Origin of the sequence: Candidatus Nanosynbacter featherlites, from assembly GCF_037013405.1 — a bacterium.
Taxonomy (GTDB): domain Bacteria; phylum Patescibacteriota; class Saccharimonadia; order Saccharimonadales; family Saccharimonadaceae; genus Nanosynbacter; species Nanosynbacter featherlites_B.
In genome coordinates this window covers 171911-229581 of sequence record NZ_CP146064.1, presented here as the reverse complement: position 1 = coordinate 229581, position 57671 = coordinate 171911, and the positions used below count along the sequence as shown (strand labels likewise).

64 protein-coding genes and 1 pseudogene (2 of these 65 running past the window's edge) are annotated in these 57671 nt (G+C 47.7%); 5 read left to right on the top strand and 60 right to left on the bottom strand.

Annotated elements, in window-relative coordinates:
• The 28 genes and pseudogenes from V4210_RS01220 to V4210_RS01085 form a co-directional block, all read right to left on the bottom strand.
• Positions 1–110 carry the 5' portion of a peptidoglycan D,D-transpeptidase FtsI family protein gene (locus V4210_RS01220; RefSeq protein ID WP_338521034.1) on the bottom strand. The gene continues 1636 nt to the left of window position 1, outside the view, so only the first 110 of its 1746 coding nucleotides appear in the window; its start codon is at positions 108–110; its stop codon lies beyond the left edge, outside the window.
• 28 nt (positions 111–138) lie between these two features.
• On the bottom strand, positions 139–483 hold the full coding sequence (locus V4210_RS01215) for a hypothetical protein (protein ID WP_338521033.1): 345 nt from the start codon (positions 481–483) through the stop codon (positions 139–141).
• 237 nt (positions 484–720) lie between these two features.
• Positions 721–1638, bottom strand: coding sequence for a 16S rRNA (cytosine(1402)-N(4))-methyltransferase RsmH (gene rsmH / locus V4210_RS01210; protein WP_338521032.1), 918 nt, complete (start codon positions 1636–1638; stop codon positions 721–723).
• Between the two features lie 275 nt (positions 1639–1913).
• Positions 1914–2288, bottom strand: coding sequence for a division/cell wall cluster transcriptional repressor MraZ (locus tag V4210_RS01205; protein ID WP_338521031.1), 375 nt, complete (start codon positions 2286–2288; stop codon positions 1914–1916).
• Between the two features lie 218 nt (positions 2289–2506).
• Complete coding sequence (locus tag V4210_RS01200; protein ID WP_338521030.1) at positions 2507–3769, bottom strand: glycoside hydrolase family 1 protein; 1263 nt, start codon at positions 3767–3769, stop codon at positions 2507–2509.
• Positions 3770–3795: 26 nt separating this feature from the next.
• Positions 3796–5316 carry an ATP-dependent DNA helicase gene (locus V4210_RS01195; protein WP_338521029.1) on the bottom strand — a complete coding sequence of 507 codons (1521 nt, stop codon included), beginning with the start codon at positions 5314–5316 and terminating at the stop codon, positions 3796–3798.
• Positions 5317–5318: 2 nt separating this feature from the next.
• Positions 5319–6296 (bottom strand): Kiwa anti-phage protein KwaB-like domain-containing protein, encoded by a 978-nt coding sequence (locus V4210_RS01190; protein WP_338521028.1) that lies wholly within the window; start codon positions 6294–6296, stop codon positions 5319–5321.
• A 36-nt stretch (positions 6297–6332) separates the two neighbouring features.
• Positions 6333–6569, bottom strand: coding sequence for a hypothetical protein (locus tag V4210_RS01185; protein WP_338521027.1), 237 nt, complete (start codon positions 6567–6569; stop codon positions 6333–6335).
• Entirely contained in the window at positions 6566–6841 is a 276-nt protein-coding gene (locus V4210_RS01180) for a hypothetical protein (RefSeq protein WP_338521026.1), read from the bottom strand. The genes V4210_RS01185 and V4210_RS01180 overlap by 4 nt, the downstream gene beginning before the upstream one ends.
• Positions 6842–6864: 23 nt before the next feature.
• Positions 6865–7290: a ribonuclease H family protein gene (locus V4210_RS01175; RefSeq protein ID WP_338521025.1), complete on the bottom strand. Its 426-nt coding sequence runs from the start codon at positions 7288–7290 to the stop codon at positions 6865–6867.
• A gap of 8 nt (positions 7291–7298) precedes the next feature.
• Positions 7299–9002 carry a hypothetical protein gene (locus V4210_RS01170; protein ID WP_338521024.1) on the bottom strand — a complete coding sequence of 568 codons (1704 nt, stop codon included), beginning with the start codon at positions 9000–9002 and terminating at the stop codon, positions 7299–7301.
• Positions 9003–9077: 75 nt separating this feature from the next.
• Positions 9078–10076, bottom strand: coding sequence for a gluconeogenesis factor YvcK family protein (locus tag V4210_RS01165; protein ID WP_338521023.1), 999 nt, complete (start codon positions 10074–10076; stop codon positions 9078–9080).
• Between the two features lie 25 nt (positions 10077–10101).
• Positions 10102–10770 (bottom strand): SDR family NAD(P)-dependent oxidoreductase, encoded by a 669-nt coding sequence (locus tag V4210_RS01160; RefSeq protein WP_338521022.1) that lies wholly within the window; start codon positions 10768–10770, stop codon positions 10102–10104.
• 55 nt (positions 10771–10825) lie between these two features.
• A complete protein-coding gene (locus V4210_RS01155) occupies positions 10826–11827 on the bottom strand; it encodes a CPBP family intramembrane glutamic endopeptidase (RefSeq protein ID WP_338521021.1) in 1002 nt (333 codons plus the stop codon).
• Between the two features lie 218 nt (positions 11828–12045).
• Positions 12046–12606, bottom strand: a pseudogene (locus tag V4210_RS01150) (type ISP restriction/modification enzyme).
• Between the two features lie 145 nt (positions 12607–12751).
• Positions 12752–13315, bottom strand: coding sequence for a hypothetical protein (locus tag V4210_RS01145; protein ID WP_338521020.1), 564 nt, complete (start codon positions 13313–13315; stop codon positions 12752–12754).
• Between the two features lie 28 nt (positions 13316–13343).
• A complete protein-coding gene (locus V4210_RS01140) occupies positions 13344–14072 on the bottom strand; it encodes a glutamine amidotransferase (RefSeq protein ID WP_338521019.1) in 729 nt (242 codons plus the stop codon).
• Between the two features lie 12 nt (positions 14073–14084).
• Positions 14085–14567, bottom strand: a complete 483-nt coding sequence (locus V4210_RS01135) for an NUDIX hydrolase (RefSeq protein ID WP_338521018.1) — start codon at positions 14565–14567, stop codon at positions 14085–14087.
• A 129-nt stretch (positions 14568–14696) separates the two neighbouring features.
• Positions 14697–15314, bottom strand: coding sequence for an SAP domain-containing protein (locus tag V4210_RS01130; RefSeq protein WP_338521017.1), 618 nt, complete (start codon positions 15312–15314; stop codon positions 14697–14699).
• A 44-nt stretch (positions 15315–15358) separates the two neighbouring features.
• A complete protein-coding gene (locus tag V4210_RS01125; protein ID WP_338521016.1) occupies positions 15359–16702 on the bottom strand; it encodes a glycine--tRNA ligase in 1344 nt (447 codons plus the stop codon).
• 75 nt (positions 16703–16777) lie between these two features.
• Positions 16778–17455 carry a DNA repair protein RecO gene (gene recO / locus V4210_RS01120; protein WP_338521015.1) on the bottom strand — a complete coding sequence of 226 codons (678 nt, stop codon included), beginning with the start codon at positions 17453–17455 and terminating at the stop codon, positions 16778–16780.
• Positions 17452–17811 (bottom strand): response regulator, encoded by a 360-nt coding sequence (locus V4210_RS01115; protein ID WP_338521014.1) that lies wholly within the window; start codon positions 17809–17811, stop codon positions 17452–17454. The genes recO and V4210_RS01115 overlap by 4 nt, the downstream gene beginning before the upstream one ends.
• On the bottom strand, positions 17808–18524 hold the full coding sequence (locus V4210_RS01110; RefSeq protein WP_338521013.1) for a sensor histidine kinase: 717 nt from the start codon (positions 18522–18524) through the stop codon (positions 17808–17810). Before V4210_RS01110 ends, V4210_RS01115 begins: the two co-directional genes overlap by 4 nt.
• Before the next feature lie 28 nt (positions 18525–18552).
• Positions 18553–19209: a hypothetical protein gene (locus tag V4210_RS01105; RefSeq protein WP_338521012.1), complete on the bottom strand. Its 657-nt coding sequence runs from the start codon at positions 19207–19209 to the stop codon at positions 18553–18555.
• A 15-nt stretch (positions 19210–19224) separates the two neighbouring features.
• On the bottom strand, positions 19225–19761 hold the full coding sequence (locus tag V4210_RS01100) for a class I SAM-dependent methyltransferase (RefSeq protein ID WP_338521011.1): 537 nt from the start codon (positions 19759–19761) through the stop codon (positions 19225–19227).
• A gap of 6 nt (positions 19762–19767) precedes the next feature.
• Positions 19768–19953: a hypothetical protein gene (locus V4210_RS01095; protein ID WP_338521010.1), complete on the bottom strand. Its 186-nt coding sequence runs from the start codon at positions 19951–19953 to the stop codon at positions 19768–19770.
• The gene (gene xseA, locus V4210_RS01090) at positions 19931–21028 is read right to left on the bottom strand and encodes an exodeoxyribonuclease VII large subunit (RefSeq protein ID WP_338521009.1); all 1098 of its coding nucleotides are present in this window, start codon (positions 21026–21028) and stop codon (positions 19931–19933) included. Before xseA ends, V4210_RS01095 begins: the two co-directional genes overlap by 23 nt.
• On the bottom strand, positions 21018–22094 hold the full coding sequence (locus V4210_RS01085; protein WP_338521008.1) for a lysylphosphatidylglycerol synthase transmembrane domain-containing protein: 1077 nt from the start codon (positions 22092–22094) through the stop codon (positions 21018–21020). Before V4210_RS01085 ends, xseA begins: the two co-directional genes overlap by 11 nt.
• A gap of 38 nt (positions 22095–22132) precedes the next feature.
• On the opposite strand from V4210_RS01085, the gene V4210_RS01080 reads away from it, so the two are divergent.
• Complete coding sequence (locus V4210_RS01080; protein WP_338521007.1) at positions 22133–23299, top strand: TRM11 family SAM-dependent methyltransferase; 1167 nt, start codon at positions 22133–22135, stop codon at positions 23297–23299.
• Positions 23300–23371: 72 nt separating this feature from the next.
• Positions 23372–23644 carry a 50S ribosomal protein L27 gene (locus V4210_RS01075; RefSeq protein WP_338521006.1) on the top strand — a complete coding sequence of 91 codons (273 nt, stop codon included), beginning with the start codon at positions 23372–23374 and terminating at the stop codon, positions 23642–23644.
• Between the two features lie 81 nt (positions 23645–23725).
• Here V4210_RS01075 and V4210_RS01070 read toward each other — a convergent pair whose 3' ends face one another.
• The 17 genes from V4210_RS01070 to V4210_RS00990 form a co-directional block, all read right to left on the bottom strand.
• The gene (locus tag V4210_RS01070) at positions 23726–24109 is read right to left on the bottom strand and encodes a response regulator (RefSeq protein WP_338521005.1); all 384 of its coding nucleotides are present in this window, start codon (positions 24107–24109) and stop codon (positions 23726–23728) included.
• A gap of 42 nt (positions 24110–24151) precedes the next feature.
• The gene (locus tag V4210_RS01065) at positions 24152–25330 is read right to left on the bottom strand and encodes a S41 family peptidase (RefSeq protein WP_338521004.1); all 1179 of its coding nucleotides are present in this window, start codon (positions 25328–25330) and stop codon (positions 24152–24154) included.
• Positions 25331–25361: 31 nt separating this feature from the next.
• Complete coding sequence (locus V4210_RS01060) at positions 25362–26495, bottom strand: CHAP domain-containing protein (RefSeq protein ID WP_338521003.1); 1134 nt, start codon at positions 26493–26495, stop codon at positions 25362–25364.
• A gap of 56 nt (positions 26496–26551) precedes the next feature.
• Positions 26552–27535, bottom strand: coding sequence for a cell division protein FtsX (locus V4210_RS01055; protein WP_338521002.1), 984 nt, complete (start codon positions 27533–27535; stop codon positions 26552–26554).
• Positions 27535–28218: a cell division ATP-binding protein FtsE gene (gene ftsE, locus V4210_RS01050; RefSeq protein WP_138078642.1), complete on the bottom strand. Its 684-nt coding sequence runs from the start codon at positions 28216–28218 to the stop codon at positions 27535–27537. The genes V4210_RS01055 and ftsE overlap by 1 nt, the downstream gene beginning before the upstream one ends.
• Before the next feature lie 58 nt (positions 28219–28276).
• Positions 28277–28492 (bottom strand): hypothetical protein, encoded by a 216-nt coding sequence (locus V4210_RS01045; protein ID WP_338521001.1) that lies wholly within the window; start codon positions 28490–28492, stop codon positions 28277–28279.
• A gap of 55 nt (positions 28493–28547) precedes the next feature.
• Positions 28548–29636 (bottom strand): peptide chain release factor 2, encoded by a 1089-nt coding sequence (prfB, locus tag V4210_RS01040; RefSeq protein WP_338521000.1) that lies wholly within the window; start codon positions 29634–29636, stop codon positions 28548–28550.
• A 29-nt stretch (positions 29637–29665) separates the two neighbouring features.
• A complete protein-coding gene (gene murD / locus V4210_RS01035; protein ID WP_338520999.1) occupies positions 29666–30925 on the bottom strand; it encodes a UDP-N-acetylmuramoyl-L-alanine--D-glutamate ligase in 1260 nt (419 codons plus the stop codon).
• 1 nt (position 30926) lies between these two features.
• Positions 30927–32204, bottom strand: coding sequence for a M16 family metallopeptidase (locus tag V4210_RS01030; protein ID WP_338520998.1), 1278 nt, complete (start codon positions 32202–32204; stop codon positions 30927–30929).
• Between the two features lie 3 nt (positions 32205–32207).
• The gene (gene secA / locus V4210_RS01025; RefSeq protein ID WP_338520997.1) at positions 32208–34838 is read right to left on the bottom strand and encodes a preprotein translocase subunit SecA; all 2631 of its coding nucleotides are present in this window, start codon (positions 34836–34838) and stop codon (positions 32208–32210) included.
• 125 nt (positions 34839–34963) lie between these two features.
• Complete coding sequence (hpf, locus tag V4210_RS01020; RefSeq protein WP_338520996.1) at positions 34964–35335, bottom strand: ribosome hibernation-promoting factor, HPF/YfiA family; 372 nt, start codon at positions 35333–35335, stop codon at positions 34964–34966.
• A gap of 40 nt (positions 35336–35375) precedes the next feature.
• Positions 35376–36617: a serine--tRNA ligase gene (gene serS / locus V4210_RS01015; protein WP_338520995.1), complete on the bottom strand. Its 1242-nt coding sequence runs from the start codon at positions 36615–36617 to the stop codon at positions 35376–35378.
• Between the two features lie 25 nt (positions 36618–36642).
• Complete coding sequence (locus tag V4210_RS01010; RefSeq protein WP_411912124.1) at positions 36643–37479, bottom strand: undecaprenyl-diphosphate phosphatase; 837 nt, start codon at positions 37477–37479, stop codon at positions 36643–36645.
• A 35-nt stretch (positions 37480–37514) separates the two neighbouring features.
• A complete protein-coding gene (locus V4210_RS01005) occupies positions 37515–38828 on the bottom strand; it encodes a PspC domain-containing protein (RefSeq protein WP_338520993.1) in 1314 nt (437 codons plus the stop codon).
• Positions 38825–39172, bottom strand: coding sequence for a PadR family transcriptional regulator (locus tag V4210_RS01000; RefSeq protein WP_338520992.1), 348 nt, complete (start codon positions 39170–39172; stop codon positions 38825–38827). The genes V4210_RS01005 and V4210_RS01000 overlap by 4 nt, the downstream gene beginning before the upstream one ends.
• A complete protein-coding gene (locus V4210_RS00995) occupies positions 39162–39860 on the bottom strand; it encodes an ABC transporter ATP-binding protein (RefSeq protein ID WP_338520991.1) in 699 nt (232 codons plus the stop codon). Before V4210_RS00995 ends, V4210_RS01000 begins: the two co-directional genes overlap by 11 nt.
• A 10-nt stretch (positions 39861–39870) precedes the next feature.
• Positions 39871–41160: an ABC transporter permease gene (locus V4210_RS00990; protein WP_338520990.1), complete on the bottom strand. Its 1290-nt coding sequence runs from the start codon at positions 41158–41160 to the stop codon at positions 39871–39873.
• Between the two features lie 140 nt (positions 41161–41300).
• Between V4210_RS00990 and V4210_RS00985 the strand changes: the two genes are divergently transcribed.
• Positions 41301–41576: a hypothetical protein gene (locus V4210_RS00985; protein WP_338520989.1), complete on the top strand. Its 276-nt coding sequence runs from the start codon at positions 41301–41303 to the stop codon at positions 41574–41576.
• Between the two features lie 176 nt (positions 41577–41752).
• Here V4210_RS00985 and V4210_RS00980 read toward each other — a convergent pair whose 3' ends face one another.
• The 10 genes from V4210_RS00980 to frr form a co-directional block, all read right to left on the bottom strand.
• Entirely contained in the window at positions 41753–42709 is a 957-nt protein-coding gene (locus V4210_RS00980) for a CNNM domain-containing protein (protein WP_338520988.1), read from the bottom strand.
• Positions 42710–42712: 3 nt separating this feature from the next.
• Entirely contained in the window at positions 42713–44467 is a 1755-nt protein-coding gene (locus tag V4210_RS00975; RefSeq protein WP_338520987.1) for a DUF2207 domain-containing protein, read from the bottom strand.
• 34 nt (positions 44468–44501) lie between these two features.
• Complete coding sequence (locus V4210_RS00970; protein ID WP_338520986.1) at positions 44502–46004, bottom strand: lysine--tRNA ligase; 1503 nt, start codon at positions 46002–46004, stop codon at positions 44502–44504.
• Between the two features lie 11 nt (positions 46005–46015).
• On the bottom strand, positions 46016–46471 hold the full coding sequence (gene greA / locus V4210_RS00965; protein WP_338520985.1) for a transcription elongation factor GreA: 456 nt from the start codon (positions 46469–46471) through the stop codon (positions 46016–46018).
• A gap of 116 nt (positions 46472–46587) precedes the next feature.
• Positions 46588–47823 (bottom strand): aminoacyl--tRNA ligase-related protein, encoded by a 1236-nt coding sequence (locus V4210_RS00960; RefSeq protein WP_338520984.1) that lies wholly within the window; start codon positions 47821–47823, stop codon positions 46588–46590.
• A 19-nt stretch (positions 47824–47842) separates the two neighbouring features.
• Positions 47843–48661 (bottom strand): CPBP family intramembrane glutamic endopeptidase, encoded by an 819-nt coding sequence (locus V4210_RS00955; RefSeq protein ID WP_338520983.1) that lies wholly within the window; start codon positions 48659–48661, stop codon positions 47843–47845.
• Positions 48636–49799, bottom strand: coding sequence for a M50 family metallopeptidase (locus V4210_RS00950; protein ID WP_338520982.1), 1164 nt, complete (start codon positions 49797–49799; stop codon positions 48636–48638). Before V4210_RS00950 ends, V4210_RS00955 begins: the two co-directional genes overlap by 26 nt.
• Before the next feature lie 3 nt (positions 49800–49802).
• Positions 49803–50456, bottom strand: a complete 654-nt coding sequence (uppS, locus tag V4210_RS00945; RefSeq protein WP_411912122.1) for a polyprenyl diphosphate synthase — start codon at positions 50454–50456, stop codon at positions 49803–49805.
• A gap of 38 nt (positions 50457–50494) precedes the next feature.
• Positions 50495–51556 carry a polyprenyl synthetase family protein gene (locus V4210_RS00940; RefSeq protein WP_338520980.1) on the bottom strand — a complete coding sequence of 354 codons (1062 nt, stop codon included), beginning with the start codon at positions 51554–51556 and terminating at the stop codon, positions 50495–50497.
• 43 nt (positions 51557–51599) lie between these two features.
• On the bottom strand, positions 51600–52154 hold the full coding sequence (frr, locus tag V4210_RS00935) for a ribosome recycling factor (RefSeq protein WP_338520979.1): 555 nt from the start codon (positions 52152–52154) through the stop codon (positions 51600–51602).
• A 79-nt stretch (positions 52155–52233) separates the two neighbouring features.
• Here frr and recF point away from each other — a divergent pair, with 79 nt between their 5' ends.
• On the top strand, positions 52234–53289 hold the full coding sequence (gene recF / locus V4210_RS00930) for a DNA replication/repair protein RecF (RefSeq protein ID WP_338520978.1): 1056 nt from the start codon (positions 52234–52236) through the stop codon (positions 53287–53289).
• 41 nt (positions 53290–53330) lie between these two features.
• Here the strand turns inward: recF and V4210_RS00925 are convergent, their stop codons facing one another.
• The 4 genes from V4210_RS00925 to rpsB form a co-directional block, all read right to left on the bottom strand.
• Positions 53331–53672, bottom strand: coding sequence for a DUF5663 domain-containing protein (locus V4210_RS00925; protein ID WP_338520977.1), 342 nt, complete (start codon positions 53670–53672; stop codon positions 53331–53333).
• Positions 53673–53723: 51 nt separating this feature from the next.
• Positions 53724–55055 (bottom strand): hypothetical protein, encoded by a 1332-nt coding sequence (locus V4210_RS00920; RefSeq protein WP_338520976.1) that lies wholly within the window; start codon positions 55053–55055, stop codon positions 53724–53726.
• Between the two features lie 145 nt (positions 55056–55200).
• Positions 55201–55797: a translation elongation factor Ts gene (gene tsf, locus V4210_RS00915; protein ID WP_338520975.1), complete on the bottom strand. Its 597-nt coding sequence runs from the start codon at positions 55795–55797 to the stop codon at positions 55201–55203.
• A gap of 1 nt (position 55798) precedes the next feature.
• The gene (gene rpsB / locus V4210_RS00910) at positions 55799–56527 is read right to left on the bottom strand and encodes a 30S ribosomal protein S2 (protein WP_338520974.1); all 729 of its coding nucleotides are present in this window, start codon (positions 56525–56527) and stop codon (positions 55799–55801) included.
• Between the two features lie 150 nt (positions 56528–56677).
• On the opposite strand from rpsB, the gene V4210_RS00905 reads away from it, so the two are divergent.
• Entirely contained in the window at positions 56678–57034 is a 357-nt protein-coding gene (locus V4210_RS00905; protein WP_338520973.1) for a type B 50S ribosomal protein L31, read from the top strand.
• A gap of 70 nt (positions 57035–57104) precedes the next feature.
• Here V4210_RS00905 and V4210_RS00900 read toward each other — a convergent pair whose 3' ends face one another.
• Positions 57105–57671 carry the 3' portion of a hypothetical protein gene (locus V4210_RS00900; protein ID WP_338520972.1) on the bottom strand. Its footprint extends 132 nt past the window's final position, so 567 of the gene's 699 nt are visible here — the last part of the coding sequence; its start codon lies beyond the right edge, outside the window; the stop codon is at positions 57105–57107.

Below are 57671 nucleotides of genomic sequence, written 5' to 3'. Positions count from 1 at the left end.
CCGTGCTGCAGCACCTGTAAGTGAAATAATCTCAACACAAAAACTGCCATTATCCCCAGCAGAATAATGGCGAGTAGACTCGTTCGTGATTGCGCAAGTCGCCCCTTCATAGTGCTTCTTAAATTATACCACTTTTATCTAATTAGCGTAATCAGTTTGTGACGGCTTGCTCATGGCTGATGCCACGTTGCTATTTTTCACTTTATCAAGAGCGGTCAATCGAGCATTTTGTACTTCAAGTTCAGACTTTTTAGCATGGAGTTCACTAATCTGTTTGTCCAAGCCCTGAGACTCTCTACTGTACGCGGACGTTTTAGTCGCCTGCGTCAAGTAAATCAAGCCAAGCACAGCAACCATCAGCGCGACCAGTACTGTATGAGCCACTGGGCCGAGTTTGACATTAGACCGAAAACGAGTTGCATTTTGATTGCGGCGCATCTGTTGCTGCCGTCGAGGTGTGAAAGTGGTGGATCGTGCGTACATTCTGTTTTCTATGTTATGTTGGTATATAATTTCTCTAAAATCGTGACATTCCAAGATAACCTGGCCCGTCTCAAAACCTAAGGACGGACCAGATCATCGACTGATACACTGTCCGGATAGTGCGTCAGCTATTCTACGAACGACTGATTAGCCGCGGCGAACAGCAACGCTCTCGGAGCGGTCTGCGTCTTGGAACTGAACTTTGATGTGTACTGGCATAATTGCCTCCTTTTTGTGTTATGTTTTTACGGCCCAGCGAAGCTTGGCACTTCGACTGCGCGGATTGTGAACATCTGCAGTCCCTAGAATTACTTTTTTATCAGGAATCATCAGCTCGGCCTCATACCCCGCTTCTGATTGTTCCTTGAAAAAATGTTTAACCAATCGATCTTCCAGGCTGTGAAAGCTAATGATACCGACACGACCGCCTGGATTGAGCAGCTGAGGCAATAATGGCAATACATCTCTCACCTGCTGAAGTTCTTGGTTAACTTCAATTCTGAGGGCTTGAAAAGTGCGAGTCGCTGGATGTCTTTTTAGGCCACCGCGACCAACGGTTCGCTCAATCAGCTCAGCTAGCTCAGACGTTCGCGTCATCGGACGATGCGCTACAATTGCCTTCGCAATATGCATAGCGCGCGAACGAGTCTCCTCGCCGTACAGGGTTATCAGCCGAACCAACTCATCCACTGAAGCATGATTGATGATATCAGCCGCCGTCATCTCCGTTGTGTCGTCCATTCTCATATCCAATGGACCGTCAAAACGAAATGAAAAACCCCTCTCTGCTCTGTCAAGCTGCGGTGACGACACCCCCAAATCAGCCAAAATCACGTCAAATTTTCGCCCAAGCTTGACCAAATCACGTGCCGCTGACGCAAAATCTTGATGCATCAATTCGACACCTTGTTCTGTCAAATCGCCTAATGTTTGAATCGCGTTACTATCACGATCAACCAATACAGCGTTCAAATAGTTATTTGTCCTCTTGAGAATCTCCCGCGCATGACCGCCATACCCAGCAGTCAAATCAAGGTACGCTTCACCCCGACGAGGGGCGAGCGCACGCACGGTCTCCTCTAAGAGTACAGGAACATGAACCGGAGCGTCGTTCGACAAACCCGGCTGTGGTGGATGTTCTTTAATACTCATCATTACTCCATTATAACGGAATAATGCTCGAGATCACCTATCTGGATATTTAATTTGAGCTTTTGTGTTTGTTTTGTGTTTGTTTTTTATGTCTTTAAGAGAGGAAAAGCGTGTTTTCCAAAAGAGACTTATGTGTGAGGTGGAGTTTTTTTGGGAGGTGTTTTAAGGAAGGTGCATTGCCGTTTTTATTGTGGAGCAAATAGCCACGATTGCTCTTCTCAAATACCCAGGTAGTTGATCTCGAGAGGTTTCCTAATTGTTAATGTGCGTACAATTCATCAATCCGCGTCGACTGCATCGGCTGCCATCACTCGGAAATATGCTCCGGCGCGAACCGCCACAATTTCCCGATCAATGCCAGCATAGTCCAGCAAATGCTGCTCTACCGTCACCCGACCTTGTTTTTGGTCAAGCGTGGATGCTGTTTTACCCCGTCGGAATTTAACGTTCAGGTCGGCAATTCGCTCATCCAGGATACTGCCCTGCAAAGCGCTCTCGACTTCTTTATCCCAGACACGCCGTGGATATAGGTGGAGATATTTGCCAAACCCTCTGGTCAGAACCACACCAGACGCAAATTCCTCTCTGAGTTCAGCTGGCATCGTCAAACGACGCTTGTCGTCCAGCTTTCGCTCAAAGTAATCTACTTGCACTGAGGCTCCTTCCCTGACGGAATTAGATTGATTTTTTAATGTTAGTGGTTGTTTGTTATTGTTCAACGGCTCGTTGCCGTTACCACTGACTTCATAATACTACCCACAACTACCCACTTGCAAGTCTTTTTTAGTACTTTTTACCCATTTTATCCCCAAACGAAAACTTTTCCACAAAATTGTGGAAAAGTCTAGTGTACTGTGTGGCTAGCTAAACACTATGATCGCAATCGCTTCACAACCATACCATACCATTTACCACTTGCCCGCAGCGTGCGCTCCATGGTTTTTCTATCAACCTTTGCCAGGCCAAACTTAGGCCAATAACCCTTATCCCACTCAAAGTTATCTAGTAGACTCCAGTGCAGATAGCCGATAATCTTGACGTCTTCTTTGAGTGCCCTGTCCATAGCTCGAATCGTTTCCATCAGCCACCATTTACGGTGTTGATCTGTCGCATCAGCCAACCCATTCTCTGTGATAAAAATTGGCAATTGGTGCTTTTTGTACGTCTCGACTAGCAACTCATACAATTTGTCTGGCTGCATATCCCAGCCTAAGTCGCTCTCTGGATTCTTCTCAGAATTATGCACTCGATACCCAAAAAACCGTTGCGCAAAGTAATAATTGATCGCCAAAAAATTACTGTGTTTGCGCACTCGCCGCACAATCCACTGATTGACTAGATAGTCAGTTACTCGAGCGCTCAACCGCGATACCCACGCATCATCTCCAGCATAAATGTACGATAGATTATGCGCCATCGACACCTTGTGGCGGCGATTTTTGCACGCCAGCTGATAAACCTTCTTGTGCGCCCGTATCAGATTTAGTAACACCTTAAAACCAAGCAGCTTTTTGGTTTGATTTGGCGGCCATGCCCCCTGAAAATAACTTTCCCCGACATACACCAGCGGCTCATTGATACTAATAATCCACTCCAAATCACGGCCCAATTCATCCAGAATTTTTTCCACAAATCGCACAAAATAAGCTACATTACTTCGCCTCTCAAAGCCACCTTTCTCGGCAAACCAAACTGGCAAGGTAAAATGAAACAGCGTTACTACAGGGGTGATTTCCAATTCTTTCAACCGTTTCAAATAGGTGCGATAATGATCAATCACCGACGCATCCCAAGCACCCTCTTCTGGCTCCACACGAGCCCATTCGATCCCAAACCGAAATGAATTAAGCCCCATTTGCTCCAACAACTGAAAGTCTTCTTCATACCGCGAATAATGCTCAACTCCAGTGCCTGAAACATAATTGTCAGGATTGGTAGCCTCTTTTTCCACATGTGACCACATGGCAGTCCGCCCAAAACTGTATGGCGCCTGCGTGGCCAACGTTTTAGCATTTTCTAGTTCCCAGGCGGTCCACTGATTGTTCAAGCCTCCTTCCGTCTGGTGCGCCGAAATAGCCGCACCCCATAAAAATCGTTTTGGAAAGCTTGGATTCGATCGTTTTGCATCCGTCATATCTATCATTATACCGTATACTCTGCTTACGCTACGATATCTTCCCCAAAATGCTTCTGTAGTCGCATGCGAATTGAGCCTTCATGGCGACCAAGTTTTTGACTAAGTTGCTGGATGGTTGCGCCCTGCAAGAACTCCTGTTTGAGAATGTCGTCGTCGGCTTTTTCCCACGGCATGTAGGCTTTGGGATAGGTTTCGCGCATTTTGGCAATTTTTTGCTGCCAGCTGCCGGACTGAGATTTCTTACCGGATTTTTTCGGAACTGACTGTTTTCGCTTCATTTCCTCTAACATTGGACGATAATGCTTGGCCACCTCACTACTTGCCCGCTGCAGCACCTCGTCAATTGCCAGTGCATCAGGCGAGACCGCCAATGCTTTGCGGTTAATTCCATATAGATACAGATTATCAAGATCTCGCACCCGACTGAGGGCCACATAACCCATACCTTCAACAAACGCTTTTCTTAGGTCAATTTTTGCCGCGTCCAGCGTCATACCCTGGCTTTTATGCACGGTAATAGCCCACGCCAGCCGCAGCGGCACCTGAGAAATACTAGCGCGCTTGCGCTCACCGTCACGCAGCTCCCACACATCCGGCACCATGGTCACTTGCTGACCACTACAAAACTCCACAATCGGATAATCGGTCAGCGGCTCAAAATCCACCACCGTGCCGATACTACCATTGGCGTACAATTTCTGCGGCGAATTTTTCACCGCCATCACCAACGCACCCAGTTTCAACACGAGTTCGCTCGGCGCCAGTACCGACCGCTGCAAGTTCTCGACATATACTTTTGAACCGGTCGTCGTCTGCTGGTACGTTCGTTCCCCACCCGCCAGTTCCGCCAGCTTCTGGCTGTTAATGGCGTCGACATCAACATTGACGGTGTGTAGTTCGGTGATATCACCATCAGGCAATTCGACCTCCGTCCGCGCTAGCAAGGTCTCGGCATGATGCCGTCTGATATCGTCATTCCTCAGTGCCGTCAAAATCTCGAGGAGCTGCTCGTCATTTTGCCGATATTGCCGCTCCAAATATAGCACTGCTGGCTGCAATTCCTGCCACGCTTCCGAATATACCACAAAACCACCGCCCTGCTCACCCGGACGATTGATCGGCGGTAATTGGAAAAAGTCACCACTCATCACTAGCTGAATACCGCCAAATGGCTGGTCATTCTCCCGGACACCACGCAACACCCGATCGACCATGTCCAGCCGAAAATCATGCAGCATGGAAATCTCGTCAATCACCAGCACATCAGTCTTAGTAATTACCTCACGTCGCGTTTTTGACAGCCGATCAAAAAAGTTGTTCGCCAAGTGATCACTGACACCAATACCACTCCAACTGTGAATGGTATTGCCGCCCAAATGCGTCGCCGCCAAGCCCGTCGTCGCTGTTACCGACACCTTTTTACCCTGGTCACGCGCCTGTGCAATAAAAGTATTCAGCAGGTGCGTTTTGCCCGTACCAGCCGCACCCGTCAGCAGCGCCGACCGACCGCTCATCAAAATCGCCAGCGCCAACTCTTGGTCCATACTTAACCTCGCGGCGGTTCACCCTCAGGCTCACCCAGCAGTTTTTTCGACTTAATTTCGTAGCGTTTGCCAGTAATTTTGCTCTCAATGTAGTCCTCATTGATCAAGTTCACAAACATATCCAGATCATTGCCGTCCATGATGATAATCGCGCCGTTATCATCACTCATTAGCTCCAGCTGCATCTCATCAGCATAGTCCAGCACCTGCTCTTGCTTGACCTCGCCGATCTCCAATTTCTGTAGTTTATTGATGGTCTTTTTGCGCTCCTTGACCAGCGTGTTCAGATCCAAGCCCTCTGGGAAACTCAATTTATATTCCTTTTCGATCTCCGCCACTTTCTTATCGGCAATCACCTGCTTCTTGTACTCATAGCCAAACATCCGCTCAAACTTGCCTGGATTAAAGGCGAAAATATCCTGCCCGATGATCAGCACCTGGTTATCATCTGGCACTTTAAAACCAACCTCCGCCTTAAACGCACCAAACATGCCATCAGAAAACTCCCACGCCAGTGCACTTTTGAGTGTCTGCCCCTGCTGGATCAGCTTGGCTGTGTAAAAGATTTTTTCTGGATCATTTGGATCGGTAAATCGCGCCACAATTCCCTTCATTCGCTTAAACTCATGCTCAGTTTCCGAAAACTCCACGATGTCGCCGCGCTCATGTTCAATCAAATGAATCAAGGTTTCCGCTCGGCCAACCTTGGCGAGGTCTGTCCGCAGTAGTACGTTGTCTTCCGCTTCGCTCAGCTCATAATCCCGCACGCTAAGGCCGGTACCCGCCCCCAAATTAACTTGATTGATATAATCAAACAAAAATAGCGGCCGGAGCTGCTGCTCGACATCGCCCTTTAGAGGCATAACATACGGCGTGTAATTTTTATTAAACAAAAACAGCTCTATCTGTAAATCATTCTTCTTCGCGTCAGTTTGATTCGCCCACAAAAAAATATCAGTCGTTTCCCTCACTTCTTCCATTGCCCTAGTATAGCAATTTTTGCCAGTCGCCGCCAGCTAGGAGGTTATATATCGACCAAATTGTTTATCTGCTTCAGTCAACATTGTCTCATCAACCACGATCTTACTGAGATCTTCCTGTTTCAATACCTCATGTGGTGGTTTGACTACAAATAGACCGATTGCCAAGGCAGCCATTTTTAAACACTGAGTCGTCTGTTCATGTGTCAGTTTGGCCTCTGGGTTAATATCTTTTTTGCTGACCTCAGCCCTTCCCTCAAGTCTGTCTCTCATGTTGGGATAATACCACGTAACGCTAGCCCATCTTTACTATACATCTCAGGTGGCAGCGCCATACGTTGGTCTCTGCCCGGACCAATCCGAGCTGCCAATATGTCATGGGTGCTATCATCACTAACACCCGCCTTAACACATAGCGCGTCTTTACCCAATTCAACCTGCGTAACAACACCAATGCGCGAGTACAACCGATCAGCCGGATCTGGATAACAGTAAAATGGATGTAAATCCAGCTGCACGTGCTTTGGCAAATGCAATTCACTCATGTTTATATTATATCATGAATATGTTATCTAGTCAATCGTTCGCCTTCACGCGCCCGGTTGGCCCAAGTGTCCGCCAGCTCATTTCCTTCGTCGCCTTCATGGCCGCGCACCCAGCGGAGCTCCGCTTGAGAATTTGAATATAGCTCATACAGTTCTTGGACAATATCCAGATTTTTGATCTCGCCACCCTTCTTTGTCCAGCCGCGCTTTTCCCAGCCTGGCGCCCACTTGGTCACCACGTTGATCCAAAATTCACTATCAGTATAAATCACACACGGCGCACCGTCCGCGTCCTGAAGCGCCGCAATCAGCGCCTTGCCCTCCATGCGAATATTGGTTGTCTCGCCGTCCTCGGAACCCAAGATCCACGGCTGGAGATCACGAATCACTGCAAAGCCACCCGGACCGGGATTTGGCGAAGCAGAACCGTCAGTGTAGTAAATTGTCATATGATTAATTATATACCATTCAGCGCTCGTCTAGCCATCTCGCGAACACGCTTTAACAAAGATTTGCGTCTGTCTAATGCCTTCTCCTTAAAGTGAACCACTCGTTCACGGCTCTGGTTCGTCAGATGATCTTCCTTAGAACCATCTTCAGGGCTCGTAAAGTAATCCTGCTTACGCTGCCAAATATCGATTATCGCATCAGCCGTCTCGTCAGTCATACTCACCAAATCACCATATACCTTACGCAGTTTAAAGAAGAAGTGCGCCGCCTTTTTACCAGTTCGTGCCACCAAACGGGCATCTGGCGTCGAGAATTGCATCTCAAATGGTGCAAATGGTACTCGCTTGTCACCCGTCTCAGAAAAACCAGTAATTTTTGCATCGGTAAAGTCCCTACCGCTATCTTTAAAACTAAACAGTTCCATGTCAGCATCAGGAATCCTCTCAAGAACTGCTCTACGAATATTTTCCTGAAACTCTGGAGATCCCTTGATAACAAAGCATTCATTGTCTCGTCCAGGTGACGGATATGGCGTAATATTCTCATCATTCAAAGCATTAACCACTGCCTCAACATATGCATCGGCCATCTGCGTATCATCCTCAGCGATCACCACCATGCCGTACAGGTCAATCGGATGGAGCTCTCCTTCATCCTTCAGTGGCTGAGAATGTGGCTCATAATATCCTATGCGCCTTAGTAACTTTTTCAGATACGAGCCTCGCCCCTTACCGCGAGCTCGCGCTTCTACCTTACTACCGCTTTGCAGGGTCACAGTACCAACTTCAAACAGCGTATTGTGAGGTGACGTTGTCTCCACGGCTGGCCGCAAATCTGGCTTACCAAGCAACCTAGAAAAAATTTGATTAATATTATTCATGGCAAAATTAAATCGCTCAGGATCAACCGAGTCCTTAGGGCCAAAATGTAGCGATTCAACCCTATCGACTTCATCAATTAATGGATCAATGTCGTTGCTCAAATCGCTACCATCCATACCATCACCAATATTTCGCCCAGTAATGATATCTACTTCGTCATTCAACTCAGACTCTAGATTATCAAGCCCAACAATACTACATACCGGGATCAAAAAGTTTTTTGCAAACACTGCCTGTTTGTAAACTGCTGCGTCGTGATACGGCGTAGTCTTTAATTTAGCGAGTGTTACCGCCCCGACGATCATCGCCGTCTCCAGCCCAACACCCTGAGCACCCTCACCTTTTGTCGAAAAGGCTTTGATCAAATCATCAATACGTGGCGCCGGGATTGGCGGATTCTCAGACCATGGACTTTGTGTATTGTCCTCTCCTAAGTCACCAGGGATTTGCTGACCATCCTCCAGCCGCAATGCTTTACCTTGCAGTGTCGTCTCGTCAACTCCTTCAATATATGATTCAAACAAACCTTGTAAGACTTCGTAATCCTCAAGGATACCAATCACTACGTCTCGCTGGGTCTCACTGACTATCGTTTCATTATTATCAAGTGCCGAGGTGATGTAATCAATCCGTTCGTTCCCCTCAATGTCCGTCGGCATCTCTATGATCAGTCTTGCCGCCGAACGACGCGCTGGCGTCATATGATGACCACCGAACGTCTCCACTAGTTCCTTAGATAAGGCTTCAGAATGATAAAATATCTCACCTCTCCGAGAGAAGTTGCCAGAATTATCAATCATCTTTGCTGAATTTTGTGTATTGTCCGTCATGGTTAACAGATTACACTATATCACAAAATATAATATTTTGCAAGTATAGCGCCTCCAGTCACGGCTTTAATTCATCTAGGCAAAATAAATTCGCATCAACTCACGCGCCACTCTGTCAGCATCGTGCCGAATCAAACTACGCTGTGCCGCCAACGGGTCGCTAGCAGCGTTAGTATTTTCCCAGACTTCATCAGCGATCAATCGCTTACCTGAGGCGTAAAAATGCTTCTTTTTTAGCTCTTCTTTGTTCCATTCGACCAGTAGTTCGCCATCTTTAGCATACCGATCAATCAATTCCTGCGACGGACGATGGTTGTTATACAATACGTGGTCCAATTTAACACCTGCAAACCGTTCAATTTCACTGGCATAATCCGCAACCGTGAACTCATCAGTCTGACCAGGCTTGTTCACTAAATTACAAACATACACCTTTTTGGCCTTGGTTTCAGCGAGGGCACGCGTTACACCACTAACCAACAGGGCTGGCGCCAGGCTACCGTACAACAACCCTGGCGCAATCACCACCAAATCCGCACTCAATATCGCCTGCCGTGCCTGCGGATTGATGCGAGCAGTCGGCTCCAAGTCCAACCATGGACGCTCGCCAACAGGAATGATCAATGATTCAGCCTCATGCTGACCCCTGACAACCGTGCCGTCAGCCAGTCGCGTAACAAGCGTTATATTATCAAACGTGATGGGCTCTACTCGTCCTCGGATATTGAGCACTTCTCCGGCTACTTTGACAGCTTCGGTAAAATTACCGGTCATTTTTTCTAGGGCTGCCATGAATAGATTGCCAAACGCGTGTCCTTTCATACTACCTTCATCAAAACGGTAGTTAAACAGGTCTCTCACCTTTGGTGAGGTACTCAGCGCCACCAAGCACTGCCGGACATCACCAGCCGGCAAAACCCCCAATTCATCCCTCAGCTGCCCTGTTGATCCACCATCATCCACCATGTTAACCAGGGCTGTAATGTTGTGTGTATAATTTTTTAATCCACTCAGTAATGTGAAGCTACCCGTACCGCCGCCGATAACGACAATGTTTATACCCATTAGTTCCATAGCTTGACTATATCACGAAAAAAACTTACGTCAACGTACCCTTTGGTAGCGCCCATTCAAGGAATGGTTGCTGCTGGTGATTAACCGCGTTAATGATGTGCGCGGCCACTTTGGCTGGGTCATTGAAGAACAAATAATCAACTGGTAGCTCTCGGCCATTCCAAAACGGCGTTTTCATGGCGCCAGGCAAAAACAGCGCGACTTTCACTGGCAATTTCTGTTCATCCGCCTGCATTCCCAAACTGCGCGCCAGTCCTGCTTGGGCGTGTTTGGTCGCCACATATACCGCTTCGTCCCCGCGAGCTTTGACGCTACTGGTTGAACCGATGATGGTTAACACTGACTTCTGATGTTGACGGGCCATCTTGCGCCACGCCCACTGTACCAACGGCAACGCACCAGCGAAGTTCACCTCAGCCATGGAGCGCGCGTCAGGCTGATCCTCGAAATTACCACGCCAGCCATAGCCCGCTGCCCACACAAATTGTTCAATTGCGTCGCCACCCAAAATCTGCTCAATCCGCGCTGGCGCTGCTTCAACCTGCTCGGGATAGTACACATCCAACGGGAATCCCTCGCCGTGCTCCTGGGTATTATGCGTCTTTCCCAGTACCAGTACACGCTTGCCATTTTCCCTGAGCTGCTGCGCCATTTCCAGGCCAAGCCCACTCGTCCCACCAAGAATAATATGCATATGGTTATTATAGCATATCGTGCTGCCTGTCTGTAGATTTCTAGCGTATGGCTAGTTAAGATATTTTGGCTTTGACGTCTTTGGCACATTGATCTGTGGCAGGTATAAAAGTAGTGCTTATGTAGCAGCCGAGAAATACTACCAACCATACCACGAGCGAGACAACACCCACTACCGAGCTGGCGAGTAGTGAGCTCCCACCAACGACCAAAAGCGACATAACATTCGAGAAGCCATTAAATGTCCCATGCAGTACTGCAGCGAGCCATACACTTCGGGTCCGCTCAACGACGAAACCAAGCATAAGCGACATAACTACACAAAATCCCACAAACAGCACTACTCCCGGAAGTGCATTCGCTGCGCCATAGTTATACCCGAGGGCAATCAGCGGAATATGCCACAGTCCCCATAGCACGCCAATCGTCGCATATTTCTTGCAAAATGGCCGTCCAGCAAATGCCTGCGCAAGGTAACCACGCCACAGTATCTCCTCTGTCATCGCAAAGATCGCATTTACCGTTAGCCCGGCCATCAATGCACCGACGATACCAAGCGGCAACATGACAAGCGGCGTCGGCGGTAAGTTTATCGCGCTGGCATCAACTGACGTGCCGATAAGCTTCTCGAGGTTGTGCACCAAGTGTCCATTAGTCGTTGCCATGTGCCCAAAAGTATCTGGCCACAGCCAGCCAAGAATCACAACGGAGCCAATCATCAATACTGCCCAGGCCAAAAACAGTCCAGCGACCAATGCATACTTCTTCACGGTGATGTGCCTCAATGACAACAACGCACGAAATGGTATTGGTATGCCAAGCATCAATCGACTCAGTAAGAGCGTATACAGTGGCACTGGCATATACAAAGCCGCGATGTACACCAAGCGCAATGCTAGCGCTACTGGCGGCGCGCTACCACTCGTCACAGCTATAACCGCCCAATAGCCTGCTCCGGCTAGCGCCGTCAAGACAAAGAGGGTGATTAGTACTTTGGTACGATGCTCTTTTTTAATAAGAGGGAGCGAATTTTGTGCTTTTTCTGTAGGGTTACTCATCCGTATACACCTAGCCTTTTGTAATTTTGTTGATATGGGGAGATTATACCACATTGGGGCTTCTCTCGTAAGTTACCTAGCATTATTTTCTCCCTTGCGCCAATTTTACCCCGCTCGCTGCTTCAAGCTACGCAGCCGTTACTACCTCCTCTTTCTCTGGTATAGTAGATGATTATTTTGAGCCAAATGCAGTTTATCTGACAAGTATCCTGCCATATTTACCCTATTTCTTTCATTATTCTATACGTTTCTATTAGGATTTTGATAATACGCTGGTAGTGGTCAATATCATTAGCAGTCAATGTACGACCTCTTCTATCTTTGAGCCACTTTTGCGCTGGCTGATAGCCACCAATGTAAAAATCCCACGCCAAATCTGGAATATTACCAAAATACTGATCCTTATTAATACGTACTCGATTGCTATCACGCACTACTTTTTCCACTATGTTATCACCAATCTCAGGATAAGTAGTATCATAATCACCAATTTGTGACGCTTTCATCAAGTGTAATTAACGCAGCTGACCACCCAACTCTGCTTTGCGCCAAAACTCCGCCCATGACTCTGGTCGTGGTACACGCGGAAAATCAGTTTTTAAGAATTCTTTATATTTCTCGCGATAGCTTGGGCTGTGTAGCGATGCATAAATATAGTCAAAAATATCCTCAGGATAAACTTTGCGCGACTCTTCAGTTGGCTGCTCAACTTCAGAGAATAACTGCTGCAATTTTTCGATATCAAAATTCGCCCGCCGACCATCTTCGCTTTCGAGAATAAAGAGTGGAAATTGACTAGATATCTCCGAGGTTTTATTAGATACATAGCTTGACTATATCCCCACCAAGAATAATATGTATATGGTTATTATAGCACACAAGGCTCCAGCTGTACGCTTAACGATATGTAAACTAAAACACCTACTATTCCTGGCGTCGCTTGACACGAGCACAACACACTAACCAGCCTAGTACTAGCCCTAACACAATTGATAACGACAAATACACCAAGACAAATTTTGCTTTAGTTAGTAGCGAAGTGCTTGTTACTAATAACAGATTTACGGATGTTGAAGGCTGGATAAGCATGAAAGCAAAACACATATTTTCTAACCAGTCACATATAGCACCTAGAACAGGAAGCAATACCAGCCATCGAGTATGGTTCCACCAATTGGGCACAGTACACCGCAGGAAAAACGCCAAAGTATAGACATAAAATACCGCATATATCGCCGCATAAATGGTGTCAATGGGTAGAAAAGCGTACAGATAGACGTTTCTACCAGCGTCGCCTAGCGCCAAAAGGTTATCGTGAACATAAATACCATCATTACCAAAATTAAGATCAAATATCCCCGCACCACTGGCAACCGACGACACATAACTAGCCGCGAACCGCATCGCCATCATACCAAGGAGAAAAAGCACAAGCAATACCCCAATATGACGAAACCTTGTGGCTTGAACACTACGAATTATACGCATGATTTTATTATATCTCAGATTTACTTTTTTAATGATATCGCTCCACAAACCGCCGCAGTACCAACTCTGGCCAAGTGATAACTTCCTGCTGGGCGTTAGCTATCAATAAGTCGGCTTCTTCGGGGGCAAAATAGCCAGCGTGTTTATAGATATTGATGCGCAACGCCAGGCCATCAGCATCAAGTTCAGGGTGAAATTGTGTGGCGTAAACATTATTGCCAGCGCGCAGCATTTGCACACAAGTGTTTGAACGAGCCAGTACCGTGCAACCGCTTGGTGGGTTAATTATACCCTCTTTGTGCCCGACAAAGCCGCGGAAAACTGCTGGAAAATCTCTAAATAAGTCATCTTGCTCGCCGTCAGGCGTTGCAGAAATATCTACCGCGCCAACCGCCTCAGGATAGTCAAAGCTCATCTGTCCACCCATGGCCGTCACCACCGCGCCAACACCTAAACAAGCTCCCAAAAATGGCGCGTCTACCTCAATGATTCGACGCATCAACGGCAAAATATAGCTTTCAAATCGCTTCTGCTCGGGCGATTTTTGTGCTTCGTCATACGCGAAATTAGCCGGACCGCCGCCCATGATGATCCCAGCATAATCATCCAAATTCACCGCTGGCTTGTCACCGCGTTCTAGCCTCAGCCGCACCAATTGATCAGCCTCTAGCCCACCAAATTTCAAAAATGCTTGATATTCATCATCTGATGCTTCAGTCTCAGGGCGCGATTGCAGTAGTAAAAACGGTCTCATCATGGAGTAATTATATCATTTCATACAGCCACTGATTTCCTGCCATTTCATATGCGCCCCATGCGCTCGAGCTGGCGCGTCAACCTCACTCTTCTGAAGCAGTAATTCCTCTGGGTTAATAAACATCACCTCATCGCCCTCTTCACCTGGCTCAAAGTCAAAATTCTCCGGCCAGACACGACAATAAAAACAGATTTGATTAGCGTCAATCCGCTCAATGTACATCTCATCCGACGCGTCAAAAAGTTGATAACGCAGATCACCCTTGTAGCCAACTTCTTCGTGTAGCTCACGTTTCAGTGACGATTCAATCGTCTCACCGAAGTCCATGCCACCACCCGGCAAATCCCAATACGTCCGATCAATTTCTTTGACGACCAAAATTTGCCCAACGTCGTTGTAAATTAGCGCTTTGAGAGAGATGCGATACAGACAATCCAGATGATCTGTGCCATCTAAATTCTGCGTAATGATATGTCCTTTGATAGTGTTTGACATGAAAGTCATTATACTACACCTGAGCGCTAGATAGCTGACACCATTTCACCTACCGTATATTTCTGTCTTTCCAATATTCATGATTAACTGCTCATTGGGTGTTAACACGTTGGGAATTACCTAAATTACCTAATTGTGATACTCTTTTATTTTACCGGCATATTCAGTCAAAAGATTCTTTGAATAAATTTTTTCATTTCTTGAATTTCTAACTTCTTTCCAAAGAATAGAAGCTACTTTTAATTTGTTCGAATAGTTGCGACTATTTTCGTCTGCACTAAAATCCTTTAAAAATTGATTCCATTGACAAGCCGAATTATCATACTTGGCATAATCTGACTCTCCATAATAAACTTTTAGCATATCTTGAATGGTAAAACTCAAATCATTTTCTCTCTTTACTTTTCTCCAAGCAGTAGCCATATCAGCAGTAAATTTAAAAGGTGTAATACCTGTTACGGCGGAGAAATATTCTCTAAATTTTACGTTAAAGGAAAACCCACATTCAAGTAATGGAGTATCTAAGGTAATAGTTTCTACTCGTTTCTTTTCATTTTTTATTGATGACTTTTTAATCAAATTACCCTTAAAGTACTGCTCAATAATGTGATTGAGTTCCTGTTTTGTGCCTTTATATTCTAATCCTAATGACTTGCATATCTGCGAAAGTTCTTCACGATACCAATAGTATTTATTAAACTCGTCAAACGATGTAATTTTATCAAACTCAGGTCTACTTTTTGTCAATATTGTAGCTCCTTAAACCCAATTTACTTTTTCATCTCTAGTATCTATAGCTCCTCAACCTTCACCCGCCGCTGCTCCGTCGTATCCCGCTCACGCACCGTTACCGTGCCGTCCTCCAGCGTCTGGAAGTCGATGACTACGCAGTACGGCGTGCCGATTTCGTCTTGGCGGCGGTAGCGCTTGCCGATGTTACCGTTGTCGTCCCACATCACACGTCCGGGGTTGGCTTTGGCGAGGCTCGCGTAGACTTCGCGAGCTTTTTCCACCAATTCTGGCTTATTCTTCAGTAGCGGCGACACGGCAAATTTGACTGGCGCCAAATGCTCTGGCAACACCAAGTACACCCGCTTTTCACCGTTTTGCTCGTCCTCACGGTACGCGCCCGACAGTACCGCCATCAGCGCTCGCTCGACACCAAACGACGGCTCGATGACGTGCGGAACAAATTTTGTGTTCGTTCCCTTGACAGTGTACTCCATACTCTTGCCACTGGCGCGCTGGATGTTCATCAGGTCAAAATCAGTTCGATAGGCGATGCCCATCAACTCCTCACGGCCAATTGGATAGTCGTACTCAATGTCGATCGTCTTTTTACTGTAGTGTGCCCGATCCTCCACCGGCACGTCCAGCTCGTGAATGTGCTCTGGCCTCAAGCCTAGCTCTACCAAAAACGCATGCGTTGACGCCAGTAGCTCGTCAAACGCTTCCTGCCAATGTTCAGGGTCGACAAAATATTCAATCTCCATCTGCTCAAACTCCCGAGAGCGGAACACGAAGTCGCGCGGTGCAATTTCATTACGAAACGCCTTGCCCTGCTGAGCGATACCAAACGGCAAATTAGGGTAGAAACTATCGACGACGTTTTTGAAATTGGTGAAAATTCCCTGAGCAGTTTCTGGGCGGAGATAGGACATACTGTCATCACTCTCAGTCGCACCAACATGCGTTTTGAACATCATATTAAACGTCCGTGATTTACTCAACGGATTGCCATCGGGGCTCTTGATGCCTTGTTCAGCAATTACTGCATCCATCTGCTCCATGGTCATGCCATCAGCGTCAACGCCGTTGTCCTTGAGAATATGATCGGTGCGGTAGCGTCGGTGATTAACCGTGTCTTCACACAGCGGATCGACGAAGGTATCGACATGCCCACTCGCCTGCCAGACCTTCTGATTCATCAAAATCGCCGCATCAACACCGTACATGTCGTCACGCTCGTCAACAAACCGGCGCCACCATAGGTTCATGATATTACGCTTCAGCTGCACACCCAGCGGGCCGTAATCCCACGTACCAGAAAGACCACCATATACATCCGACCCCTGATAAATAAAGCCGCGGCGCTTACACAGGCTGATAATATCTTCCATTTTTGCTTGACTCATCAAAAACCTTTCTCCATGTTGGCAACATGGCGATTCACAATTATTACCTACAGTATACCATTTTTATGGGCAATATTACACCGCCGCGTGCTGCCGCGCGACCAGCCAGCAAGCACTGATTACCTCAGTTATCCCGCCAATTTGTGCCACATTCGCCAGAGGCTTTGCCTGGATGAGCCGAAGCAGCTTGATGGCGTCCGCTGACAAATCACCCTGCTCCGCCAGCCGCAAGCCCTTTTCCGTGCTGTCGTACATATATGTTTTGTCAGGCGATAAAGTCTGGGCCGCCACGTCAGTGCGCAAGTTCAGCTCATCGCCCAATAGCCCAGCGTATTGCAAATAGAACCAAGTTTCAATTAATTTCTGCTCAACCTTCATGTTATTCAATTGAGCCAAAACCTGCTGGGCCACCGAAAACCAGGCTGGCTCGTCGACCTGCTCGCTCGCTCGATTGACCAATTTCAACATCTCATAGCCAAATTGCATCCGCTCATAGCTGTCCAAAATGTGCCGATAAAATTGCTGCAGCTGCGCACTGGTCAAAATCCCCAACTCGCCGCGCCCGCGTCGCACCACCACGTCGCACAGCGCAAATAGTTCGATACCGCCTGCCAATTTACTTTTTTCGCGTCGCACACCTTTGGCGATCACGTTGCACCGCCCCGCCGAAGTCAACAGATGTAAAATTCGATCCGCCTCGCCGTAGTCAGTTCTTCTCAGGACGATTGCCTGCAAGCGCTCGCTCTGGCTCATAGTAGCACCTCCGTCAACGCCTGTCGCACCTGCGCCGGCGTCATGGTTGATTTATCAAGCACCGCCCGCACACCAAACGGCTCCATATCGTCATGAGTGATACCAACATTGCTACACACGATGATCGGCAAATTAGCCAAGTCCTCATGACTTTTCAATTCATTCAGCAGGGCCATGCCCGTTTCACTCGCCAAGAGCATGTCCAAAACCAACGCATCTGGGTGCCAATCATCAATCATTTCCAGTGCCTGCCCCGGAGCAATAACAATCCGCGACTCAGCGCCAGCCTCCGAGATATAATGCTGTATCAGCTTTGCCCACACTGGATCGTCCTCAATAATCAGCACTTTTTTCATAGCAAACTCATCTGTTGGCTTATGGGTAATTCTACATAAAACGTCAGCCCATCACGATGCCTGATCAAACCAATAGTTCCGCCCATGGCTTTTGCAAATTGCGACGCCACGTATACGCCCAAGCCGCTGCTGTCAGGGCGTGTGCGAACTGATTTTCGCTGCTCCATCTCATCGATAAGCCGCGCATAATCCGCACGGCTCATCATCGGGCCGTGGTCACGGATCAAGATCCTCAGCGTCGAGCCAATTTGGCGAATTGTCACCCGTATGGGCATATCTTTTTCGCTGTATTTGAGCGAATTATTCAAAAAGTTAGCTAAAATCCGCGACAATAACGCCCTGTTTGCCACCACCAAATGCTTCGCCGACTGTTTTTTCGGCCAGTCGATTGACTGACCGTACAAACGCAACATCGGGTGTAATTCCATGGCCATTTGCTGACACAACGCCAGTGGGTTGATGGGCTCCAGAGGAAATAACGTTGGTGACAAGTGAGCCGTTTGCGCCAAGTCCTGTACCAACGCCAACGACTGATCACTGATACTCGACAGTTGCTGAGCAATGTGACGCGTTTCAGCTGCATCTAGCAGCCCCTCTTCCAGTAGTAGACTCAGTTGCCTGATGAGTGCCAGCGGAGATTTCAACTCATGGGCAGCCACTGCTACACTTGGCAGCTGCCCAAATTCAGCATTATTCCATCTTACCTCCGCCATACCTACTTACAGTATAGCAATTGGCGTATTACTGAACAAACTTAACCGTGTCGAGAACTGCCTGAAAATCTGGCTTGAAGACGTCAGCATCAGTAGAGAAACGAATCGTTTTGTCTCGCACTCGCATCAAGACCACTGAACCGCGCAATTCTTTAGAGAAAGCACCGTCCAAGCGAGTAGCTGCGTTACCGTTAAATTCAACACTACTGGAGGTCAATTCACCCTTCTTCAACTGGTTGGCATACTGACTCAGCACCTTATCAAAGTCACTATTCAACACCTCTAAACGAACAGCAAAGCGGCTGGTGTTTGAGCGTGCTGGCGGCACAGTGCCCGGATGTAGGTACGCTTTGTAGTCACCGCGGTCAGTACCGTCTTGGTCAACATATGCACTCCAGGTCTTTGGATACATGAACGAAACTCGACCAAATTCATTTGGCCCAACAAACTCAACGCGCGGATTCTTGGCTTCTTCAGAAAATCGCTTCTGGTCAAGCTCTGCCTGCTCATTTTTGCCTTTGGCAACCGCACTGGCGACCTTTGCGTCAACGCCAGTCTTCTCTCGTGTGTACTCCACGAACATCCAAGCCGCCACAGCTCCAGCGATTAACGTTAACACCAAAAAACCAATCGTACCGACCATCCAGCCGTTGATTGACCCCTGTTCAAATTGTCTTCTTTTCATATCTTGCATTATAGCTTATGCTTTGTCTCCTGTAAAGTCAGGGCGTATTTCATACAGAAAATACGGACCAGCTTCTTTCAGTAGTCGGTCGTTCTTCGTGGTATCTAGCCGATAGCCATAACTGACCAATCGTAACGGTCTACCCTGGTGGGTCGCCTGTTGCCGAGCCAATTGATAAATTTTCTTCAAATGCAGCCCTGCACCAAACGCGTATATCACCGTGATGTGTTTGGCAGGCTGCGTCGTCCACGCATTCGTCCATTTGATGCGCACGTTCTTGGCATATTTTCTTAGCCGCCAGCGAGACGCTAGCACTAAAAACGGATTAATCTCATAGCCAATAGCCTGAGCACCGGTCCTCGCCACCTCTTGTAGCACGGCGCCATCACCTGACCCCACATCTAGCACGATGTCATCGTTGGTCAACTTTAGTTCATCCGTCAAAAGCCTATGAATATCAGTATGTCGCGTTGGCACATATGGCGCACCGATGAACGCGGTCAGTCCAAATATCAAAAATAGTATCAGCCCACAAATAATTATCACTTCCATGATGGACTACTCACCCAGCACTTCAATTTCGTTTTTTATATTTAACAGTTGCTCTTCTGCCTGCTCCGCCACTTTTTTGACAGCCAGAAACCGCTCACGCGCCTCTTCTAGCCGAAACTCATCACTGTGAAACCATGCCATTTCTTTGTCCAGCTGCTCTAGTAGTTCGTTAATTGTTGGTTCGTTCTGCATATGCTTCAACCCTCGCTTTCATCAAAGCTTTGTTAGTTTGTATTTCAATCACTTCCCCGACCGCACAATTACCCCTAATCATAGCATAACCTCTTGCCAGGGCTAATTCTGGATCGTATTCACTAATCAACCTGATGCGTGACTGTACATCACTCAGCAGCTCCTCAACGTGCTGACGCCAGCTATCCAGAGCATTGCTGCGCGCCGCCTGTACCAGTTCCAATTCCTCGTCAATCGCTCGTACTGTTTGTAGCGCCACGCCACGAAGCTGGTGCTTGATCGACCGGATCATATCTTGCTTATCCGGCAGCAATAGCTGCGCTGCATTGCTTGGCGTTGACGCTCGTACATCAGCCGCAAGATCGCACAATGTCGTGTCAATTTCATGACCAATCCCCGTCACAACCGGCACTCGACTGGACGCCAGTTTTCGCACTAGCAATTCGTCATTGAACACACTCAAGTCATCAGCGCTGCCTCCCCCACGAATCACCACGATCACCTCTGGTAGGTCCGCCAAGCTTTCAATCTTCTCAACCGCCCTGATGATCTGATCTGCCGCCGTTTCGCCCTGCACCATCACATTTACCACACTAAACCGAACGCCGCCCCAGCGTTCATTGGCGATTTTCATAAAGTCAGCGTATCCAGCTGAATTGGTGCTAGAGATAACCGCCACATGCTGCGGCCGTGACGGCAACAATCGTTTGCGAGCATCATCAAACAGCCCCTCATCTGACAGCTTTTTACGCAGCAGTTCAAAGCTTTTGCGTAAATTTCCTTCGCCCACTGGCTGCACTGACTGTACGGTTAAACTAAACTTGCCCCAATCGGTCACCTTCGGCACTGCCCGTACTACCACTCGCATCCCGTCATGAATAGGCATTCTCAGCTGCCACACCGTCATGAAACAATTGACCGTACCGTCATCATCTTTCAAGTCAAAGAAAACGTATTTTTGGTGATTGACCTTAAACGAGCTGACTTCACCTTCAATCTGCACCGAGCCAAAGGCCAGCTCTAGCGACTGATTGACAACCGCCAAAAATTCGCTAACGCTAAACTTAGGAGTCACGGTGAGGCTTACCATATTTGATTAGCGCGTGCTGATAGAAAATATAGCCAAGGACAATTGTTCCCATGAGCAAAATGACACGCGTCAGTATGATGCCCGCGATAGCGATATCTGGTGGCGTACCAGTCATGCTCAAAAACAAAATCATGATCGTCTCATACACACCTGCACCGCCTGGCGTAAAGATGATGATCCCAGCAAAGCCCGCCGCGATATAGCCAATCAGCAGCACTGCTGGATTGACCGACGCACCCAATGACCAAAAAGCCAGCATAAACATCAAAATATCAAACGACGCATACACAATTCCCCACAAAAACGGTTTGACTATCAAGCGTTTATCTTGCATCAATTCCGAGAAATCGTCGTGCATATCAGAGAAAAAGGTATCCATCTGCTCCGCCTGAACCAACTGGCGCTGCATACCAAACGTCACACATTTAGTGATAGCATTAAGCCCTCGCGCAATTCGGCGCGCCGCCTTGTGCATCCTATGACGAGAAGAAAACATGTAGATGATGGCAAATGTTAGGCTCAGGACAACCACCACGACCAGGAAACTTGATGCCACAATATACCGGTTGATGCGACCGTCTACTGCCAAAAACACCACCGCCACGATCATCATGGCTAGCATTGACAAAAACCCTGTCACATATCTCAGGAGCTGCGCAAACGTTGAACGCGCCGAGCTCACACCGAGCTTGCTCATCCTCCATGTCGTGTAGGAAATACCACTCACCCCGCCTGACGGAAAGATATGATTTACCAAGTTCAACTCCAGTGCAATTCGCACTTGCTCTAGCCGCGACACATGTTTGATAAGCTTCCTATCACGCAGATAAGAAAAAATCATTTCGCCACCAGCATAATACACGATGATCTGCGCCGGCAGCAGCAAGGCCAATAACCCAACATTAGCCGTTCCCAACAACTCCCATGCTCGCAGCAGTTCATGACGCGACAAATAGATGATTGCCACCAAAACCAATAGTGTAATTAGACTGATGATTATGCGCGGCGATTTCAGTGTTTTCAACACCTTCGAAATTTTCCGAGAAAACATACCTCTCCATTATACCACGAGCCTGATATACTATAGATATGTTCGTAGCAATATTAGGACGCTTGCCGAAGTTGTCAATCGCAGAATTAGAAGCCATGTTTGGAAAATCACACGTTCGTGCTGTCAGCCGCAGTACCGCTGTCGTTGACACTGATAACCTGTCGATCGACTCCCTTGGCGGATCGCTCAAATGCGGCAAAATCATCCACACCCTTCCAGCCGACGGTCACCCGACTCTGGAGCAAACCTCTCACTGGATTACGCGTACTTATGTTCATCAACTCTTGGCAGTCGGTGGAAAAATCACCCTCGGCATCAGTGCCTATGGATTCTCGATCTCACCTCGCCAGCTGCAAAGCATTGGCCTGTTGCTCAAAACTTCCATGAAAAAGCACAATGTCAGTCTGCGGCTCATCCCAAACACCACCACGGAACTATCAACTGCCACTTCGCATAACAATAAGCTTGGGCTCAGTCCTAAAAAACGCGAGTTATTCATCATCAAAACAGATGACAGCGCCATCCTCATCGCTGAAAGTAATGGCGCGCAAAACATCACCGCCTATGCCCGCCGTGACCGTAACCGGCCACGCCGTGACGCATTCGTCGGCATGTTACCGCCAAAGCTGGCGCAAATCATGGTGAATCTAGCAGTCGGCAACGCCGCAAAAGCAACCATTCTCGACCCTTTTTGTGGTACCGGCACCGTTCTCCAGGAAGCCTTGCTCAAAGGGTATGACGTCTGTGGTAGCGACCTCAGCCAAAAGATGATTGATTACACGACAGAAAATCTAACCTGGTTGCAGAGCAAATACCATATCACCGGCACGGTACATAGCCTTGAACAAGCTGATGCCATGACTCATCAGTGGCCAAAAGCCCAACAGCTTAATGCCGTGGTCTGTGAAACCTACCTTGGACAACCCTTCTCTGCGCCACCAAGTCCCAAAAAGCTCCACGAAGTAACCGGCAATTGCAATCACATCATCACTAACTTTTTACGCAATATTCATAGTCAACTGACACCCGGTACCACACTGTGCATCGCCGTACCTGCTTGGCGTGATGCCAGCCACAACCTGACCCATCTGCCACTCATCAAAGACCTAAAAAAGCTAGGCTATATCCTACAGCAACCGCCTCTCATCTACTCCCGATCCGACCAAGTCGTGGTGCGTGAAATATTGCTACTAAAAACCGCCTAGCTTCTTGACATTACACTAGTAGTGGTCTATACTAGTAAGGATTGTTTACAGAAACTATAAGGAGTTTAGCAAATGTCAAAGGTTAAAGCTGGTAGCTCAAGCAAGAACATCCACAACAATGCTGGTCAGCGTTTGGGCGTGAAACGCTTTGGCGGCCAAAAAGTCAATGCTGGTGCAGTATTGGTGCGTCAAACTGGTGCTACCAAGATCGCTGGTGACGGCACGTACATGAGCCGTAACTACACTATTCACGCAGCTAAAGACGGCGTGGTTAGCTTTAAGAAAGTCAAGAAGCAGAAATTTACCGGTAAAACCGAACGCCGCACACAAGTTCGCGTAGACTAAGCCTAAAAATCTCAGCCTACTACAGGCTACCATCATAAAAATAGTCGCTTCCATGGCGACTATTTTATATACTAACTAGGTTTATTCTGTCATCCCCAAGTGGTGCTTCACCCGCGCAACCACATCACCGATGACAACTTGAGACTTCACCAAGTATTCGTCAACTCCCAAACCTTCAGCCCGTTCTTTATCTTTTGGCTGACTCAGCGCTGTCAACATGATGATACGTACATTAGCCGTTTCTGGCGTATTGCGCAAAATATCCAACACGTCAAAACCACTGATTTTTGGCATCATGGCGTCCAGCAAAATCAAATCTGGCTTATATTCAACGGTTGCGGACAGTGCATCTTCGCCATTATGCACTTCCTTGATATCAAAGCCTTCTAGCTCCAGCCTGGCGCGATACACGGCTGCCAGTGCCATGTCGTCCTCTACTAATAATATTTTCCTCTTTGCGTTCATACTATCTTTATTCTAACGCCCGCATCAGAAAAACACAAGCGTTTACCAGGATAGCTTTTTGGCAGCGTCCATCTGTGGATCTTTGCCAAAATTCATATCATTAGCGGTCAAACCCACCTTCTCGTCTGGCTCAATACCTGTCTTGTCAATAGTGTGACCCTTTGGCGTATACCAACGCGCTTCCGTAACTTTGAGCTGTGCACCATCACGCAATTTGATCAATTGCTGCACACTACCCTTACCGTAACTCTTCTCTCCGAGCAATTTCGCCTTGCTGTATTCTTGCAGTGCACCCGCTACTATTTCACTGGCACTGGCACTCGACCTATCGATCAACACCACCGTTTTGATGTCTTGTAGTAGTGGCTTGCCTGTTGATTTGACTGTTTTAACAACCTTGTCGCCACGCCGCTCCGTCATGATGTCTTGGTTATCCAGCCACAGTCCAGCCAGCGCCTGAGCCGCCGTTACTGTTCCACCAGGGTTGCTGCGAAGATCCAAAATAACCTTCTGGACATTGTTTTGCTTGAAAGCTTCGGCCGCTGCACGCGCCAACGTACCAGTTTCTTCACCAAATCGGTACACTTTCAAGATACCAACGCCATCAACAATATCATGCTCCACGGCTGGTGCAGTGATTTGCTTACGCGTCATCGACATTTCTAGCCGCTGATAATTACGAAGTACTTGTAGCTTCACTGTAGTGTTCACTTCCCCGCGTATCTTTTCCACTACCTGTTCGGTAGTAGCATCCGCCACTGAGTTACCATTTACAGCAATGATGATATCACCAGCCTTCACTTGAGCTTCCTCCGCTGGACTATTTCGTAGCACCCTGACGACTGTCGGCCGATTATTTCTCAAACCAATCTCCGCGCCGATGCCGCCACCAATATTACCATTCAGGCTCTTCTCAAATTCTTTGGCCTCCTCAGCGTCCATGAATGTCGTGTACGGATCGCCAGTAGCCGCCACCAGACCGCGACTCGCGCCATTGATCAATTTATCAGTATCCAGATTTCCATCATACTGCGCTTTCAATTGTCGATACGTCTCTTGAATACGCTCCGTATCAAGCCGCTCAGCGCTATATCGCATGCCAAGCTTTGGTGCAATCGCCGCAAATATCTGATCCGACCGCGCACCCGCGATAAAACTAACCACCGCTATAACTACCGCCCACGCAAACAGCTGAGCGTTTCGTGTTTTCTCCTTGCTCATAGAACCATTATAACATGAGCGGTATCAAATCTTAGAAGTAGATGTAGACAAGTCCAGACGATGAGCGCTTATAATTGCGGTACAGACCATCCCAGCCCAAGTTATAGTCACTAACCGTAATAGTGCCGTCGCCGTTTACCGACTCAACATACATCACGTGACCATATGCACCACCCATTATCACCGCTGCCGCCCCTGCTCGTGGAGTGCTGCCGTTCGAAATACCATGACGGGATGTGGTTGATGGCCACTGGTTAGCGTTACCAGCCCCGCCGAAATGCGGCACATAACGACCAGTGCTGTGAACCTTCCAAGCAACGTAGCTCACACACTGACGGGTATACAACCCCCATGGGTCGACATAGGCATCCAACGGAGCATTTGCCCAAGCACCTGGGTAGCCACCACCACCAGGCGTACCAGATGGCACGCTACCTCGTGGCAAACTACGCAAGTTTTCTGCAGCCTGCTGCTCACGCAATTTCGCAATTTCGCTATTGCGCTGTGACGCCAAAGATGAGTAAGCTGCCTGGTCATTCTTTGTATCATTCACCAATTTCGCCTGTTCAGCCTGCTTAGCCGCCATTTGAGCCTTTTGAGTTTCCTGGTCCTTCAGTGTACGCTCAACGGCCGCCTTATTGTCCTGCAATTTCTTTTGCAGACGCTTGATTTCCTTGATTTTGTCATTCAGTGAGCCCTGCAAGCTGCTGCGCTGCTCTTGCTTGTCGATAAAATCACCAATGTTCTCTGAGCTAGCCAGCATTTCCAGCGGAGAAATCTGATCATCAACATACATGTCAGACAAGATCTGACCCATTGTCTTACGGTTTCTGTTGATCGCCGCTTCGTTATTCTTGATCTCTTCTTTCAGTGAATCGATCTTATTTTGGCTTTCAATGATTTGAGATTGCAACGCGTTCACCTGCGCGGTCAAACGGTTCAATTCCTCTTCCAGAGTCGCCGCCATCTCACCCAAGCGAGCCGCCTGCGAATTGTAGTTATTGGCTTCTTGTTGTTTAGCCTTAATTTCTGCCTCATAATCTCGCGCAAAAACCGTGCCAGCGGTCTGAAAAATCCCTGCTCCGGCAACGACGGCAGCCATCACCACCAAGGCTACTTTGGTGGCTTGTTTGTGCGAAACTGGTGTGGTGGACCGTTGCTTCATACTATATATCATAATAGCATAAGCACTATCCACATGTCAACCAAGTTTTATGTGACTTAAATCTTGAGGTATTTATGGGTCGCAACCCATGACGAAATCGTACCAATCAGCCCACCAATGAGAATCATAGCCAGTAGCACTAACCCAACATACGGTGTCAGATCCTGAAGTAACGTATCAATTGGCAACCATTTACGCATCGGCTCCTTGGCGAACGCCAACAGGCCATAACCCCCTGCCGTAGCGATCACCGCAGCGATAAATCCATACATAATCGCCTCAACCACAAACGGTCCGCGGATGAAACTACGCTCAGCACCGATGAGCTTCATCATCTGGATCTCGCTCTTACGGTTGAAGATGGCCATACGAATAGTGTTAAACACCACCAGTGAAGAAATTAGCACAAACACCACAGTGGCAATCGATCCACCAATGCTCGCCACACGCACCCAACCACCGATTGTTTCAATGGCCTGGCGGCGATCACCAGTGAATGACGGTTGTCGACGCTGGTCTTTGTTGGCAAGATACGTTTCATCAGTCCCTACAAAATGCTTCAGCGAAGAATAATTATTCAGGTCTTTCACTGAAACCTGCAGTGTCGCTGGTAGCTCATTGCTTGCTTCACGAATAGCTTCCAGCGCTTCTACATTATCTTTGTAACGCTGGGCTTGCTCATGGCGTGCCTGTTCCGCAGAAATGTACGTCACCCCTGTTACGTTATCCAATTTTTTGATCTTATCTGTCAATTCGTTGACGGTTTTTTCAGGCACGGATCCTTTGAGATAAATTGAAATATTTGCCTTTTGAGTGATGGTCTCCGTTGTATTTACCAAGATACGCTGTGCCGCCACAGTCACAAAGATAATCAGCAAAGTCACGCTCATAACCGCCGTCGCTGCGACTGTCAACCAAGCATTACGGCTGAAATTATTGACACCATAGCGCAGCATACGAACAAAAGCTAACGTTCGCCGCTGCTTCATTTTGTTGCGCTGCATCGCTTTTACGTTTGCGTTTGTCTTTTTCTTGGCCATTATTGCTTATATGTTCCTCTCGCCTGGTCAGACGTAATTTTACCGTGATCGATGGTAATCACCCGTCGCTTCAACTTATTCACAATATCAACATTATGCGTCGTCAGTAGTACTGTTGTACCGTACTTATTAATTTTTTCCAGCAGCCGCACGATATCCCAACTGTGCTTAGGGTCAAGGTTACCCGTCGGCTCATCAGCGATCAATATCTTTGGCTGGCGCACCACTGCTCTGGCGATCGCCACTCGCTGGCGCTCACCACCAGATAGCTGATGTGGGAAGTTCTTTTCTTTGCCTTTGAGTCCGACTAGTTCAATGACTTTTGGCACGGTCGACTTGATCTCACGGTTAGTCATCCCGGCAATCTCCAGCGCAAAGGCCACATTCTCAAACACCGTTCGGTTTGGTAGCAGTTTAAAATCCTGGAATACAACACCAATTTTTCGACGCAATAACGGAATGTGCTTGTCTTTGAGCGTGTCGTAATCAATACCACCAACAACAATCTTGCCACTTGAAGGCTTTTCTTCACGCGTTAATAATTTCAACAATGTTGATTTACCAGCACCGCTCGTACCAACCAAAATGACAAACTCCCCGGCCTTCACATGCACGCTGACGCGATTGATGGCAGGCTTGCCTGTTTTGGTGTAACTCTTTGTAACCCTATCCAACAGAATCATACTGTATTAGTGTAACACTTTTTATCAAAAAGCGCGAATATAATGCTTCTGCTTTCACCTAGTCTTTGAGGCTCAAGTCAAATGTCGAAAAATCCAGGTTTTCCAAAGTGTTCGTTGACTGCTTTGCAATACGACGATTCTTCTTTGCTTTGGTTTCCTTGTCTGCACCAGAAAAAATCTCATTGCGCTCTCGGTAGAGCGTGCTCAACTCACTCAGCAAATCTTGAATGTGAGAATCAATTTCCTGAACCTTTTGAAAATCCAACACCTTCATATTCAAATGATAGCACTTGATTGCTAAAAAGTCAAGGATATTTGGTAGCTAAATATTATTCGTCTTTCGACGCATTTTGACTAAGAAATGCCGTCATAAAATCATCAATCTTACCGTCTAGCACACCCTGCGTATCTCGGTCTTCATGTTTGGTCCGAGTATCTTTAACCAGGGTGTACGGATGCAACACATAATTTCGTATTTGACTGCCCCAGTTAGCTGATTCACCAGCCCTAAGGTCCGACAAATTGTCCGCGTGCTGTTCCAGTTGCATTGCCAGTAATTTTGAGCGCAAAATTTTCAACGCAGTTTCTTTGTTTTGAATCTGACTTCGCTCATTTTGAATCGCCACTACAATTCCCGTCGGCACGTGCGTGACACGAACCGCTGAGTCGGTCGTATTCACTCCCTGTCCACCCTTGCCACCACTACGGTAAACATCTATTTTTAGATCACTCGGGTCAATGTCCACTTCGTCTGGTGTATCAATTTTTGGCAGCACCTCAACCAACGCAAAGCTAGTCTGGCGCAAATTATCAGCATTAAACGGACTGAGTCGCACCAAACGATGCACGCCATTTTCTGAGCGCAATTTACCATACGCAAACGGTCCCGATATTTCCAACACAACGGTTTTCAAACCACCATCATCATTCGCAGACCGCTCCAAAACATCAGTTTTCATGCCAGATCGTTCCGCCCACCGCAAATACATACGCTCCAGCATCTGCGCAAAATCTTGAGCATCCAAGCCACCAACACCTGCCGAGATGCGAACCACCGCCTCACGACCATCATATTTCCCGCTAAACAATAGATCTGTCTTGCGGGCCGAGAATTCCGTCTCCAGAGCATCTATTTGCTTGGTAAACTCGTCCAACAAATCATCATCCCCCAGCTCCATGAGTTCCAGCAAATCATCCAGTTGAACACCCAACACCTGCCACGGCTGCACCGTTTGACGCAACGCGGCTACCTTTTTGGCGACTGACTGAGCATGGTCGGGGTTATTCCAAATCTCGGGCTGATTTAATTGCTCTTCTAGTACTGCCAATTCTTCAGCAAGCGCATCAAACTGCAATGCTTGTTTAGCCTGCATGACTTCACTGCGAAGAGATTGGACCCGTTTTTTCAATGGCTGCATAGAACCCATTATACCATCAGATCCGTGTCTTATAACTCCGCGACAGCCTCAACAAAGGCTTCGCCACGGGCTGTGTAGTTTGCGTACTGGTCAAAGCTAGCGGCAGCTGGACTCAAAATTACAACATCTCCCGGTTGAGCAATATCGAGGGCATACCACACAACTTCGGTCATCGGTATCACGCCTTTTTGCACTATCGTCGCATCTGGCAAACCAGCTTTTTGCAACGCTTTTGCAATATCATCAGCATTGCCGCCACTGACAATAACACCTCTTAGTGACTGTGAGCGTGCTAATTCCTCGGCCAACTCCGTGTAATCACCGCCTTTGTCTGCTCCACCAAGGAGCATCACCTTTGGCTGCTGAAATGACCGCAATGCAGCCACCGCACTGCCTGGCGTCGTCGAGATGCTATCATCATAAAACTTCACTCCTCGTTTTTCTGCCACAAACTTGAGCCGATGTGGCAAGCCCGTAAAACCGGCAAGCCCCCGACAAATCACGTCATCTGACAACTCCGGCATCACCGTCTTAGCTACCAACACTGCCGCGCTAGCATTTTCCTGGTTGTGCACGCCTGGCAATTTGAGTGCTTGCTGCATGTCCGTTGACAAATCAATCGGATATGACAACTGACGCGCTGGTGACTTGGCAGCGATCTGCTGGCTAAACTGATTATTCCTGTTGTAAATGAGGATATCTTGAGCCGTTTGAAATTTGGCAATATGCGATTTTGCATCAAGATAATCAGCAAAATCATCGTGCCTGTCCAGATGGTCTGGCTCAATCATCAAGACGACTGCAACGTGCGGAGATTTTTCCAAATCCCACAACTGAAAACTGCTCAATTCATACACCACGATATCATCTGGCTGAATCTGTGGCAGCACGTCCAACGATGGAACACCAATATTCCCAACAAGATGGGCTGTTTTGCCAGCAGCACGCAGTATACTAGTGATCAAACTACAAGTCGTCCCCTTACCTTTTGTCCCCGTCACGCCGATGATGGACGCTGAACACTGTGCGAAAAACTCATTGGTCGCCGACCATATAGTACCACTGGTCTTGATACGGCTTGGCGGCAATCCAGCCGTTCTCACTACCATATCAACGTCATAAAACTGATCAGAAAATACCCCTGCACCAGTGCAAACCTCCGCACCCGCTGGTACGTCACGTAGTTCTCGTTCATCCACTATCATCAACTGTGTGTCTGGAAACTTGCGCTGAAAATACGCGTAGCTCGACCTACCTTCTACGTCATATCCTGCAATAACAATTTTCATCTTAGAACAATGCTCCCAGCTTTTCTTGGATACGTTCCAGTAGTTCTTTTTCACCACAGCTCACCCCAGCCAACACCCAGGTGTTAGCCTGGAAAAATTCACGCGCCACTTGCACAATTTTTCCATCAGTCACTGCCAAAATCGCTGCTGGCACCCCAGTATAATCCTTCACGAAATCATCTGAGAAATAGCGACCGGTATAAAAATTACTGATCTGAGAAACGGTCTGCGCGCCCATTTGGTAACGCCCCAAAGAGTAGGACTTGGCACTTTCGATATCTTCAGCGGAAATTTTACCGTTTAGCACACGCTTTAATTCACTGACGATGATATCAAACAGCTCTTCGGCCGTCTCCAAGTTGACCTGACCGGTAAAATCCCATGCCGAGTCATAAAATCCAACCGAAGTATCACTAAAAATGCTATACGCCAGTCCTCGCTTGCGGGCCGCCCCGAAAATGCGAGAATTAAACGTCCCAGTCAAAATGTGATTCAAACAGCCCATGGCATCAGCTTCAGAATTGCTAATCTCACGAGGCACGATCATCGACCAACCAAATGTCAGATTGGAAGCTTCTTTACGCCTGATCAACAGAGGTCCGGCGCTGTGTAGATTGTCCTTAGGAATTTCAAAGCGTTCGCCCTCTTCCAATTGCCAAGCCTCCAGCGCCTCTTTGATGCGCGACTTGCGCCCCGTCATTTTACCAGCGATCACAAAGCGCATATTCTTCAAAGTGTGTGTTCGACGGTGGTGTTCTTTGATATCTTTCAACGTCACGTTAGCAATCGTCTTGAGTCGCTGATTGTACGTCAAAATATCTTCACCCAACGCCTGTTGTACCCGTGGCCACATCACTCGGTTGTGATTGTTCAGATAGCCTGTCAGCTCCGAGCGCACATTGCCCTTCTCAGCCTCCAATTCTTCGGCATTAAAACGCGGTACCGTGATAGCCAACCGCTGCAATTCCAACACCCTGTCCCATTCAAAATCAGCACAAAATGCTTCATACCCCATGGAATATTCTGTCGTATAGGCGTTATAATACGCGCCGTTTTTGACGAATTCTTGGTCATACAATGCCTGTGAACGGAATTTTTCATTAGCACCAAATGACATGTGCTCCATGATGTGCGCCGTCTCATAGATGTCTTTGTCGCGCACGTAACGGCTGCCCGCCCGAAAATGAAACTGAAAGCTCATCACCGTAGCGTCTGGCACATCAATCAACAAACCCCGAGCACCGTTCTTTAGTCGTACTTCTTCAACTGTGTGCTTCATGGATTATTTCCGATTCTTTTTGCGGTTTTGGCGCTGTGCTTTTTTCTTCTTGCGCGCTGCATTTTTGGCGCGATTTGCTTCAGAAGCAGTTTTGGCCTTTTTGACTGAGAAATCATCATCGCGGTTCTTTTCGCCAGATGTGATCTCATTGACACCTTTCTCGACAGCAGTTTCAGCGAGTCGAGTGAGCTCAGTGTCGTATTCATCATCTTGTGATTGCTGCACTGTTGCGTCAGCTTTGCGTACCCGGAAGATGGTACTCAAGACTTCGTCTCGCAAATTGTTCTGCAAACTCGTGAACAATTTTTGTGACTCTGACCGATACTCAACCAATGGATCACGCTGACCAACGCTGCGCCAATGAATGCCTTCGCGTAGGTGCTGCATGTTTTCCAAGTGCTGCATCCACAAGGTATCGAGCACTGCCATGTAGACTTCTCGCTCAACACCACGCAAGTTTTCGTCACCAATTTCTTCCTCTTTCGCCGCATACGCTTCACGCGCCAGCTTCATCACCTTTTGGACGCGAGATTTATCTTTCTTCTCTGAACCAGCCTTTACCAGGGCGCCCTCGTCAACTGGGATAACTGCAGTAAATTCTTTCACAAAATTAGGATTATTCTTGAGCGGCAGCTGTGTCGAATCGTTCACTTTTTCTTTGAGCAAGCGTTCAATCTCCGGCTTAATATTATCGCCTTCCAAAATCTTGCGGCGCATGACATACACCACGCGACGGTGACGATTGATGACGTTGTCATACTGAACAACATTTTTGCGCGTATCAAAGTTGTAGCCTTCGACACGCTTCTGGGCTGCTTCCAATGTCTTGGACACAGCGCGGTTTTGAATTGGCGTTTCTTCGTCGACGCCCAGCCGGTCCATCAACGCCGCGATGCGCTCGCCCTGGAAAATTCGCATCAAATCATCTTCGGTCGACACGTAGAACTGCGTCTCGCCTGGATCGCCCTGACGACCGCCACGACCGCGCAGCTGATTGTCGATGCGTCGTGACTCGTGGCGCTCCGAGCCGATCACCACCAGGCCGCCCAACTCCTTGACACCCTTGCCGAGCTTAATGTCGGTACCACGCCCAGCAATGTTTGTCGCCAGTGTAATCGCGCCCTTTTCACCAGCCTTTTCAATGATAGCCGCCTCGCGCTCATTGTTCTTAGCGTTCAAAATCTCAAACTTGATACCTTCTTTTTCCAGATATTTGGCAATCTGCTCATTCTTGGCAATCGAGCCAGAACCAACCAGCACTGGCCGGCCTTGCTTGTGATACTCTTTGATGGCTTCGGCCACTGCTTTCAGCTTGCCCTTTTCGGTCTTGAAAATCAGGTCTTCTTTATCGTCGCGAATCACTGGCTTGTTCGGCGGAATCTGGATAACATCTAGTGAATAAATTTGTTGAAACTCTTCCGCCTCGGTAAATGCCGTACCAGTCATACCGGAAAGTTTATTGTACAAACGGAAATAATTCTGGAACGAAATGGTCGCTAGCGTCATACTTTCTTCTAGTACCGGCACGCCTTCTTTGGCCTCAATTGCCTGGTGCAAACCTTCGTTGTAGCGACGTCCTTGCATCAAACGACCGGTGTGCTCATCGACGATAATCACTTCGCCATCATTGGTCACCACATAATCTTTGTCGCGCTTGAACAATGTTTGTGCTCGTAGCGCCTGGTCCATATGATACACACTGCGCACGTGGTCTGGCGTGTACAAATTTTTTATACCCAGCAGTTTTTGGACTTTTTCCACGCCCTCGTCGGTCAAGGCCACACTGCGGCGCTTTTCATCCAAAACATAGTCGTCTGGCACTAATTTACTGGCAACTTTGGCAAAGGTGTAGTAGTTGTCCGGGTTTTCCGCTGCTGGCGCCGAGATGATCAGCGGCGTACGCGCTTCGTCGATCAGAATGGAGTCCACCTCGTCAACGATAGCAAAGTTCAGTTCTCGCTGCCTGAGCAAGGCGACGTCATTCACCATGTTGTCGCGTAGATAGTCAAAACCAAACTCGTTGTTCGTGCCATAGGTAATGTCTGCCGCGTAGGCCTCTTTACGCGTAACTGGGCGGAGTTTGCGCATGCGTGGATCGTCGTGATGCTCATTGTCATAGTCTTTATCATAGACAAACGATGCTTCGTTGATAATCACGCCAGTTGTCAAGCCCAAAAAGTCATACACCTGTCCCATCCAGCCAGCGTCACGCTGCGCCAGATAATCGTTGACGGTCACCACGTGAACACCCTTGCCTTCCAGCGCGTTGAGATAGGTCGGCAGCGTCGCCACCAAGGTTTTACCTTCACCAGTCTTCATCTCAGCCACGTTACCCTCGTGGAGCGCCATACCACCGATCAGCTGAACATCATACGGACGCTCACCGATGACACGCTTGGCCGCCTCACGCGCCACTGCAAAGGCATCTGGCAAAATCGTATCCAGCGTTACATTCTTCTTCGTCAGCCGTTTTTTCAGCGCTTCTGTCTGCGCCTGCAATTCCTCATCTGACAGTTTTTCATACTTTCCAGACAAACCGTTAATTACTGCAACACGCTTTTCCAGCCGCTTCAAAATCTTCTTCTGCGGATCACCAAAAACTTTACTCAGCGCTTTTTGTTGTGTCATTGCCATAACCTTAAAACTCCCTCGCTTTCGGACATTTTCAAAACTCTTTCTATTGTAACCCTTTTTGACCTAAAATTAAAGAGAAAACACCATATATATGGTGTTTTCTGATTTTAGCGATACTAAACAATTCACCCGCGGCGGAAACTGCGCTTAAACTTCGCCAACACACCACGACTACGGCCAACGTGAGCCAACGTATCGTCCTTGTAGCGACGCAACTGACCGTTCAATTTGGTCTCGACGATGTCCACAGCCGCCAACACGTTCATTGTTGAGTCTTTTGCAGTGATGACCTTGTCTGGGACATTGATGATAACTTCAACCTCATATTTGTTGCCGCCAGGGTTATCAATTTGCTTAATCTTCACATCTGCCGTAACGCTTTTACGAGCGTGACGTGGCAAAAACCGATCCAATGGACCAATTTTTTTCTCAATATACCGTTTGGTCGTGTCGTTCAGTTCGTACTTTACACCAGTGATTGTCAGATTGGTAATCATATCCCTCCTTCGTTATACCTACATTATACCATGTATGTTACTAAATTCGCTCACGTCCACCCATATACGGTCGCAACACTTCTGGCACTGTCAAACTGCCGTCCTCGTTCTGGAAGTTTTCCAAAATCACCACCAATGACCGCGCCAACGAAACTGCCGTACCATTCAAAGTATGGACCGACTCAATGCTACCGTCCGCTCGCCGCACCCGAATGTTCAAACCGCGCGCTTGATAGTCCGTACAATTTGAGCAGCTGGTCAGCTCGCGGTAAGTCTGATCGACCGGTGACCAATATTCAATGTCATACTTTTTGGCAGCTGGCGCACCCAAGTCGCCCGCCGCGATATTCACCACGTGGTACGAAATACCAATTTGCTGCCACAGCGCTTCCTCAACACTGAGGATTTTTTCATGAATCTCCTTGGACTGTTCTGGCAGACAAAAGGCATACATTTCCAATTTGTTAAATTGGTGCACTCGGAACAATCCGCGTGTGTGCTTGCCATATGTGCCCGCCTCTTTACGGTAGCACGGGCTATATCCCGTATACAGCAGCGGCAAATCTTTCTCGTCCAAAATCTCATCAGCGTGATAGCCAGTCAGCGGCATTTCCGCCGTCCCAATCAGCGTCAAATCCTCACCCTCGACCACATATTCATTACTACCCTCACCTTTTGGCGTAAAGCCAGCGCCCTCAGCTGTGCGCAAATTCACCATGTGCGGCACAGTCATGAACGTAAAGCCCTGCTTCGTCACATAATCCAGCGCAAACTGCGTCACGGCATTTTCCAACAGCGCCAGGTCGCCCTTGAGATAGTAAAACTTCGCGCCAGCTACTTTTGCACCGCGCTCAAAATCAACCCAACCGCGACTGACAGCATAGTCCAAATGATCCTTGGCGCTCGTTTTATGCTCACCGTACTCCTTTATCTCAACCGAGTCTTCCTCACCGCCAAGCGGCACATCATCAAAGGTGATGTTTGGCACGTTTTTCAGAATTGCGGCTACTTTTTCCTCGGTGGATTTCAGGTAACTCTCACGTTCTGCTAACTCAATTTTCAGCTGCTTGCCCTGGTCGATCAGCTCCTGATCTGGACGGCCGCCTTTCATCTTCGCTGAAATTGTATTTCGATGTTCACGCAGTGCCTCAACTTGTTTTTGTAAATCGCGGCGCTCGTCATCCAATTGCAACAATGTCGCAATATCAACGGCATATCCCTTATCATTTGCCGATTTTTGCACCAAATCAGCATGTTCTCGAATAAATTTGATGTCTAGCATGCCCTCATTATATACCAATTTTGGCTTAAACGTGAGAGATTATGCCCGCGCCCAGTAGCACCATCAACAGCAATCCTAACACAAATCGGTAGACGATGAATGAGCGAAAGTTATTGTTTTGGACGAATTTAAGTAGCCATGCGACTGCCACGTAACCCACGCCAAATGAAACCACCGTCGCGATGATGGTTGACGTCCAGCCAACGCCGCCGGAAATATGCTTGTATTTAGTCACGACTTCCAACAGTCCCGCTGCCACCAACGCTGGAATCCCCAGGAAAAAACTCAATTTCGTCACCGTCACTCGGTCAAACCCGCGCAACAACCCCACTGATATCGTGGCACCAGATCGACTCACGCCGGGAATTAACGACAGACATTGACCTAAACCAATAACGAGCGTGTCTTTCCATGTCGTATCCTTTTCAACGCGTTTGGCAGTGGCATAGTTATCAGCCAGCCACATCACGCCACTCCAGACGATCAACGCACCAGCTACGAACCATAAACTACGCAGTACCGTCTCAATTTCATCTTTGAACACCAGCCCCACTACCGCGATTGGCACTGAACCAATGATGATCGCCCACCCATACTTGTAGTCAAATTTCCGTCGTGCCCGTTTCCACCACAAACCACGCCACCACGCGATCAACACTCGCTGAATATCCTGCCAAAAATAAATAATCGCCGCCGCTATAGCCCCAATCTGAATAATCGCCGTAAAAGCAATCAGACCCTCGTCATCAAGAGGCATACCCATCAATTTCTCAGCAATGGTCAGATGGCCTGTGCTAGAAATAGGTAAGAATTCGGTAATTCCCTCAATAATTCCTAGCACAATTGCCTGCCACCAACTTATATTCATAGAGTTTATTATAGCAAACCGTTGATTCTCTACAAAAATGCGCCATTGGTTCGTGATGAACCTGGGTATGGAATAATGTCACCAGAGCCTTGGTCCCCCGGTTTCAATTGCAACGATCCATACACAGTAACCCTTGTGATACCACCGCAGTGGACACCCCAGAAGAATGATTCATTCAAACAAGATAACTGCGAATCATGTTCAATATTGATTTTAAGCGTGTCACCTTCTACAACAGCTTGTACTTTTGGTGCCTTACCATCTTTACGTGAGAAATATTTTACTTCAACTTTGGTTTCTTGAGATGATATGGCTTGCCTGTCAACCAGGCCATTACTGGTTACATCAGCATATTTAACGCCTTCAAGATTCTTTGGTAGCTCCACGGTCATTGTTTTTGTCAAACGCTCTTCATCCCGCGCCAGCTCTCGCAAGGTTTGCGTGCCAAAGATCGCCGAGCTTGAGATACAAAATGCCCCAATAACAGTACTAATCACCACCGCAATCAATGCCGTTCGCGTAAACTTCCACTTGATTGCGCTAGCCGTCAACACGCCAAACAGCGTCACCGCAGCAGCACCGCCAACAAGTGCAGAAATTAATAGACCTAAAGCCCACGGCTGTGCGGAAAAACCATCCATCCAGCTAATGACACTTACACCAGCAAATAACCCCACTGGTACAGCGACTAATAATCCAAAGGTGATCATGATTAACATAAGTGAAACAAATACCTGCGAGACTTTGATGAACGTGTTTTTCACCTGGGTCTTTTTATTATCGGTGAAAGAAAAATTTTTCAGACTATCCAGCGTCACCTCTTCTCCCCGCATCTGTAATTTTTCAGCTGCCGTTTGTGCTTCTGGCATACTGATCCACAATACAATGTAAATCAGTAGCGAGGTACCAAAAGTGATAAATGGTGAAAAAATGAACAACAAGCGTACCCACAAAGGATTAATCCCCCAGTAGGCAGCGATCCCAGCACACACGCCACCCAAAATTGCGTTATCTGGATCGCGCATCAATCGCTTGGTCGGCTTGCTTGCACTGGCCTCAGCTGCATCGTCACTCATCTCTGGCGCTTCACCATCAGCAAAATCCTGTGGTTCACCCATTTGTTTTTGCACCGCCAAAACATCATCGTGGCTAATGACACCGTCCTTCGACACGCCACGTTCCGCCAAAAGCTCCACCATTCGCGCCTCAATTTCGCGCATAGCCTCTGGCTCCGCGTGCATATTTTTCTGAATTGAATCAAGGTATTGTTCCAACGATTTTTTGGCATCAACCTCCACGCTAAACGGCGTTTTTGCCAAATGGATTCTGGTTATTTCTTTCATCGCTTTGCTCCTTTCTCAAGATTTTTTAGCGAAGTGTTCAACATTTTTATACGATCTTTCAATTCATCCACTAGCTGCGCGCCAGTGTCAGTAAGTGAATAATATTTGCGCGGCGGTCCTTGTTCGCTTTCCTGCCATTCGTGCTTAAGGTAGCCATATTTTTGTAAACGACTCAGTAGTGGATAAATCGTGCCTTCCACTACCATCAAGTCCGAATCGCTCAGTTGCTTGACGATATCACCAGTGTACTGCGGTTGTTTAGCACACACTAACAGTACGCAGTACACCAGAAAGCCTTTACGCAGCTGAATCGCCAGGCTCTCCGCGTAAGCACTAACGTCCATGCTTTATACCTCCTGGCACCGTTGATTGCTCAACCCGACCGTCTTTGATGATAATTTGATGATCACATTTTTTCGCCAAATCAGCGTCATGCGTCACTATGATCAATGTTACACCCCTTTGCCTATTATAATCAAACAGCAATTCCTCCACTTTCGCACCTGTTTCACTGTCCAAATTACCAGTCGGTTCGTCAGCAAAGATAATTTGCGGATCACCGACAATCGCCCGAGCGATGGCCAAGCGCTGTTTCTGTCCGCCCGACAAATCCTTAGCACGGTTCTTGCGCTTGTCATACAGGTCCACTGCCTTGAGCGCCGCATTGATTTTCTGTACTCGTTTCTTCCGCGGCACCCGCGCAATTTCCAGCGGCAAACTGACATTATCAATCACACTCTCATTGCCCTGGACAAAGAAACTCTGAAAAATAAAGCCGATTTTCTTGGCGCGAAACTCATCGACTCGCTTTGGCTTCAGCTGCAAAATATCTTGTCCATCGATAATCACTTGGCCTTTCTGCGGCTTATCCAACCCTGATATAGCATGCATCAGCGTCGATTTTCCTGAGCCAGATTTACCTAAGATAGCCACACTAGCCCCTGTCGGAATGGTCAAGCTGACATTTTTCAGCGCCATAAATTGGTTTTTCTTTTTGCCATAAACCTTCGTCACATTTTTTAGTTCAATCATGATACTTCTCCTATTCAGTCCTTAATGCCTCAATTGGGTCTAGCTTTGTTGCTTTGCGGCTCGGCAGCCAGCCAGAAATTACCGCCATCACCACTAGTCCAAATACCAGTAGCCCGATTTGCAGCGGATTGATAACCAGTAGGTTTGTCCCTGCTCCCAATCCCAAAGCATTAGTAATCATAGGGTTTAACAACGTCACCAAACTTGCCAGCCCAACACCAATCAATCCACCTAACAAACCGACCCATGCCGCCTCATAGCGGAACAACTTACCAATATCACGACCACGCATCCCGAGCGCTTTCATCAAGCCAATTTGACTAGTTCGCTCCAGTACCGAAATATACATAGTGTTCACAATTCCAAACACACTAGCGAGCAGCGCCAATCCGCCAAATGCCGCCAGCGCCACCTGCGCTACATTAACCATCGTTAGTAGCGCCTTCCGAATATCCTGAATTGAGTATGCATTATAATCTTTGCCGATCACGTCTTTAGCAGTATCAACATTGCTCTCGTCATCCACCATAGCAATCGCCGTTGAATACTGATGCGGTTGGCTCTTGTCGTGGCTAAATTCATAGATAGCCTTAGCATCAGCTGTTGAAATTCTCAACATTGGCTCATAGAACAAAACAGTGTCTGACTTTTTGTCCACCGCCGCGATCTTGAACGACACCTCTTTGGCAACGTCTCCACCCTGCGCTGCACTGCGCACACCCAAGGTTATCGTCTGACCAATTGCCGACTGCGCATCCTTAAAGCCCAACTGCTTCACATAATCATCCGGGATGATAATCTCACCCGGCTTTGGCATGAAATCTTCCAGTGACCCCGCCGCCAATTCTGCCCGAGTCCTGTCCATTTTAACAGCCACAGTCAGCGCAAATTTCTTACCATTCGCTGAGCTCTTAGCATAGGCGACACCATCAGTTGAATACGCCGGTGTTACCGTTTTTACATGCGGCGTTTGGCGGATTTTTTCTAAGTCCTTGTCATTGAGCACATATTTGCTTCGTATGGCTGATTCCTTATTTTTTCCAGCATCTTGTTCTGAATTGCCGTATTCTGGCAATTGATCTTTCTTTTCAGCTTCAATTTTTTTAGCAACCATGATCACTTTTTTATCGCCAGCCGCGTCAACTATACTATTTGTGTACAGGCGACCACCCTCGCCAGCCATCAGCGCCAGACCAATCGTAAACGCCCCGACAGAAATCGCCAATGACGTCAAAATCGTCCGACCTTTTGACTGGCGAAGATTCCGTCCCGCCCGCTTGATGATATCGATTCTTCTCATACCTTGCTCCTTGTAGTTTCTTTGTACATAGTACTATGTTATACAAGGTACTATAAAATGTCAAGTACTTTTGAGTAAATAAATTGTTTAGAAATATATATTATTATCATTTAATAGATGCTGTATGCTACACTAACATCATGAACAGTACTCAAAACCATCAAATACACCAGGCAATCATTGCTCGTGAGATTATTGATATCTACAAATTCGCACCAAACAAAGCAGATGTCGCAGAATCGTTAGATGTAATTTGCTTCGCCATGGCTCGCCTCACCGAAAAACACTCCGTAATTGATTGGGATTTTTTAGCGACACTATTTGACCAGCTTGCAACCAACAGCCAGACATCCGTTAACGATATAGAAAAAATATATCAAAGAATAACATCTATAATTAAAGATATTGACTCGTAAACCTAAGGTTCGGTGGGGAGGGTGTGTTTTATTTAACACCCCTGGTTAGTCCAGTGAGTGTTCGTGTCACCGCCCTGCCTGGTGTCTCGTGAGAGACGGTATCCGTCAGAGTAGTACTGGGTACTGTGCTCACGACCGCCGTCACGGCGAGCGAAGATTCCGCTAGCCCCAACAGCTCATCGTAATTCGTCGTATTCGTCCTCAATTTCCTGGTCCAAAATCTCTTCGATCACGTCCTCCAGCGTGATGATTCCTAACTCAGTTTCATCATCCATCACCACAAACAAGTGATTGCGGGTTTGGATAAATCGGCTGAGCACCGTGTCCAGCCGCGACCGCGCGTCGATGTCATGAATCTTGTCTCGATACAATTGACTCACCGGCAGTGGCAGCTCGCGCCCCACCACATCTTTGACATATAAAATTCCTACCAGCCGCTCATCATCACGCACCGGGATCCGTGAATGCCCAGCGTGCTTGATCTGCGCCAGTAGCGTCGCGTCCAGCTCGTCGTCAAAATTCACCGTAAACACCTCATTCATCGGCGTTACCAAATCACCAGCAGTCTTTTTACTAAATTGCAACGCTCCCGCCGCGATTCGACTTTCGTCATAATCAACCGGGCTATCCGACCGCTCAGCATGCTCGTGAATAATCTGCTCCAGCTCTTGGTGCGAGTACAACTGCGGTGCTTCCTTGCCTACCCAGCGATTGAGCAGCTTGGACATCGGCCGGGCCAGCGGCCAAAATAGCACATAAATCACATCCAGCAACCAGAAGAAATAACGCGTAATCTGATAACCACGCTGCGTAAAAATCGCCTGCGGCAAAATTTCACCAAACATAGTAATGAGCAGCGTGGCAATCAGCCCACCAACCACGCCGTTCGTCATATTACCCAGCAAAATTGACATCGCCGTATTCACCCCAACATTACCCAGCAAAATACAAAAGATCAGATAATAACCGTCTTTGCGATAGCGATACACCCGTGCAGCGATTGCGTCGCCCTGCCGAGCTTTACGTTTCAAATCATCTGGCCGCGCCATCATCAACCCGATGTTCAAACCTGAAAATAACCCTGACAACACCAACAGAACGGCCGCCACTACCAACAATAAAATGTCATGCATAACTTACCAGCCGCCGCCTCCGCCGCCGCCTCCGCCGCCGCCAGCGAAACCACCACCAGTGGAACCGCCAGAGGTCGATGAATAATCACTGGCGCTACTGGCCACGCTTGACAGACTATTCATCCCAGCTGCAAACGCCGCCGCATTGAACGTACCCTGACCACTGTACCAATCCGGCTGCTCACCAACCTGCTCATAGTACTGACCCAGCTGTTTACTCCACTCTTTTTCCTGTCCAAACAGCACCGCATACGGCAATACCCGCTCATACAATTTCACCAATTGTTTCTCATCGGTCGCATCAACCTTCACTTTTTCTGCACCCTCAGGACTCTGAAGCATCTGTAAGCGCTCAGCTTCAGCTACGCCAATATACAACTTCAGCCCCGCCAAATATCGCCTGAGCGCCAAGCCCTCGTCAGTCAGCGACCAGCCAAATGACAGAGTAAACATTATTCCCGCCACAATCAACAACATCGGCGACAGCAACAATACACTGATAACAAAAACCCACAAAGCCCACTTCTGCACGATCCGCTTATTCGCCAGTTTTTGCTCACACAAACCGTATTTACCACGGACCAAATTCTTCAAATTTGTATCATCATCTCGTGTCCGCGCCGCATATGACAAATTGTTCTGTAGCTTTTTCAGATTTAGCCGCTGGCCTGGCTTTGGCATTGACGAGCCAAACATGTCCCGAATAACTTCAGACTCTTCCGACCTCAGCTCTTTCAAATCTTTCACAATTTCAATTTCGTACTGTGCCGACCGCAAAAACGACGCCTTTCTCACTTCGTACAGCTTGATATAGTGCCGCACTGCCAAATCCAACAACTGTGCCACCTTGGCTGAACCTTTAACAGCCAAGGCTTCGTAATGCTTCAAAATATACGCCGAGATCAATACACTCGCCTGTTTTGGCGGCAAATACTCTGGTGGAATTAGCTTGAGCTCATTATGTCTGCCAAATAAACGCTTATAACGCCAGCCCAATAACAACATCAATATAACCGCCAAACTACTTGCTATCGTCTGCACCGTTGCCCAAATTTTTAGCAACTTTTCACTCAGCGTCTCTTGATATCCAGCAAACGTGCCGCTAGTAAAGCCAACCGCCATCGTTATGCCTTCCCGGCGATCCAGCTGACTTACCGTTGTAACGATTTCACCTTTATCATCACTGACGTTGCACCGCTGCCTTGACCCTTGCTTACCAGCATAACAGAAAGCTTCGCCACGCCGCGCCGCCTGAAGCGACCCGTCGAATTTCACAGACACGCGTACATTTTGCATCGGCACACGCCACTCATTGCCGATGACGTCCCAGTAGAACTCATCGCGGCCTGTATTGTCATAGTGCTTGGTTACATCACGCTGGGTAAACTTGATGACGTAGGTTTTTTCACCTTGAACGTAAATATCTTTCTTGCCAATCCTTAGCTCATCACCATTCCACGTATGCTCCAGCGAGGCGCCCTGTTCATCAGTTACCGACTGCAACGAAAAGTTCGTCGGATGATTATCATACTTCTTCACAAATATCGGCGCAATACCGTGATTTTGATTCGGCAGAAAATGAGCAGTAATCCGCCATGTTGCCACCAACGTCGAACGATTCTCGCTGTCGCGGCCCAATAAATACTCCGCATCAAATTTAGTGATGGTAAAATTGTCCGTCTGCGCCGCAAACGCCGACTGACCAGATCCAATCAACAGAGATCCAGCGATTAGTATCCCCAATATAAGTCGCTTCATACTCTAATTATAACAAACCCAGTCCAGGCGACAATTACAGCTTCACTTGCGGATAAATTGCCCGCGTTGTCTCGTCAATCTCATGACGCAGTTGTGGAAATGGCACGCCCTCGCGAGCTGTCACACCTTCAAAAATCCAAAATACCCGCTCAGAGTAACCCCAACCACAAGCTGGCGGCATACCGTATTCCAGCATCTCCACAAAGTCGATGTCCAGCATCATCGCCTCGTCATCGCCCGCGTCACGCATCTGCTGCTGCTCAACAAAGCGGTTCAGCTGGTCAATCGGGTCATTCAACTCAGAAAAGCCATTGCCCAATTCCGACCCAGCGATCACCGGCTGGAAACGCTCCACTGTCTGTGGATTGTCAGGATTGGTTTTGGATAGCGGACTGATGAACTTCGGTGTATTCACTAGCCACACCGGCCCAGCCACGCCTTTACGGATATTCTTCCACAGTTTATCGATGCCGCGCGGGATGGAATCGGTCTTTTCTACCTCTAGGCCATGTTCTTTCAGCTTAGCAGCGACTTCCTCAATCGTCGTATTATATACGTCAATCCCATAGTGCTTGTTGACCACCTCAGCGTAATCCCAAACTTCCCACTCGCCACTCATATCCACCGTGAATTGACCCAGCTGAAACTGCAGCGTGCCAAACGTCTTTTGAAGCACATCTTTATACATCGCCTCCATAAAGCGCATGCCCTGCTTCCAATCCCAATACGCGGCGTACCACTCCATGGCGATGTGCTCTGGCAAATGCTCGTCTGAATAATTCTCATTGCGAAAACGCGGCCCGAGATCATACACCTTCTCGAACCCAGCACCGATCAACCGCTTCAGCGGCAGTTCGTGAGAAATACGCAAGTAAAACTGCTGATTATCCAGTGCGTCCATATGCGTCACAAATGGGTTAGCATCAGCGCCGCCGGTCGTATGCTCCAATACCGGCACGTTTACCTCAGTAAACCCATGGCTGTTTAGATAATCACGCGTCGCCTGCCAGAACTTACTGCGGCGAACAAATCGCTCGCGCACCTCAGGGTTGACGTTCATGTCAACATAGCGGCGACGAAAACGCTCTTCTTTGTTTTCCAGCTTCTCCGGCATTGGCCTGAGCGACTTGGTTAATAACCGTAGCTCATGCACGCCAACCGACTTTTCGCCAGTCTGTGTTGTCGTCATCACGCCGCGCGCCTCGACAAAATCACCCGTATCTAAAAGCTTCAGCTGCTTCATGCCCAGCACACCGCGACTAGCATCCAATTCCGCTACATCATCGCGCTGCAAATACAACTGCACCTCACCAGACTGATCGCGCAGTTTGATGAACGCCAGCTTACCAAAACTGCGGATTGAAGCGATGCGACCTGCAACCACCACTTCCTGGCCTACCAGTTCATCATACCGCGCCAAAACCTCAGCACACATATGTGTCCGCTCTGATTTTGCCGGGTATGGATCAACGCCTAGTTCTCGCAGCGTTTCTAATTTTCGTAATCGTTCATTTCGATAATCTTGTAATGTAGCCATAATTATCTACATTATAACAGAGAGGATATCGTATAGACAATCTCACCTTTAGGCGTAGAAATCGTCACTTCATCACCAACTTTCTTGCCCATCAGCGCCTGACCAATTGGCGACTCGTCAGATATCTTGCCCTCCATTGGGTCTGCTTCAACAGGACCGACTACGGTGTAGGTAACCGTTCTGTCGCTATTTTTCAGCTCAACCGCGCTGCCCAGACCAACAACGGTTGCGTCAGCGCTCTTAATGATTGAGGCATGTTGCAAGATATCTTCAATCTCAATAACACGCGTTTCTAGTAGCCCCTGTTCTTCACGAGCGGCATCATATTCAGCATTTTCGCTCAGGTCACCAAAGCTTCGTGCTTCTGCAATTTTTTCCGCAATCTCTCCTCGGCGGCTCTTAAGCTCTGCCAACTCTTTTTCCAGTTCTTTCCGACCTGAATCAGTGATCTGATATTTCTTATTCATATACTCTCCTTCTACTATATATAGTGGTGCAAAATCAAAAACACGCTATATCTAGCGTATCGATATAATCATCGTGTAAGTACTATGATTGTATCAATACTACCAGACACTGTCAACTAATCAACGAAAAATGCTACCAATTCGTCATAGTTCTTGGTGACAGTCTCACCACTCTGACGGCTGGTTAGCTCAAACTCACCGCTGTCAATTCCCCGGTCACTGATGGTCACGCGCCACGGCATACCCATCAGTTCAGCGTCAGCAAATTTCACGCCTGGACGCTCAGCCCTGTCGTCATACAGCACCTCTACACCAGCCTTCATCAAGGTGCTATATAGCTGATTTGCCAGCTCACTGCCGCGCTCGCCGATTGCTACCAACTGCAGCTTGAACGGCGCGATATTCTCAGTCCACACCAAGCCTTTCTCGTCAGCGAACTTTTCAACAATCACGCCCATGACACGCGTGATGCCGATGCCATAGCTTCCCATGTATGCATAGTGCTGCTGGCCATCTTCGCCAGTAAAGACTAGTTTCATCTCCTCTGATTTTTGCGTGCCAAAATTGAAAATATTACCAACTTCGGCTGTTTTAACCTTCTCCAGTTCGTTACGGTCAACGCCCAACTCAGCAACTGCCTCATCAATCACTTCCTCATTTACCGCAATGTTCTTGCCACGGTGCAAGTAAACATAGTCCTCGCCAGCCTCACAAATCGTCTGGAATTCGTGACTGAATTTAGTAAATGCTCCACCGCTCGCAAAGGTAACATACGTATCCTGCCCAATTCCCAGCCGATCGTAACAGCGTTTATACGCTGCAATGACCGCCTCATAATACACGTCCAAATCCTCTCGGGTAGCGTGCACCGAATACATGTCTTTCATGACAAATTCGCGTCCGCGCATGATACCACTTTTAGCACGCAGCTCGTTACGCAGCTTGTTTTGGAACTGGTAAACACTGATCGGTAAGTCCTTGTAGCTCTTGAGATAATTCCGCAACAACTCGATGATAGGCTCTTCGTGCGTCCAGCCAAAGCCCACCTCAGTACCATCTTGCAGATGAGACTTAAACCAAACATCAACCAATTCATCGTCCCACCGCCCTGTCTCTGTCCACAGTTCCTTGCGCTGCAGGCTGCTCATGATGAGCTCTTGGCTGTCGATCGCGTTCATTTCTTCTCGCACAATGCGCTTAATGTTCTCCAGCACGCGCAGTCCTAAGGGGGTGTACGAGTATACACCAGCCATCGTTTTGTGAACATAACCAGCCTGGATCAACAACTGAGCATTCTTCGCCATCTCGTCACTTGGCGCAGTTTTGCTGGTTTTGGTAAATAATTGGCTCATTCTCATACGTCAAACTCCTTTACGTAAATAATATTCCAACAGTACTGTGAATAGTAATTGGATTGATAAACAACAGATAAAACGCCAAACTGTTTTTGATGGCGTGCAGCACTACACTTGCCCAAACCGCCCCAGTGTATTCCCGTAACAAACACGAAAATATGCTGAGCACAAAGGTGTCTAGTACGACATTCCACTGCAAGTTTTCACTGCCAATTGCCAAATGCGCCAAACCGAACGTGAGACTGGTGATGATGACCGAGACTTTTACTGAGGTTGTCTTGCGCAATTTCGTGTATAGGTACCCGCGAAATAGCAGCTCCTCTGCCAAGGGCGCCAATACCACCAGTGTGAAAAAGATCATGGCGTACTGAGCCTGTGAATACAATGTTGTCGTATCAAAAGGCAACTGTTGTGTTTGCTTAAAATCAACATTCAAAAACGTTACTGCCAATGCCGCCATCATGATGGAACAAATAAAATACGCAGCAAAAGTCGGTACGGGTATAACCAGGTCCAGCCATGCTGGTTTACCAGTGACACCAAGGTCTTTGATGCTCGACTTACGCCTAAATAGCCAATACGGCACCATAGTGACCATAACTACCGTGATTATCCACACGACCACCGAAACACCAGTTGTCAACAAAACCGACGGTACACTCTTGAGCGGCACACCCGCCTGCACCAACAACCACACTACCAACGAAACCAGTAGACCTGACACCATGAACGATGCGTACGCCCAAACAGGCAAAATCAAGCACCACAGCCAGTTCTTTTTGAGCTGTACTAATTTTTTGCTCTTATGCTTATGAGAATAATTTTGCGATATCATTCCACGTTACCACTATTGTTAATGCCATTAAAATCAAAAAGCCAGTCGCTTGAATCGTTTCTTCGCGATCTTTGGTCAACGGCTTCTTCAACAATCTAAAAATCGTCATGGTAAACCAACGCCCGCCATCAAGTGCTGGGATTGGCAAAATATTCATCACTGCCAGCGTCAAAGAGATGATTGCCGCCAACAGTAGCACCTGCGTCAATCCAGAATTAACAACTGATGGAAATAGTACACCCAAGATACCAACTGGACCTGCCACGTTATTACCCACCTTTGCCAAATCAGCCTTAGCTGCCTGCTTCTGTTCTGGTGAACCAATAAATTGTCCAAAGAAGCCGCCAATTCCCTGTACTATCATAGAGCCAACGCCCTTCAGCGTTTCATGAGTTAGCTGCACCGTTGTTGCAACGCCCACTAGTGGCGCCGACCATGTCGCATGGATAGTCTCTGACTGATGTGGCACAACCCCCAGATAGCCACCATTTTTTGCCTGATCACGACTGAGTAGCGTTGTTCGAAAATGTAGTGTCTGACTGTTTCGTTTCACTTCAATATTTACGGTCTGCCCAGAAGACTGCTGCGTCGCTTCAGAAAGTTGGGCTGAAGTACTAATTGTTTTTTCGTTCATAGCTATAATTTCATCATTAACTCGCAGGCCAACTTGTGCCGCTGGCGAGCCATCGGTGAGACGAACAATCTTAACTGGTGTTTTAACAGATGTATTATCAAACGGCAACATCACTTGGTTTGGTAATATTTTAGGCAACCCGAACACAGCCAACACCGCAAATAACACTACAGCCGCCAGCCAATTGATCAATACACCTGCTAGCAATATTTTCGTTTTAACCCAATACCCCGCAGCTCCATACGCACCTTTGCCACGAGCTGAGTCATACTCACCTTTAAGCTTCACAAAGCCACCCAGTGGCAACCAATTCAAGCTAAACACAACATTCTTGCCCAAAAAGCTTTGCTTTGGCTGCCATTTTTTTGCTCGTGGCGGAAAACCAATGCCATATTCCTCCACTTTCACGCCATTGCGTTTCGCCACAATAGCATGACCAAGCTCATGGATGGCCACCAAAAAGACTAAAACCAACAGCCCAATTACAACACCCAACACGACCATATGTTACCCCCCAAACCTTCGATTTCTCTTAGCGTATTCATCTAATATATTTTCAACGTCTTCCGCTCGCATGTCCGGCCAATGCTTTTTTAGAAACAAAAACTCGCTCAAGGCCGATCGCCACAGCATAAAGTTGCTCAGGCGTTGCTCACCACTAGTCCGAACGATCAAATCACACGGCGGTATCTCTGGTGAGTATAAATTTTGTTCAATCAAATCAGCTGTCACCTGGTCCTCTGTAACTCCTGAAGCGATGATCTGCTTGACAGCATTGACGATTTCCTGCTGACCACCATAGTTAAAGCACAACGCCAACGTACCTTTAGTATAGTTCGAGGTAGCAGACTCAATCTCTTCTATTGCCTGGATGACCTTCTCTGGCAGCTGGTCGCGTGAACCAAGCACCACGACACGAACTTGACGGTCATGGAGATATTTCGCATCGGTTTTAACGCATTTGACCAATAGTTTCATCAGCTTGTCGACTTCCGTTTGCGAACGACGCCAGTTCTCAGAACTAAACGCATATACCGAAACATATTTCACACCAGCATCAATATTAGCCGTCAGGACTTCTTTCATGGCAGTATAGCCCGCCAGATGTCCTTCATAGGCTGGCAAGCCATGACGCTCAGCCCACCGACGATTGCCGTCCATGATATATCCAATATGCTGGGGTACGCTACTCTCACTCACTATTTTATTCGCTCCATACTATATTGTACCACTTGTTGTAACAACCCAGCGAAATCACTAGTCCACAAGCTTGAGACTCGGGCAGCTTCGCATGCCTCACGCCCCGCTTGCTCCATCAAAGCTTGAGCCGTCTCTACCGCACCTGTCTGCGTCATAACTTCCTTCACGGCACTTAGGTCATCTGCTGTCGCCTGCTCATTACCAATGATTTCCAACAATGTTTTCTTCTGATCCTCAGTACATCGCTCCAAAGTTTCTTGTACTAAAAATGTATTCTTTCCTTCATGAATATCATCAAGGTTGCTTTTTCCTGACTCTTCCGGGCTGCCAAAGATACCCAGCCAATCATCACGAAGCTGAAACGCCAGTCCCGCTGGCAGCCCAAACGCCTCAACTTGTCGTTGAGCAGTTTCATCGGTGTCACCTGCCAAAGCCAGCGCACAGAGCAACGGATTCACAAAAGTGTAGATGCTACTCTTTTTATAATACTTTTTGATAATCTGCTCAGACGTCGTTGGACGAGTAATTGTACCCGCCACGTCAGCCATCTGTCCAAACCCGGTGATACCGATGTTACGGTGCATTATTTGCTGAACAGTTTTTGTATTCACATCCATGCGAGACAGATACCAACTGGCAATGTGTTGTACCAATAACCCGACATTGATAGCCATCATATCTGATTCAAAGCTATCAGCTCCAATATGCGAGAACTGCTTTTGGTACTGTTCATGAACTGTTGGCAGCCCGCGGCGCGTCGCAGACCGATCCATAACATCGTCCAGTATAAGCAGATAATCATGCATTAGCTCAATCACTGCTGCTAAAGATAAACCAGCCTCGGCATATTTTTGACCTGTCCTCACGTCGTACAGACAAGCAGCCAAAGCACCCCTCAGCCGCTTTCCTGACCTCAAAGCATATTCACGTATTGTTGACAGTGCCCAAACTGCCTGTTCATCATCAGCCTCAGGCTGAACTTCATCAGCAAAATCACATAGCACTTTCTCGATATGCTGGTCTATATACGGTGCATATTGTTTCAAATCTTCAAGAGTCATTCAGACACCTATCTCGAATCGCCCACCTGAGTAGCCGATCAGACTAAATAGTCAGCACGTCCTGTTCTTTAGCCTTAAAGAGCTCTTCGATTCGCTTTTGAGTATCGCCCATCAATGAATCAATTTCTTTTTCAACTCGCTTAAAGTCGTCTTCGCCCAGTTCCTTAGTATCTTTCATGCGCTTAGCGTCCTTCAATGCATCCTGACGAATAGTTCGCATGGCGATTCGTGCCTCTTCTGATTTCTCGCTCACCTGCTTCACTAACTGTTTGCGGCGCTCTTCAGTGAGAGCCGGAACTGGCACGCGAACCACCCGACCGTCGTCTGATGGATTAAAGCCTAGGCTTTGATTGTCACGAATAGCTGCGGCGATAGCCGTAATATTGCTTGGATCAAATGGCGTTACTAGCAGCATCTGGGCTTCTGGAGCAGTTACATTAGCTACTTGATTGAGCGGCATTTTAGTGCCATACACCTCGACCATCACTCCCTCAAGCATCCCAGCGTGCGCACGACCAGTGCGTACTTTTTTCAGCTCATCCTGAAAATGCTCTAAGGCTTGTGCCATTTTATCTTCATACGGTTTAGTGTCAAACATATCTGCCTCCAATTATTTCCTATCTATTATAGCAATTTTACCCGTATGGCGCTACCCGGCCCATGATACAATATGAATAATGATTTCGAGGTTAAAATTGTATAATTTCCGCTCGTATGAGTTGTTCGAGACGCAACTGGGAGATACCGGAACGGTTATCGTTGGGCCAAATGGCACCGGCAAAACCAACCTATTAGAAGCGATATACATAGCGCTGCGCGGCACAAGCTTTCGTGGATCGCTGCTTGATTGCATGCGCCACCAAACAGTACACAGCATCATTCACCTGGAGACCAACGGCCAACCGCGCCGCGTCCAGTTGTTACGTTCAGCTGATAACGCAATCACAAAAGACTTCACTATTGCCGACAGTGTCTCCAAAACACTTCCCCGAAAACACCGCCTACCTGTGGTGCTATTTGAGCCGAATGACCTGCGACTCATCTCGTCTTCTCCGCAGCGACGTCGTGATTTTCTAGATGGATTGTTGTCACGCTTGGACGCAACCTATGACGCCCAGCTACGTATTTTTAACCGAACACTCCTACAGCGTAATGAACTGCTCAAGCATCATCCCGAGAACGCCGCCGAGTGGCGAGACCACTTATTTGCATGGGATATAAAATTTGTTCAGGCGGCAAACGCCCTGACAACTGCCCGTGCACATTTTTTATATACCTACGAAAAACGCCTTGAATTACTCTACGCTTCTCTGGCAGGAAAGCAGACACCGTTCACTATTGAGTATCTACCGTCAGTCGGGCTCGATAACTACGAGCAATCTCTCCTAGATAAATTACAGCATTCCCGTGAGTATGAACTAGCGACAGGACACTCCTCCGCCGGACCACAGCGAGAAGATTTTTTGATATCCTTGCATTCACGACCAGCCGTCAAAGTTGCTTCTCGCGGCGAAATGCGCACCATCATGCTAGCTTTTAAACTCCTAGAGCTGGAGCTACAAACTGAACGAACCAAACATCGCCCACTCATTTTGATGGATGATGTGTTTTCTGAACTGGACGCAACTCGCGAAAAACTACTCCAAGAGACTATCCAACACCACCAATTTGTCGTCACTACCACTGATGCCCGTCATCAGAAAGACGGCTGCTTGATCATCTCCACACAATAAAATCGCCCTCATGAGGAAGGCGATTTTATCACTAGCATGTATTATTGCGCCTGAATTGCGTCAGAATTTTCGACCAACTCACCTAGTACGATTGTCACGTTGTCTTCAACGATCTCATCATATTCTGGCACTCGTTCACGAATCCAAGCCTCAAGTTGCTCAGCCGGTACATCACCATCCTGCAACGCCACAAGCTCAGCCAATTGCGCATCGTCCAATGAGTCAACAATTTCCTCACTAATCCGCTCATTCACCGTCTCTTCCACGTGCTGAATCAGTGCCTGTGCCTGGTCGTCAGGTAGATTAATTCCTACCGAGCTCAACTGTGCTTTCGTTATCATAGTTGTTGGGATGATTATTTGTGTATTTTCGTCATTATTCATAACTATCATAATACCCTTTTTATCTTTTCTAATCAATTATATCTATTGTCTTTAGCTCACTGGAACCAACCGACTTGCGGTAGCCTTAGTCAACCTACCAGCTGCCTTTGCTACCTTTACGCCGAACTGTTTAACCTTATTCGGGTCGGTATTTACTAGTCGTGCAACCCTATCTTTCGCTGATTCCCAGGTGTCGCCCAATGCTTCTTTACGAGCAGCCATACGAGCAGCTCTACGCGCTTCAGCTCGACCACGTCGCTCCTCAATACGCTCTCGAGCAGCCTCAATATTGCTTTGCGCACTTTCAGAGCTCTTCTCCAGCTGACTCATCGCTGCCTGCAGCCGAGTAACTTCGCCTGTTGCGCGCTTCAATCGAGCATTCGCTGCAATTTTCAGCCCCTCTTTTTCTTCGGCATCAAGCTGTAACCGCTCATCTCCAGGATTAGCATCTGCTTCTAACCGAGCAGCTTCTGCCGCTTGTTCTGCCCGCTCGGCTTCTTTGCTCATTTGTTCCACTTTAGCATTAGCGTCATTCAGCTCCCTCTTGGTCATCATAGACTCTAAGGTTGCTCCAGTGTCTGCTTGTTGCTCTTGCCGGATGAATACCTTGTCGTCCCCGGTATCCAGCTTGTCCGCTATATTCTCTTTAGTTTGAGCTTCCCGTTGTTGCTGGCGAGCCTCCTGACGACTGACACGAGCCGCCTGGCGATTGTCGAGCTCAGCTACTCGTTGTTCGCGCGCCTGCTGACGAGCTGCTCGCCGCTCCTGACGATTTTTTATTCTAGCAGCCTTGCGTTCACGTGCTACTTTTACATTTTGCAGTATTACATCACTACCCTTTTCAAACAGTTCTGCAGCCTTTCCTCGTGCAGCGCCCCAGGCATTACCAATTGCCTCTTTTGTTTCAGCGCCTTTTTGAACAATAGCTTCTCTTGCTTCACTACCCTTTTGAACAACAAACTCTTGCGCTTCAGTACCTTTTTGAGCTACAGTCTCTCGTACCATCTCAGCACCAGTGGCAATTTGACCAGGTAACTCAGCACCCCGACTAATGCCGATATAAAAACGGTCTTTAAGACCTTGCATCATCTTGCTCAAGCCTTCTTGAGCCCGGGTCTTCAAGGCGTTAAATCTCTCTTGGCCGTCAGTGATGCGCTCATCGCGCGTCATCATGCCATTTTCAGCGCCACCTTTTGTTGCGCTTTCCGGAACAAGTAGTCCATTTCCCAGTTCATTCCAGTCATTAGGCTCTTTATTAATGCTCGGGAATGCAGCAGCTGCACTCTCTGGAACAGCCAGCCCACTTGATAGGTTAGCCCAGCCATCAGGAACTGTATTATTAAGGTCTGGGAACGCCGGAGCTACATTCATGTTTTTGTTCATAGTTTTCCTTTTTGTATCAATTGGTTTAATCTGTCCTCAGATTAGCATAGATTTGCTATTTTGTCAACATGCTTATGGCAAATATTGACAAAACAAAAAAAATCGGCTACATTACTGCAACCGATTTCCTTTCTGTATATAGAGGTTATTCGCTGACGCCCAGCTCAATTCGCTTAAATTGGCGGACTACAATGTTCTCACCCAATTTAGCGATTGCCTCTTTGATGTGCTGCTCAACCGTCTTAGAGTCGTCCAAAATGTACGCCTGACTCATCAATACTTGCTCAGCAAAGTGTTTATTCAACTGACCAGTCACGATCTTCTCGCGCATCTCTTCAGGCTTGCTTGCTAGTGTCTCGCTCGCCATCAACTCAGCCTTCACCCGCTCCATCTCTTCAGCTGGGATATCCTCTGTAGAAGCATACTTTGGGTTCATCGCGGCAATCTGCATAGCAATTTCGTGCGCCAAGGTTTTGAAGTCGTCCAAGCGCGCCACAAAGTCAGTCTCACAGTTAACCTCGACAATCACGCCAATTCGACCAGAGTGAACATAGCTCTCAATCAAGCCTTCACGTGCTTCACGGTCGCCTTTTTTCTCAGCCTTAGTCAAGCCTTTTTTGCGCATTGCCTCCAGCGCCTTGTCAAAATCACCGTCAGCTTCAACCAATGCCTTCTTTGCGTCGGTCAAACCTACGCCAGTCAATTCGCGCAGTTTTTTAATGTCGTCAACAGAAACGCCCATCCTATTTCTCCTCTTTTTTCACTGGTTTTTCTTCAGCTTTCACGCTACCCGCACCTTCGGCAACAGCTTCGGTGAAGTAGTCTAGTAGCAATTGAATACCCTTGATAGCGTCGTCGTTACCAGGGATGACGTAGTCGATACCAGTTGGATTGACATTAGTATCAACAATAGCAAATACTGGCACACCCAATGTCTGAGCTTCACGCACTGCATTTGCGTCAGTCAAAGCATCAACCACGACCACTGCGCCTGGCTTGCCCATCAAGTCTTTGATACCGCCATATTTAACGTTCAAGCTATCGATTTCCTCTTGGAAACGCTGCACTTCCAACTTGTTGTAGCGCTTTTCCAGGTCACCTGACGCCATACGCTTTTCCAAATTCTTCAGCTTTTTGATCTGCTGAGTAATCGTCGCACCGTTGGTCAACATACCACCGATCCAGCGTTCAACTACATATGGCTGGTTGATCTTTTCAGCAGCCTGACGCACCACGTCTTTGGCTTGCTTTTTCGTGCCAACAAACAGTACTTTGCGGCCTGATGCTGCGATTTTTGTTAGTTCTGGCAACGCCTTATCCAACGCTTCAACCGTCTTGACCAAGTCAATAATGTGACTGTCCTGACGCTTACTGTGAATATATGGCGCCATCTTTGGGTGCCAGCGGCTGGTTTTGTGTCCAAAGTGAACACCTGACTCCAGCAAAGCCTTAATGTCTACTGCTACAGACATTTCTTTCTCCTTTTGCCTCATCCGCTCACGATATGGAGTGTGAAACGGATTGTGTCATTAAAATTAGTTACCCAACGATTATACCACTATTCGACTCTCGAGACAACTCCTTTTGACATTCTAGGGTAAATTGTGTACAATTGAACGGTTATGAAAAGCAGTATTCACCCACAGAACTATCGCCCTGTCGTATTTAGCGACGATCAAGCGGGCTTCGCGTTCTTGACTCAGTCAACAGCGCAGACAACAGATACCATCAAATGGAAAGACGGTAATACTTACCCTCTCGTGAAAGTTCACATCTCGTCGGCTTCACACCCATTCTTTACTGGCGAGGAAAAGATTATCGACACCGAAGGTCGTGTTGACCGCTTTAAGGCGCGCCAGGCAGCAGCTGAAGCTCGCAAAGCAGCTTTGGCAAATAAAGCTAAAAAAGCGAACGCCAACAAAGCCGCAAAAACTGATGCTCCAAAATCAGACAAAAAGGCTAAAAAGTCTAGCAAATAGCAGGCTGTGACACCTATAAGAAACCGCCTCATCACTGGGGCGGTTTTTGTTAGGCTAATCAGTTTTCGAATTACTCAGACATAGCCGACAACGCCGCTTCAGCATCAAACAATTGTTCTTCGGTTTCTTGATAACCAAACAAGCGCTTCAGGAGGTCTGTCGTCTCTTCACGAGACGGCATGATGACCTGGTTGCCAACTGCATCCGTCAATAGGATGTACCCTTTCGCTCCTTGCGCATCTCCAGGAAACTGTACAGCCACTCGAAAGTACAGACCAATCTCTGCTGCCCTATGCTCAATATCAGCCACTTTCTTCAGTTCGTCGCCCCTTGATACAACTAATCCCGCGGAGAAGCCCTGCCTCTGCTCTATCTCCTCCAAAGATCCAGTTGCTAACACTGTAGATAGACCGGTCGATGTAAGTTGCTTATAATCATCTGGTGTCAATTTCATCATATCTGGCATCGTCATGCCCTGATGCTGAGCAATGTGGTTATAATATGCTGAGCGCATAAATGAAAAATCTCCAAAAATTGCATCCTCAAGATGAGACTGCAGCACTGAGTCCTGAGTATAATCCTCTCCCGAGTCATCCAAAGCCAAGACAGCCGACCTTCCATCAATTCTTCCCCGAGC

Coding starts and splice junctions, on each gene's coding strand:
- V4210_RS01215 (WP_338521033.1), bottom strand. CDS start 483: ATGTACGCACGATCCACCACTTTCACACCTCGACGGCAGCAACAGATG.
- rsmH (WP_338521032.1), bottom strand. CDS start 1,638: ATGATGAGTATTAAAGAACATCCACCACAGCCGGGTTTGTCGAACGAC.
- V4210_RS01200 (WP_338521030.1), bottom strand. CDS start 3,769: ATGACGGATGCAAAACGATCGAATCCAAGCTTTCCAAAACGATTTTTA.
- V4210_RS01195 (WP_338521029.1), bottom strand. CDS start 5,316: ATGGACCAAGAGTTGGCGCTGGCGATTTTGATGAGCGGTCGGTCGGCG.
- V4210_RS01190 (WP_338521028.1), bottom strand. CDS start 6,296: ATGGAAGAAGTGAGGGAAACGACTGATATTTTTTTGTGGGCGAATCAA.
- V4210_RS01185 (WP_338521027.1), bottom strand. CDS start 6,569: ATGAGAGACAGACTTGAGGGAAGGGCTGAGGTCAGCAAAAAAGATATT.
- V4210_RS01180 (WP_338521026.1), bottom strand. CDS start 6,841: ATGAGTGAATTGCATTTGCCAAAGCACGTGCAGCTGGATTTACATCCA.
- V4210_RS01175 (WP_338521025.1), bottom strand. CDS start 7,290: ATGACAATTTACTACACTGACGGTTCTGCTTCGCCAAATCCCGGTCCG.
- V4210_RS01170 (WP_338521024.1), bottom strand. CDS start 9,002: ATGACGGACAATACACAAAATTCAGCAAAGATGATTGATAATTCTGGC.
- V4210_RS01165 (WP_338521023.1), bottom strand. CDS start 10,076: ATGGAACTAATGGGTATAAACATTGTCGTTATCGGCGGCGGTACGGGT.
- V4210_RS01160 (WP_338521022.1), bottom strand. CDS start 10,770: ATGCATATTATTCTTGGTGGGACGAGTGGGCTTGGCCTGGAAATGGCG.
- V4210_RS01155 (WP_338521021.1), bottom strand. CDS start 11,827: ATGAGTAACCCTACAGAAAAAGCACAAAATTCGCTCCCTCTTATTAAA.
- V4210_RS01145 (WP_338521020.1), bottom strand. CDS start 13,315: ATGCGTATAATTCGTAGTGTTCAAGCCACAAGGTTTCGTCATATTGGG.
- V4210_RS01140 (WP_338521019.1), bottom strand. CDS start 14,072: ATGATGAGACCGTTTTTACTACTGCAATCGCGCCCTGAGACTGAAGCA.
- V4210_RS01135 (WP_338521018.1), bottom strand. CDS start 14,567: ATGTCAAACACTATCAAAGGACATATCATTACGCAGAATTTAGATGGC.
- V4210_RS01125 (WP_338521016.1), bottom strand. CDS start 16,702: ATGAGTCAAGCAAAAATGGAAGATATTATCAGCCTGTGTAAGCGCCGC.
- recO (WP_338521015.1), bottom strand. CDS start 17,455: ATGAGCCAGAGCGAGCGCTTGCAGGCAATCGTCCTGAGAAGAACTGAC.
- V4210_RS01115 (WP_338521014.1), bottom strand. CDS start 17,811: ATGAAAAAAGTGCTGATTATTGAGGACGATCCAGTGTGGGCAAAGCTG.
- V4210_RS01110 (WP_338521013.1), bottom strand. CDS start 18,524: ATGGCGGAGGTAAGATGGAATAATGCTGAATTTGGGCAGCTGCCAAGT.
- V4210_RS01105 (WP_338521012.1), bottom strand. CDS start 19,209: ATGAAAAGAAGACAATTTGAACAGGGGTCAATCAACGGCTGGATGGTC.
- V4210_RS01100 (WP_338521011.1), bottom strand. CDS start 19,761: ATGGAAGTGATAATTATTTGTGGGCTGATACTATTTTTGATATTTGGA.
- V4210_RS01095 (WP_338521010.1), bottom strand. CDS start 19,953: ATGCAGAACGAACCAACAATTAACGAACTACTAGAGCAGCTGGACAAA.
- V4210_RS01085 (WP_338521008.1), bottom strand. CDS start 22,094: ATGTTTTCTCGGAAAATTTCGAAGGTGTTGAAAACACTGAAATCGCCG.
- V4210_RS01080 (WP_338521007.1), top strand. CDS start 22,133: ATGTTCGTAGCAATATTAGGACGCTTGCCGAAGTTGTCAATCGCAGAA.
- V4210_RS01075 (WP_338521006.1), top strand. CDS start 23,372: ATGTCAAAGGTTAAAGCTGGTAGCTCAAGCAAGAACATCCACAACAAT.
- V4210_RS01070 (WP_338521005.1), bottom strand. CDS start 24,109: ATGAACGCAAAGAGGAAAATATTATTAGTAGAGGACGACATGGCACTG.
- V4210_RS01065 (WP_338521004.1), bottom strand. CDS start 25,330: ATGAGCAAGGAGAAAACACGAAACGCTCAGCTGTTTGCGTGGGCGGTA.
- V4210_RS01060 (WP_338521003.1), bottom strand. CDS start 26,495: ATGAAGCAACGGTCCACCACACCAGTTTCGCACAAACAAGCCACCAAA.
- V4210_RS01055 (WP_338521002.1), bottom strand. CDS start 27,535: ATGGCCAAGAAAAAGACAAACGCAAACGTAAAAGCGATGCAGCGCAAC.
- ftsE (WP_138078642.1), bottom strand. CDS start 28,218: ATGATTCTGTTGGATAGGGTTACAAAGAGTTACACCAAAACAGGCAAG.
- V4210_RS01045 (WP_338521001.1), bottom strand. CDS start 28,492: ATGAAGGTGTTGGATTTTCAAAAGGTTCAGGAAATTGATTCTCACATT.
- prfB (WP_338521000.1), bottom strand. CDS start 29,636: ATGCAGCCATTGAAAAAACGGGTCCAATCTCTTCGCAGTGAAGTCATG.
- murD (WP_338520999.1), bottom strand. CDS start 30,925: ATGAAAATTGTTATTGCAGGATATGACGTAGAAGGTAGGTCGAGCTAC.
- V4210_RS01030 (WP_338520998.1), bottom strand. CDS start 32,204: ATGAAGCACACAGTTGAAGAAGTACGACTAAAGAACGGTGCTCGGGGT.
- secA (WP_338520997.1), bottom strand. CDS start 34,838: ATGGCAATGACACAACAAAAAGCGCTGAGTAAAGTTTTTGGTGATCCG.
- hpf (WP_338520996.1), bottom strand. CDS start 35,335: ATGATTACCAATCTGACAATCACTGGTGTAAAGTACGAACTGAACGAC.
- serS (WP_338520995.1), bottom strand. CDS start 36,617: ATGCTAGACATCAAATTTATTCGAGAACATGCTGATTTGGTGCAAAAA.
- V4210_RS01005 (WP_338520993.1), bottom strand. CDS start 38,828: ATGAAAGAAATAACCAGAATCCATTTGGCAAAAACGCCGTTTAGCGTG.
- V4210_RS01000 (WP_338520992.1), bottom strand. CDS start 39,172: ATGGACGTTAGTGCTTACGCGGAGAGCCTGGCGATTCAGCTGCGTAAA.
- V4210_RS00995 (WP_338520991.1), bottom strand. CDS start 39,860: ATGATTGAACTAAAAAATGTGACGAAGGTTTATGGCAAAAAGAAAAAC.
- V4210_RS00990 (WP_338520990.1), bottom strand. CDS start 41,160: ATGAGAAGAATCGATATCATCAAGCGGGCGGGACGGAATCTTCGCCAG.
- V4210_RS00985 (WP_338520989.1), top strand. CDS start 41,301: ATGAACAGTACTCAAAACCATCAAATACACCAGGCAATCATTGCTCGT.
- V4210_RS00980 (WP_338520988.1), bottom strand. CDS start 42,709: ATGCATGACATTTTATTGTTGGTAGTGGCGGCCGTTCTGTTGGTGTTG.
- V4210_RS00975 (WP_338520987.1), bottom strand. CDS start 44,467: ATGAAGCGACTTATATTGGGGATACTAATCGCTGGATCTCTGTTGATT.
- V4210_RS00970 (WP_338520986.1), bottom strand. CDS start 46,004: ATGGCTACATTACAAGATTATCGAAATGAACGATTACGAAAATTAGAA.
- greA (WP_338520985.1), bottom strand. CDS start 46,471: ATGAATAAGAAATATCAGATCACTGATTCAGGTCGGAAAGAACTGGAA.
- V4210_RS00960 (WP_338520984.1), bottom strand. CDS start 47,823: ATGAGCCAATTATTTACCAAAACCAGCAAAACTGCGCCAAGTGACGAG.
- V4210_RS00955 (WP_338520983.1), bottom strand. CDS start 48,661: ATGATATCGCAAAATTATTCTCATAAGCATAAGAGCAAAAAATTAGTA.
- V4210_RS00950 (WP_338520982.1), bottom strand. CDS start 49,799: ATGGTCGTGTTGGGTGTTGTAATTGGGCTGTTGGTTTTAGTCTTTTTG.
- uppS (WP_411912122.1), bottom strand. CDS start 50,456: ATGGACGGCAATCGTCGGTGGGCTGAGCGTCATGGCTTGCCAGCCTAT.
- V4210_RS00940 (WP_338520980.1), bottom strand. CDS start 51,556: ATGACTCTTGAAGATTTGAAACAATATGCACCGTATATAGACCAGCAT.
- frr (WP_338520979.1), bottom strand. CDS start 52,154: ATGTTTGACACTAAACCGTATGAAGATAAAATGGCACAAGCCTTAGAG.
- recF (WP_338520978.1), top strand. CDS start 52,234: ATGATTTCGAGGTTAAAATTGTATAATTTCCGCTCGTATGAGTTGTTC.
- V4210_RS00925 (WP_338520977.1), bottom strand. CDS start 53,672: ATGAATAATGACGAAAATACACAAATAATCATCCCAACAACTATGATA.
- V4210_RS00920 (WP_338520976.1), bottom strand. CDS start 55,055: ATGAACAAAAACATGAATGTAGCTCCGGCGTTCCCAGACCTTAATAAT.
- tsf (WP_338520975.1), bottom strand. CDS start 55,797: ATGGGCGTTTCTGTTGACGACATTAAAAAACTGCGCGAATTGACTGGC.
- rpsB (WP_338520974.1), bottom strand. CDS start 56,527: ATGTCTGTAGCAGTAGACATTAAGGCTTTGCTGGAGTCAGGTGTTCAC.
- V4210_RS00905 (WP_338520973.1), top strand. CDS start 56,678: ATGAAAAGCAGTATTCACCCACAGAACTATCGCCCTGTCGTATTTAGC.